Below are 54,815 nucleotides of genomic sequence, written 5' to 3'. Positions count from 1 at the left end.
GGCGGGCGTGTTGCGGCAGGAGGGGCGGGGCCGGAAGGGCCGGCTGCTGCTCACCGATGCCGGTCGGCTCCGCGCCGACATGGACGTCCGGTTCATCGCGCTCGCCTACGCGCAGGATGCCGGGCTCGCGCCGTGGGACGGCCTCTGGCGGCTCTACACCTTCTCCGTGCCGGAGCAGCGGCGAGCGGAACGCGACGCCCTCCGTGTGGCGTTGACCCGACTCGGCGCCGTCGCGCTCGCGCCCGGTGCCTATGTGAGCCCGCACGACCTCCTGGAGGAGCTGGTCGGCGAGACCTCGGAGGCGACGGTCGGGACCTATCTGATCACGGCGGAGGCCACCCGGCTGATCGGCCCGGGATTCACCGGTGCCGTCGCCGTTGCGGAGCGGCTCTGGCCCGCGGCCGACACGATCGAGGCCTACCAGCCGCTCGCCGACGCGCTCGGCGACGAATCGCCCGGACGTGACGGGAGTTCCGCCGAACTCATCGCCACCGCACTGGGTCTGGTCGATGCGTTCAGCCGGGCGATGGAGAGCGACCCGCTACTGCCAACGGAGTTGAGGCCCGCCCCGTGGCCGCCGTCGCAGCTCCGGCACGCGTTCCGGGAGAGGTGGGCGGCGATCCGGAAGCAGGCGCCGGACCTCTCCCTCTTCCGCGCCTACGACATCCCCGCGATGCCCTCGGCCTGATGCGGCCGTCGCCGGTTGCCGAAGCGTGTGGACAATGGCTCCGTGCATTCAGACACAGGCCACCCGAGATGGTGGTTCGCGCTCCGGGGCTTCCTGCTGTTCCTCGCGTGCGGAGGACTTGGCTGCTTCGTCACCGAGGTGATGGCGCATCGCACGGTTGGCGGGATGCCGTGGGGCGGGCTGCTGTTCGGGGCGGTCGTGTCCGCGACGCTCAGCGCACTGTTCCCTGGGCGACAGCGCCGTTGAGCGGCGGTTCCCCACCCCTCGCAAGCCGGACGTCACGGCCCCGCCGACACGGCCGCGTTCACGTCAGTGGGGCGGGATGATCCCGGTCAGCCACTTGAAGGTCGGGACGACCAGCGGCTTCCAGGTCGACGTCAGGTGCGGGCCGGTGGTCTCGAACGGCGTGACGGTGGTCGGGCTCTTCGCCGCCTGCTGGAGGGCGGTCGCGTCCTCCAGCCCGTCGCCCCGCTTGCCGGTCACGTAGAGCGCGACGTTCGGCGGCGTCTGGGCGTGGGTGAGGATGTAGAGCGGGTTGGAGGTCTCGCGTAGCTTCGGGTCCTTGGCGGTCAGTGAGGCCGGTTCGCCGGCCGGGTCGTTGTAGCCGGACATGCTGATCGCGGCGCGGTACCGGTTCGGGTGGGAGAGCGCGAGGCGCAGGGCGCAGTGGGCGCCGGCCGAGTAGCCGGACAGGGCCCAGCGGTCCGGGGTGGTGTCGGCCCGGAAGTTGTCCACGATCATCTGCGGGACGTCCCGCGAGAGCCAGGTGTCGGCGTTGACCTTACCGGGGACGTCGGCACACCCGGTGTCGGTATTGCCGAGGAGGGTGACGCGCGGTACGACCAGGATGAACGGGGTCACCTGACCGGACTTCATCAGTGGTTCCAGCTGCTTGGTCGCTTCCATGGCATCGCCGAACCAGGCGCTGGACGACCCGGGGAACCCGACGAGCAGTTCGACCACCGGGAAGGTCTTGTCCTTGTAAGCCGGGTCGTCGTACTGCGGCGGCGTCCAGACCAGCACCTCGCCGTCGACTCCGGAGAGCCGGCCCTTGAGGTCGGCCTGCTTCACGTTCCTGGGCACGGCGTCCGAGTCGGGCGCATGGAAGGTCTGGGGCACCTTGGGCGCGGCGGTGCCGGGCGAGCCGGCGGGGGCGGCACCCCGGTCGCCGGCCAGGCCCTCGTCCTTCGGAGGCACGGGCACGGCCCGGACGTGGCTGGCGTTGCCCAGCAGGTCGCCCCAGTTGTCGTAGAGCTGGTTCTCGTTGTTGACGATCACGAAGACCATGGCCACGGCGGTGAACTGGCAGAGCACCACTGTGCCGAGGTACGAGAGCGCACGCAGCGGCGTGCGCCGCTGTTCAGGGGTTCGCGCCCGCCCGAAGAACCTTCCTTTGCCCAGCCATTGCGCCATGGCCAGCGCGATGGAGCCCACGAACAGAACGATCGTGAGGATGAGGAAGGGGGTGCCCGTCAGAGTCATTGCGTTCGAAGCCGGTTCCTGTGCCCGCCGGGCCCGCGTACCCGGTCACAGGAGAGACACCGAGGAACTGTCGTTCGGTTGCCTCCTCACGGGAAATTCCCCGCCCGGGCCGGTGGCCCCGCCAATCCTCGCGCTGCCAACCTTCGTGTGGCGAGTTCAGTTGCAGACGCCTTCGACGGTGTTCGGTAGGCCGATGAGGAGGTCGGTGACGTACGCGCACATGTGGCGGCCCAAGCCGTCGTGCCGCCAGCCGGAATCGGCACCCCCACGGCCAGTCCAGCAGCGGCCGGCGGACTACACCGCACGGCGACAGGCCGGATCCCGGACGACCGGGCGGAGACACGCTCACAGCGTCCGAACCCCGGCGCCAATGGCTCTTCAGCCACCTCGGACGGGCCCGGACGAGGGGGCCGATGACGGGACAGCCTTCAGCGAACGACGGGGATGCGGCCGCCGCGCCAGTCCGCGATGCGCTTGCGGATGCTGGGGAGGACGGGGAGCGCGTCGATCTCGGCGGGGGTGAACCAGCCGACCTCGAAGGACTCGTCGGAGGTGCGGAGTTGGCCGCCGGTGGGAGTGGCCAGGAGACAGATGGAGAACTCCTGGCGGACCTCGCCGTCGTCGTAGGCGAGGATGTGGGCGGGGTTGGTATAGGTGCCGACGATGCCGGTGATGGCGACGTCGATGCCGGTTTCCTCGCGGGTCTCGCGGATCGCGCAGTCGCCGATGGACTCGCCGAGTTCCATCGTTCCGCCGGGCAGGGCCCACATACCGTTGTCGGTACGGCGCTGGAGCAGGACGCGGCCGAGGCCGTCCACTACAACTGCGGATGCTGCGGGCACCAGGCTGTTGGGCTCGGGGGCGTTCGGGTCGTCCTCGTAGTCGCGCCTGGCCATACGGGATGCCTCCGGCGGTGGGTGCGGCCTTGGGCGTAACGCCCAAGGCCGCGAGGTCAGATAGTGGTGGCGCCGAACTCACCCGCGCGGACGGCGGTCACGAAGGACTGCCAGGCGGCGGGGGTGAAGGCGAGGGCCGGACCCTCCGGGTCCTTGGAGTCACGCACACGACCAGGGTCGGCGTCATCGACCTCAACACAGGTGCCGTTGTTACCACCGCTGTAACTGCTCTTACGCCACCGGGCCAAATGGTGATCAGTCTTGCGCATGCTCGTGATCCTCCGCCGCCGACAGAATCAGGGCAAGGGACGCCTCCGGCGACAACGCGACGGCCCGTGCCAGATCGTAGGACTCCTGGCACCGGGCAACCAACCGAGATTCATCCACAAGCTGGCCAACGTGAGGCCCTTCGACGTAGGCCATCGGCGGCGCGTCGACGAAAGTCATCAGCGAGAGCACGCCTTCAAGGAGCGCGTGAGCGCGCTTGAAGGTTGCAACCTGAACGATAATGCGCCGCCGCTCGATCAGATCTGCAATGTGTCGCAATTGCGCTGACATGATTTGGCTATTGCCGACAGTCCGCCGAACTACCGCTTCATCGAGGATGTACCAGACCCTGGGACCCATCGGGTCGGCCACCAGGCGGGTCCGCTCCATCCGTGCCGAAATCCGCTCGTCGAGCTCATCCTCCAACAGCAAGGGCTGTGCACTCAGGAAGACCGCCCTTGCGTAATCGGGGGTCTGAACCAACCCCGGCACCACCAGGGCCGCGTACTCGCTGATCGTCAGCGCTTGCTTCTCGTACTCGGCAGCCTCGCTGAAGTAGTGAGCGAAGCGCGAGTAGTCAAGCAGCGCATGCAACCGCTCCAACACGCCACCTGTTGAGAGCACCTCATCGATCCGCCTCGACAGATCGAGCCGCGGCACCCGGACAGCCGTCTCCAACTGCCCAATATAGGCGCCGGAAACGAAGACCAGCGATCCCAACTTCTCCTGTGTCATACGAGGGACGACCGCCTCGCGAAGCCTCCGCAGTTCGGAGCCGTAGTACTCGCGAGGTGTCATTCCGCGCGGGACTTCGAGCCTGGGCATCGCGCTCTCCCAATTCCAACGTGCAACCTGTTGTGACTATCCGGATTCACAGCGTAGCTCCGTAAATGCAGTCTGGTGGGGCAAATCCAAAACTCACCAGGAGCAGCGCCATGGCTTCCATGCTCAGAAAGATCACCGCCGAGGACCGCCGCGAGGCCGCCGACGCGCTCGACGACCTCAAGGCCACCCTCGCCTACGCCGGGACCCAACTCCCCTCTCCCGGCATCGACTGGAACTGCGCCTCCGTCACCGGCATCGTCCTCATCGACCTCGGCGCCGCGCCCACCTCCGTCGTCCGTCAGATCGTCGACGTGCTCCGCCTCGGCGTCCGCGCCCAACGCGAGCAGGCCAACCAGCAAGCCTGGTACCCCGCCATCGGTTCGACCATCCTCCTCACCACGGACGGCGGCACCCCCCTCCCCGCCAAAGTCGTGGGTGCCAACGGCAAGTTGATCAGCGTCCGCCTCGAAAGCTGGATCCCGTCATGACCGCACCCGCCGTCTCCATCGGCGATCTCGTCTACGACCGCCGCACCAAGCGACTCGGCGTCGTCATAGACCTCGTCGGCGGTCGCCTCTACCTCCGCCCGCCGCACGGCGGCATCGAGTGGACCGCCCGCCCCGAGCACGTCGGCCCGCCTCCCCGACGCGCCGCCTCATGACGTCACCGACCCGTCCCCGCGCCTCCCTGGTCGCCGCCGCAGCGTTCGCCGTCGCGACCGGGACGGGCGCGGGGGCTCTCGCTGCCCACCCACTCCACCACGACGACCCCGGCGGGGCGCACCTGCTCTTCCTCCTCGTCCTCTGCGCCGTGACCCTGCTGGCCAACTCCGCACTCAGCAGCGCCATTCAGCGTCGGCACCCGCCCCGTCCGACGGAGTCAGGCCAGCAGGCGGCTCCAGATCGTCGCGGTCGGTGCGGCGAGGAGGAGGCGTTCGCGGGGCGGGTCGGAGCTGAGGGGGAGCCAGGTGAGGGCGGGGTCGTCGGCCACGGCGGCGGCCGGGCGGAGCGCGATGACGGTGTCATCGCCGAGGAGGGCGTGGCGGAACAGGGTGTGGCTGCTGTGGTCGTGGTCGCCGGGGGTCGTGCGCGGTGTCCAGCCGTGGACGGCGAGCTGGGCCAGGACGGTGGAGGCGTAGCCGGACGCGGCGGATTCCGGGAACCAGAGCAGGCGTTGGCCGTCGAGCTCCGCCCAGGTGACGGACGTGCGGTCGGCCAGCGGGTGGGCGCGTCCGACGACGGCTCCGAGCGGCTGGTCGGCGAGGACGCGGGTGGTGAGGCCGGTCTCGTCGACCGGACCGCGCAGGATGCCGAAGTCGAGTCTGCCGATGCGCAGCCGGTCGGCCTGGTCGTGGGAGTCGACCGCGTGGTAGCCGAGGTGGAGCGGGCGGTCCCGGGTGACGAGCCCCTCGGCCGCCGCCAGGACCTCCTGCGACAGGCCGTGGCAGACGCCGATCCGGGCCGGCAGCGCGGCCCCGCGCGCCGAGGTCATGGCGGCGTGCAGCTCGCCGAGTGCGCGGTTGGCGCCGTCCAGGAGCGCCTGCCCCGCGGCGGTGAGGGACATCCCGACCGGGCCGCGGTGGAACAGCGGTGCGGCGACCCGGCGTTCGAGCGCGCGGATCTGCTGGCTCAGGCTCGGCTGGGTGATGTGGAGCCGGCGTGCGGCCTCGGTGACCGTACCGGCCTCGGCGACGGCGGCGAAGTACCTCAGGTGCCGGAACTCGATTCCGGACAGGTCGTTCACGGGCTTCCCATCAGCGGTTATCGGGTGGCGCCTATGGCGTCCCCGGGGGATCGTATTGGCGGGCGGGGCGGGTGTTCCGGTTGGCTGTTCGGCGAAGGAAGCCCCCCGCACGGCGATCGAGAGTTCCAAGACATGCATGATGTTCTGACGGCAGACCAGATAGAGCGGTTCGTGACGGACGGGTTCGTCCGGCTGGAGGAGGCCTTCCCCCGCGAGCTGGCCGAGGAGTGCCGGGCGTTCCTGTGGCGCGAGACCGGGCTGGCCGAGGACGACCCCGCCACCTGGACCCAACCGGTCGTGCGGCTGTGGGGCTACGCGGACGAGCCGTTCCAGCGGGCCGCCACGACCGAGCGGCTGCACGGCGCGTTCGACCAGCTGGTCGGCCCCGGGCGGTGGTTGCCGAGGACCGGGCTCGGAACGTTCCCGATCCGTTTCCCGCACCCGGATGACCCGGGTGACACCGGCTGGCACGTGGACGCCGGCTACACGCCCGAGGGGGAGGCCCTCCCCTGGCTCAACCTGTTCTCGCGGGAACGGTCGCTGCTGATGCTGTTCCTGTTCTCGGACGTCGACGCCGACCACGGCCCGACCCGGATCAAGGTCGGCTCGCACCTGGACGTCCCGGCGTTCCTGGAGCCGGCCGGCGAGCGCGGGCTCGACTTCATGGCGCTGTGCCGGTCGATGGATGCGGCGGGCCGGCTCGACGCCCCCGACCGCGAGGTGGCCTTCGCCACCGGGCGCGCCGGGGACGTCTACCTCTGCCACCCGTTCCTGGTCCACGCCGCGCAGCCCAACCGGGGCACGCAGGCGCGGTTCATCGCTCAGCCTCCGCTGATCTCGGCGGCTCCGCTGGAGCTCGACCGGGCCGACGGGGCGTACTCGCCGGTCGAGCGGGCGGTGCGGCTCGGGCTGGCGCGACAGGGGTGAGGTCAGGGCGGGCTCCTTCGTCGGGCCCCGGTTCGGGGGCCTGGCGAGGTTCACGCTAGGAGAGCGGGCGGAGGGACGGCCCGACAGTTCCGGAACGCGATCTGTCGGGTGACGGCGCTCCGCCGCTCCGTAAATCCTTTGGTCCGACCTCCCCGCCGGTCCGACAATCGCCGGATGACCGATGATCAGATCGACTGGGACCGTCTGCGCGCGGCCCGTCGGGGCAGCACGCGCTTCTTCTCCGGCAGCCTCCCCGCCACCATCCACGAGCGGCTCACCGCCCTCGCCGACGCCGTCGACCCGGACCTCTACCCCGACTTCTACGGGAACGGCGGTCCCGTCGGGGAGCTCGAAGAGCGCACCGCCGCCCTTCTGGGCAAGGAGGACGCGGTCTTCTTCCCCACCGGCACCATGGCCCAGCAGGTGGCCCTGCGCTATCACGCCGAGCAGCTCGACAACCGGGCCGTCGCCCTCCACCCGCTCAGTCACATCGAGCGGCACGAGCGCCACGCCCACACCCAGCTCACCGGCCTGCGCGGCCTCTGGGCCACCACCGAGCAGCGCCAGCCGACCCCCGAGGAGCTGCGCGCGCTCGGCGAGCCCTTCGGCACCCTGGTGGTCGAACTCCCGCTGCGCGACCCGGGCTTCCTCCTCCCCAGCTGGGAGGAGCTCACCGAGCTCACGGCCGCCGCCCGCGAAACCGGCGCCCGGGTGCACTTCGACGGCGCCCGCCTCTGGAACACCACCGCCCACTTCGGCAAGCGGCTCGACGAGATCGCCGCCCTCGCCGACAGCGTCTACGTGTCCTACTACAAGGACCTCGGCGGCATCAGCGGCGCCGCTCTCGTCGGCGACAAGGCGCTCGCCGCCTACGCCCGCACCTGGCGCCACCGCTACGGCGGCCAGATCTACCAGCAGTGGCCCGCCGCCCTCGCCGCGCTCTCCGGCCTGGACACCGCGCTCCCCCGGCTGCCCGGCTACACCGCCCACGCCAAGACCCTCATCCCGGCCCTGGCCGCGCTCCCCGGCGCCCGCCTCCACCCGGAGGAGCCGCCCACCCGCGAGTTCCAGCTCTGGCTGCCCCACCCCGCGAAGGCCCTGAACGCCGCCGTCCTCGCCCTCGCCGAGCAGGAACGGATCTGGTTCATCCCGGAGTGGAACGACGCCGCCCCCGGCCTCGCCATGGCCGAGGTGAGCCTCGACGGCCCGGCGCAGGACTGGACGGCCGAGGAGGTCACCGAACTCGGCCTGCACTTCCTGGAGTTGGTCGCAGCCGCCGAGAAGGGAACCACCACCGGCTGAAGACCGCAGCGGCGCCCGGCAGCCAAGCCGGGCGCCGGGGCCCAACCCTGGACGGTCATCCTCAGTTCTCCGACCGAAACCGATCACGGTCCGGTAGAAAGTGGACGTGAAGATCAAGGGTGTTACCTATGACATAGGCACTCCGACCGTCGACGGCTCGGTCACTCGACCGGATCTCGCGGTGGCGACGATGCGACAGGAGCTCGCCGCCATCGCCGACGAGCTGCACTGCACCGCGGTGCGGATCACCGGCGACGATGTCACCAGATTGCGGCTGGCCGCGGAGACGGCCATCGGGCTGGGCCTGGCGGTGTGGATCTCCCCGATGCTGCCGAACGCCGATGAGGCGACGACGCTGGGGGCGATCGCCGCCGCGGCCGAGGTCGCCGGGGACCTCCACCGTGCCGGCGGCGACGTCACGCTGGTCGTCGGCTGCGAGTTGAGCGCCTTCATGGCCGGTCTGGTACCCGGTGCGAACATCGCCGCTCGACTGGCCTCGCTCGCGAACCCGATGGGCTGGCCACCGGAGTTCTTCGCCGCGGGTCCGCCGCCGGACCGGCTCAACCGCCTGCTGGCCACCGCGGTCGCCACAGCGCGACGGCACTTCGCCGGCCCGGTCACCTACGCGGCCGGCATCTGGGAGGACGTCGACTGGACACCGTTCGACATCGTGGCGGTCGACGCCTACCGGGACGCCACCAACGCCACCACCCTCCAAACGGCGCTCGAGTCGCTGCACCAGCACGGAAAGCCGGTGGTCGCGGCCGAGTTCGGCTGCGCCACCTTCACCGGAGCGGCGGATCACGGCAGCCTGGCCTGGACACTGGTCGACCGCTCGAACGGCTCTCGTCGGCCGCGCCCCGGGCTGATCCGCGACGAGGCGGCCCAGGCCCGTGAACTCACCTCGATGCTCGACCTGTTCACCGCCGCGGGGCTGGCCGGCGCGTTCGTCTTCACCTATGTGACCCCCGTCTACCCGGCGGCCGACGACCCGTTGGACGATCTCGACACGGTCGGCTACGGCCTGGTCCGCTCCTGGCCGGACGGGCGCACCACCCCCAAGGCCGCTTTCGCCGCTGTCGCCCGCGCCTACTCACCTCGCACGGGGTGACACGACAAGCGACGGCCTCAGGGCGTGTCCGACAGGCACGCCCTAACCCTCGCGGCTCCGGGGCAGCACGGGCTTGACGTCCAGGATCGGCGTGCCGTCGATGGCCTCCAGGCCGCTCACCCGGATCCGCAGGCCGTCCACCGCGAGGATGGTGACCCGGTGCAGGCCGATGGGGTTGGGGCGGTCGGGTGAGCGGGTGGCGAAGACCCCGGTCTCCGGCCGGGAGTGGTCCCCGCGCGGGTGGACGGCGAGCACCTCGCGGTCGGCCCGGTCGAGCCAGGTCAGCAGCAGCACCTCCTGCCCGGCCGCCAGGTCCCGCAGCCCCCGCTCGACCGAGGGGTCGAACACCAGCCAGGCGTCGGGCCCGCCCTCGTCGCCCTGCTTGGGGGCGCCCGCCCGGTCCGTCAACGGCGACTCCACCCGGCCGATCGCCCGTACCCGGTAGTGCTGCTCCGGCATCACGGCTTCTCCTCTGTTCGGTGTCGGATCCGGCTCCGGCGACCGGCGGCTCATGAGCCGCCGGTCAGCTGCTGCCAGAGGTGCCCAGGATCCTCCACCCAGCGTGTCGTCCATCTGGCGACCATCGCGTTCGCTCGCTCCGGACTCGAAATCCGGCAGACCCCGCCGGGACTTTGTGTCAGAATGACGATATGAGCAAGCAGCATGTGGGGGACCTTGCCGATGTCCGCAACCGCGCGGACCTGGCCGCCCTGATGGCCGCCGGGGCGCGGCCCAAGTGGGTGATGTTCTGGGGGCACACCCAGCGCAAGGGCGGCGGGACCCGGCAGGAGTGCCTGAGCCAGTGGTGGCCCGGGCGGTTCACCGTCGACGGGGTGACGTACGCGTCCGCCGAGCACTGGATGATGGCCGGCAAGGCCCGGATGTTCGGGGACGAGGCCATCGAGCAGCGCGTCCTGGAGGCCCGCACGCCCGCCGAGGCCAAGAAGCTGGGCCGGCTGGTCAAGGGCTTCGACGACCGGAAATGGACGGCGGGCCGGTTCGAGCTGGTCGTCGAGGGCAACGTCGCGAAGTTCAGCCAGGACGAGGCGCTGCGCGACTACCTGCTGGGCACCGGCGCCCGCGTCCTGGTCGAGGCCAGCCCGCTGGACCGGATCTGGGGCATCGGGCTCGCCGCGGACGACATCCGCGCCGAACGGCCGCTGGAGTGGCGGGGGTTGAACCTGCTCGGCTTCGCGCTGATGGAGGCGCGGGCCCGACTGGCGCAGTGAGGCCAGGGCGGCGGTCGCCGCGGAGCGCGACCGGCGCACTTCTCACAACGACCGCCCTCTGCGCGCTCCTTGACACCACTCGGACACGACTGGTCGTGCGCTCTTAACTCCCCCGCCACATAACGACGCCAGGATGTCCCGCAGTCAGGGTCTGGATGGACAGGTTGGGGCGATCATGCGCATGCGGTCGACGGAAGAATCCGCAGGCCAGCCGCTGGAGGGTGAGCAACAGGCTGCCGAACTCCGCGCGGAACTGGATGAGTTACTCCGCGCCAGCCGCTACGCGAGCCAGCGCGAACGGCGGCTGAACGAGGCGATACGCGCGACCCCGGGCCGCCACCGCCCGGACGGGGGCCTGCTGCGGCAACTCGCCCAGGTGCGCACCCTGCGCGAGGGCCTGGGCGCCCGCTGCCTCCAACTCAGCGACCAGCTGGAGGAATTGGAGCTCCGTCTCAGACAGTGGCAGCATTCCCAGGAGGAACCGGAGCCCCAGCCGAGGCCGGCCCCACCACCGCCTCCACCGCCCACCCGGCCCGACCTCGGCGGCATCACCGAGCGGATCACCACCCTCCACCGCGCCGGCGCCTCCACCGAGGCCGAGGAACTGCTGAACCAGGCCGCCGCCCGCCTCGCCCCCGCCGACGCCGCCCTGCTGGTCGGCATGCTCTCCCAGCGCGGCCCGACCGGCGCCTCGCTCCACCTCGCCCGGACGGCCGCCCAAGGCGCCCCCGACCACGCCGTCGCCGTGCTGGCCGAGCTGCGCGAACTGGGACTGGCGGAGGAGGCCGCCGAGCTGTTCCACGCCTTCTGGGCCTACCCGGCGGCCGCCGTCCCCGACCTCCTCGCCGTACTGGAGCGGGCCGGGCAGCACGCCGACGCCGCGACCCTGCTCTGGGAGTGGGGCTCCGCCCCGACCTCCGAGCTGACCTCCCTCGCCGCCTGCCTCCAGCAGCACGGCCGCCCCGCCGACGTCCGCACCTTGCTGCGCCAGGCCGCCGGCCGCCCCACCGCCGACCTCGCCGCCCTCGCCGCCGAGCTGCCCCCCGCGCTCGCCACCCTCCTGCTGAACGAGCTGGCCGCCCTGCGCCCGCCCGTCGAACTGGTCCGCCTGGCCGCGGCCCTGGACGGCACCCCGGACCTCTACGGTCGGCTGCTGGCCGCCCTGCTGGCCGACGGGACCCGCCACCGCACCACCCTCGCCGCCCTCCGCACCGCCGGACTGCCGACCGCCCCGCCCACCACCCCGCGCTCCCGCTGGGGACGGCGGTAGGACGGCGGCAAGGGGAGGAAGCCCGCCGGGGGCCGTCGTCGGCCCCACCGAACAGCAGGGAGCCCCCGCCCGCCCCACCAGGGGCGAACAGGGGCTCCCGAAAAGCCGGACTCAGCAGCCGATGAGGCGCGCGCCCAGGTAGGCCTTCACCTGGTCGAGCGACACGCGCTCCTGCGACATGCTGTCGCGGTCGCGGACGGTCACCGCGTTGTCCTCAAGGGTGTCGAAGTCGACCGTCACGCAGAACGGCGTGCCGATCTCGTCCTGGCGGCGGTAGCGCTTGCCGATCGCACCGGCGTCGTCGAACTCGACGTTCCAGGCGGTGCGCAGGTCGGCGGCCAGGCCGCGGGCCTTCGGGGAGAGGTCGGCGTTGCGGGACAGCGGCAGGACGGCGACCTTGACCGGGGCCAGGCGCGGGTCGAGCCGCATGCCGACGCGCTTCTCCATGACGCCCTTGGCGTTGGGCGCCTCGTCCTCGAAGTAGGCGTCGATCAGGAAGGCCAGCATGGCGCGGTTGAGGCCGGCCGCCGGCTCGATGACGTACGGGAAGTACCGCTCGCCGCTCTCCTGGTCGTAGTACTTGAGGTCCTGGCCGGAGGCCTCGCTGTGCACCCGCAGGTCGTAGTCGGTGCGGTTGGCGACACCCTCCAGCTCGGAGAACTCGCTGCCACCGAAGTTGAAGCGGTACTCGATGTCCACCGTGCGCTTGGCGTAGTGGGACAGCTTCTCCTTCGGGTGCTCGAAGAAGCGCATGTTCTCGGTGCGCAGGCCGAGGTCGACGTACCAGTCCCAGCGCTGCTGGAGCCAGTACTCGTGCCACTGGTCGTCCTCGCCCGGCTTGACGAAGAACTCCATCTCCATCTGCTCGAACTCGCGGGTGCGGAAGATGAAGTTGCCGGGGGTGATCTCGTTGCGGAAGCTCTTGCCGGTCTGGGCGATGCCGAACGGCGGCTTCTTGCGCGACGTGGTCTGGACGGCCTTGAAGTTGGTGAAGATGCCCTGGGCGGTCTCGGGGCGCAGGAAGGCCAGGCCGCTGGCCTCCTCGGTGACACCGAGGTGGGTCTTCAGCATGCCCGAGAAGTCCTTGGGCTCGGTGAACTGGCCCTTGGTGCCACAGTCGGGGCAGTTGACGTCCTTGAGGCCGTTCGGCGGCGGGAAGCCGTGCTTGGCCTCGTACTTCTCCTCCAGGTGGTCGGCCCGGTGGCGCTTGTGGCAGGAGAGGCACTCGGTCAGCGGGTCGTTGAAGGTGGCGACGTGGCCGGAGGCCTCCCACACCTCGCGGGCGAGGATGACCGACGAGTCGAGTCCGACGACGTCCTCACGGGCCTGGACCATCGCACGCCACCACTGGCGCTTGATGTTCTCCTTGAGCTCGACACCCAGCGGTCCGTAGTCCCAGGCGGCACGCGTGCCGCCGTAGATCTCGCTGCAGGGGTAGACGAAGCCACGGCGCTTGCTCAGGCTGACGATCGTGTCGATCTTGTCGGCGGCCACAGTGCTCTCTTCAGTACGTACGGCACGGTCAGGGCACGGCTGGTTGCACGTACCCGAATACCTCAGGTTACCGGCCATATGGGTACGGGGTTCAAATCGGTATCGTCCGCCACCCCCCACCCATCGCCACCTGGCGTTCACCCGTCCGAGTGAGTTGACAATCATTTCCAATTGAGATGAGAATGATTGTCATGATGATCGGACTGCCTCGACGCCGGACCCGCACCTCCATGGCCCTCGCCGCCACCGCCCTCACCGCCTCCCTGGTCCTGACGGCCTGCGGCGGCAGCAGCAGCGCCAAGGGTACGGACGGCAAGCTGAACGTCGTCGCGTCCTTCTACCCGATGGAGTTCCTGGCCCAGCAGATCGGCAAGGACCACGTCTCGGTCACCGACCTCACCGCGCCCGGCGTGGAGCCGCACGACCTGGAGCTCACCGCCAAGCAGGTCGCGAGCGTCCAGAAGGCCGACGCGATCATCTACCTCAAGGGCCTGCAGCCCACCGTCGACCAGGCCGTCGACCAGTCCTCCGGCAAGGCCAGGATCGACGCCACCGCCGCCAGCCCGCTGGTCGACCACCACCTCGACGAGGGCGCCGAGCAAGGCGGCCAGCAGGCCAAGGGCCCGGCCGGCGACCCGCACATCTGGCTCGACCCGGCCCGCTACGCCGCGATCGCCAAGAGCGTCGGCGACGGGTTCGCCAAGGCCGACCCCTCGCACGCCGAGGACTACAAGAAGAACACCGACGAGCTGCTCACCAGGCTCACGACCCTGGACCAGGACTTCAAGAACGGGTTGAAGGACGTCAAGACCAAGACCTTCGTCACCAGCCACGCCGCCTTCGGCTACCTCGCCGACCACTACGGCCTCACCCAGGTCGCCATCAACGGCGTCGACCCGGAGTCCGAGCCCACCCCGGCCCGCCTCGCCGAGGTGCAGAAGGCCGCCAAGGACAACGGCGTCACCACGATCTTCTTCGAGACCCTGGTCAGCCCCAAGCTCGCCGACACCGTCGCCAAGGACCTCGGCCTCAAGACCGCCGTCCTGGACCCGCTGGAGGGCGTCAAGGACCCCTCCAAGGACGACTACCTCACCGTCATGAAGCAGAACCTGGCCAACCTCCAGGCCGCCCTCGGCGCGCCCGCCACCACCCCGGCCGCCACCAGCTGACAGGACGCAGCACCATGACCCACCCGATACCCCCGGCCGTCCGCCTCCGAGACGCCGTCGCCGCCCGCGGCGGCCGGCCGGTGCTGCGCGGCGTCGACCTCACCGTCCAACCCGGCGAGGTCGTCGCCCTGCTCGGCGCCAACGGCTCCGGCAAGTCGACCACCGTCAAGGCCGTGATCGGCTCGGTGCCGCTGGAGCAGGGCACCCTGGAGCTGTTCGGCACCCCGTACGGCTCCTTCCGCGCCTGGCACCGGATCGGGTACGTCCCGCAGCGCACCACCGCCGCCTCCGGCGTCCCGGCGACCGTGCGCGAGGTGGTCTCCACCGGGCGGCTGCCGCAGCACCGGCTGCTCCCCTTCCGCCGCAAGGACCGCGAGGCGGTGGACCGCGCGCTGACCGCCGTCGGCATGCTGGACCGGGCCGGGGACGGCGTGGCCGACCTGTCCGGCGGCCAGCAGCAGCGGGTGCTGATCGCCCGCGCCCTGGTCGGCACCCCCGACCTGCTGATCATGGACGAGCCGATGGCCGGCGTGGACGCCGCCAGCCAGCAGGTGCTGGCCGACACCCTGCGCGCCGAGGTCGCCCGCGGCGCCGCCGTCCTCCTCGTCCTGCACGAACTCGGGCCGCTGGAGCCGCTGATCGACCGCGCCGTGGTGCTGCGGGACGGCTGCGTCGCCCACGACGGCCCGCCCGTGCCCAACACCGGCCTGCACGCCCTGCCCGGCCACGACCACGTCCACCCGCACGCCGACCTCACCCCGCCGAGGCTGCTCGCATGACCGAGATGCTCTCCTACGACTTCATGCAGCGCGCCCTGCTCGCCGCCGTACTGGTCGGGATCACCGCCCCCGCCGTCGGCATCTACCTGGTGCAGCGCCGCCAGGCCCTGATGGGCGACGGCATGGGCCACGTCGCGATGACCGGCGTCGGCCTCGGCTTCATCTTCCAGACCAGCCCGGTCTGGATGGCCGTGCTGGTCTGCGTGCTCGGCGCGGTCACCATGGAACTGGTCCGCTCGCGCGGCAACCAGCGCGGCGACATCGCCCTCGCGATGCTCTTCTACGGCGGCATGGCCTGCGGCAAGCTGCTCGTCTCGCTCTCCGCCCAGGCCGGGGCCGGCTCGCTGGAGAGCTACCTGTGGGGCTCGATCCTCACCGTCGCCCCCGAGGACCTGGCCGCCATCGCGGTGCTCGGCGCGGTGGTCATCGCGGTCACCGTCGGCCTGCGCCGCCAGCTCTTCGCGATCTGCCAGGACGAGGACTTCGCCCGGGTCACCGGCCTGCCGGTGCGCACCCTCAACCTGCTGCTCGCGGTGATGGCCGCGGTCACCGTCACGGTCGCCATGCGGGTGGTCGGGCTGCTGCTGGTCAGCGCGCTGATGGTGGTCCCGGTGGTCGCCGCCCAGCAGCTCACCCGCTCCTTCGCCGCCACCCAGGCCGCCGCCATCGCGCTCGGCGTGGTGGTCTCGCTGGCCGGCGTCACCGGCTCGTACCACCTCAACGTGCCCTCCGGCCCGGCCATCGTGCTGCTCGCCATCGCGGTCTTCGCGGTGTTCAGCGTGATCGCCGCGCCGCTCGCCCGGCGCCGCCACCGCCGGCGCGGCGAGGCCGACCGGGGGCCGACGGTCTGCGACGTCGCCATCCCGGAGCGGATCCCCGGCCGGGGCGCCGACCGGGCCCCGGACGGAATCCCTGGTCAAATCCCCGGCCAAATCCCGGGAAAGACTTCCTCCGACACGGGCACCCCGGAGCGGCGGGCCGGGCTGGCACAATGAGGTGCGAGACGCCCACGACCTCAGGAGGACCCACGGTGACCACCGCAGGCCCGTCGCCGCGCGCCCGATCGACCCGGCAGCGCGCCGCCGTCTCGGCCGCCCTGGACGAGATCGCGGACTTCCGCAGCGCGCAGGAGCTCCACGACCTGCTCAAGCACCGCGGGGACTCCGTCGGTCTGACCACGGTCTACCGCACGCTCCAGTCGCTCGCCGACGCCGGTGAGGTGGACGTGCTGCGCACCGCCGACGGCGAGGCCGTCTACCGCCGGTGCAGCAGCGGACACCACCACCACCTGGTCTGCCGGCACTGCGGCGCCACCGTCGAGGTGGAGGGCCCCGCGGTGGAGCGCTGGGCCAACTCGGTCGCCGCCGAGCACGGGTTCAGCGACATCGCGCACACCCTGGAGATCTTCGGCACCTGCGCGGAGTGCGCGAAGAAGGACTAGCGGCAGCCGTACGAGGGCAGCCCGTACGGACGACGGCGAAGGGCCCGCGGGGGCGATCCCGCGGGCCCTTCGCCGTGCACCGGCACGGTCAGCGCTGGGCGGGCACCCCCGTCGGCCCGTCGACCTCGTTCGGGATCGCCCCGCCGAAGCGGCGGTCGCGCATCGCGAACTGCTCGCAGGCGCGCCACAGGTCGCGGCGGTCGAAGTCCGGCCAGAGCACGTCCTGGAACACGAACTCGGCGTAAGCGGACTGCCAGAGCAGGAAGTTGGAGGTGCGCTGCTCGCCGCTGGGGCGCAGGAACAGGTCCACGTCCGGCATGTCCGGGTGGTACATGTACCTGGCGAGGGTCTTCTCGTTGACCTTCTTCGGGTCCAGCTTCCCGGCCGCGACGTCCTGCGCGATCGCCTGCGCCGCGTCCGCGAGCTCGGCCCGGCCACCGTAGTTGACGCACATGTAGAGCGTCACGGCGTCGTTGCCCTTGGTCTGCTCCTCGGCGACCTGCAGCTCCTGCACGACGCTCTTCCACAGCTTGGGCATCCGGCCGGCCCAGCGGATCCGCACGCCCATCGCGTCCATCTCGTCGCGGCGGCGGCGGATGACGTCCCGGTTGAAGTTCATCAGGAACTTCACCTCGTCGGGCGAGCGCTTCCAGTTCTCGGTGGAGAACGCGTACAGCGAGATGTTCTTGACGCCGAGCTCGATCGCGCCCTTGAGGACGTCCAGCACGACCGACTCGCCGATCTTGTGGCCCTCGGTGCGGGGCAGCCCGCGCTCCTTGGCCCAACGGCCGTTGCCGTCCATCACGATGGCGACGTGGTTCGGGACCAGCTCGCCGGGGAGCTTCGGGGGCTGTGCGCCGCTGGGGTGCGGGGTCGGGGGAACGTAGTCCCGCTGCTTGCCGCCGCCGAAGAGCCGTCGCGCTGCCATGTGCTCACTTCTCCACGTATCTCATCGAGCGGATGCCCCGCTCCAGGTGCCACTGCAGATAGGCCGCGACCAGGCCGCTGCCCTCCCGCCAGTACCGCGGCTCGCAGGCGTCGGCCGTCTGCCAGTCCCCTGACAACAGTGCCCCGAGCAGTACCAGTGTCTCAGGGGAGGGTACGGCACATCCGGGCACTCGGCAGTCCGGGCAGAGCACCCCGCCCGCCGGGAGCGAGAAGAAACGGTTCGGCCCCTCCAGGCCGCACTTGGCGCAGTCCGTGAAGCTCGCGCCGTACCCGTTGACCGCGAGCGAGCGCAGCAGGAAGGCGTCCAGCACCAGGTGCGACTCGTGCAGCCCGGCCGCCAGCGTGCGCAGCCCGCCCACCAGCAGCAGGTACTGCTGCACGGCCGGCTCGCCCTCGTTCTCGGCGAAGCGCTCGGCCGTCTCCAGCATCGCCGTGCCGGCGGTGTAGCGGCCGTAGTCGGTGACGATCGAACCGCCGTACGGGGCGATGGTCTCCACCTGGGTGCACAGCGGCAGCCCGCGCCCGACCAGTTCGCTCCCCCGGCTGAAGAACTGCACGTCCACGTGCGAGAACGGCTCCAGGCGGGCGCCGAACTTGGACTTGGTCTTGCGCACCCCGCGCGCCACCGCCCGCACCTTGCCGTGCTGGCGGGTCAGCAGGGTGATGATCCGATCGGCCTCGCCGAGCTTCTGCGCCCGCAACACGACGCCGTCGTCCCGGAAAAGACTCATGCGGCCCATTCTCCCCCAGCCGCGGGGGCGGCCGGGGCGCCCGGGGCCGGGCAGCCGTGTTGCCCGCACCGGGGGCCGTGGGGGAGGACCACTGCGGTGCGGGTCACGGCGGGCCCGGAGGGGGGTCGGGCCCGTTTGTGGGGGATACGGAAGGTCTTCTCGAAGGGGGCCGGCAGGCCCTACAGGTTCTCGTACGGCGCCCGGGTCGCCGCCTCCAGCAGCTCCGTGACCACGGACTGCGGCAGGTCCAGGCAGCGCCCGACCGCGGCCAGCGCCTCCCGCTCCTGCGGCAGGTAGCGCCCGTCGGCCAGGGCGATCGCGGCGCCCTGCAGCAACAGCCGCTCACGGCCCTGCTGGGCCAGGTGCGGGGCGAGCGGTTCGAGCACCGCGTGCAGTTCCACGGCGAGGCCGCCGGCCATCCCGTGGGCGTCGTAGAGTTCGCCGCCGAGTCCGGACAGCGCGGCGAGCGCGGCCAGCACCTGGGCCTCGCCGCAGTCCTCGAACCCGGCCTCGCGCACCGCCGCGCAGGCGGCCTCGCGGGCCGCCCGGTGGGCGGTGCCGCCGGCCGCGAGCAGGGCCAGCGCGACGGTGTACTGGCCGTCCCGCAGCATCCCGCCGAGGCGCACGCTGGTGGGCTGCTCCAGGGCCTCGACGCCGTACCGACCGTGGCAGCTGGTGCACTGCACGCTGCCGATCACCGACCCGAGCGGGACCACCGGGGCCCCCAGGAGCCGCAGCCACCGCCGACCGTGCTGCCGGCGGTAGTTGCGGTCCCCGCCGCAGCCCGGGCAGAAGAAGTCACCGAGAACGTCGGTCCGCCACCGCGGGCGAACACCCCACAACCTGGTCACGGCGCCACTCCCCAGACATGGCAGGCGGCCTGCACAACTATGGGCAGGTCACGCGACCGGACACCGAGGCCGTCCCACCGACCCGGCTTTCCGGTGGATCGATGTTGCCATGGTTACCGGCACGTGTCAGTACCTCGAACGGCTTCCGGTCCGAAAAAATGTGGCGCAGGACACAACGGGCAACTCGAACGGCGAAGGGCCGCCCCGCGGGACGGCCCTTCGCATACCACCCGTACGAATTAACCGCGCTGCGAGCGGTTGACAGCGCTGATCATCGCCTTCAGCGAGGCCAGCACGGTGTTGCCGTCGATGCCCACACCCCACAGCACCTTGCCGTCCACCGCGCACTCCACGTACGCGGCCGCCTGGGCGTCGCCGCCCTCGCTCAGCGCGTGCTCGGCGTAGTCCAGCACGCGTACGTCCACGCCGATCCGGGCCAGCGCGTCCGCGAAGGCCGAGACCGGGCCGTTGCCGGTGCCGTTCAGGGTCACCGGCGCGCCGTCCACCACGGCCTCGGCGGTCAGCGCGTCCCGGCCGTCCTCGGTGGTCAGGGTGCGCGAGCCGGCCAGCGACAGCCGGCCCCACGGGTTGGCCGGGGTCGGCAGGTACTCGTCCTCGAAGACCCGCCAGATCTCGGCCGGGGTGACCTCGCCGCCCTCGGCGTCGGTCTTGGCCTGGATGATCCGGGAGAACTCGATCTGCATCCGGCGCGGCAGGTCCAGCTTGTGGTCGTTCTTCAGGACGTATGCCACACCGCCCTTGCCGGACTGGCTGTTGACCCGGATGACCGCCTCGTAGGTGCGGCCGACGTCCTTCGGGTCGATCGGCAGGTACGGCACGCCCCAGGTGTGCTCCTCCACCGGCACCCCGGCCGCCCTGGCGTCCGCCTCCAGGGCGTCGAAGCCCTTCTTGATGGCGTCCTGGTGCGAGCCGGAGAAGGAGGTGTACACCAGGTCGCCGGCGTACGGGTGGCGCGGGTGCACCTCCATCTGGTTGCAGTACTCGGCGGTGCGGCGCACCTCGTCGATGTCGGAGAAGTCGATCTGCGGGTCGATGCCCTGCGAGAACAGGTTCATCCCCAGCGTCACCAGGTCGACGTTGCCGGTCCGCTCGCCCTGCCCGAACAGACAGCCCTCGATCCGGTCCGCACCCGCCATGTAGGCCAGCTCGGCGGAGGCGACGGCGGTGCCCCGGTCGTTGTGCGGGTGCACCGACAGGCAGACGAACTCGCGGCGGGACAGGTTGCGCGACATCCACTCGAACTGGTCGGCCTGCACGTTCGGGGTGGCCCGCTCGATGGTGGCCGGCAGGTTCAGGATGATCTCGCGGCCCCCGCCCGGCTGCCAGACGTCCATCACCGCCTCGCAGACCTCCAGCGCGAAGTCCAGCTCGGTGTCCACGAAGATCTCCGGCGAGTACTGGTAGCCGAAGACGGTGTCGTCGCCCAGCAGCTTCTCCGCGTACTCCATCACCAGCCGGGTGCCGTCGACGGCGATCGCCTTGGTGGCCGCCCTGTCGTTGCGGAACACCACCCGGCGGAACAGCGGAGCGGTCGCGTTGTACAGGTGGACGGTCGCCCGCGGGGCGCCGACCAGCGACTCCACGGTCTTCTCGATCAGCTCCTCGCGGGCCTGGGTCAGCACCGAGATGGTGACGTCCTCCGGGATCGCCCCCTCCTCGATCAGCGAGCGCACGAAGGCGTGGTCGGTGGCGCCGGAGGACGGGAAGCCGACCTCGATCTCCTTGTAGCCCATCCGCACCAGCAGGTCGAACATCTTGCGCTTGCGGGCCGGGGACATCGGGTCGATCAGCGCCTGGTTGCCGTCCCGCAGGTCGGTGGAGAGCCAGCGCGGCGCCTTGGTGATCACCTTGCTCGGCCAGCTGCGGTCCGCCAGGTCGACGGTGCCGAACGGCAGGTAGCGCCCGTGGCGCATGCCCGAGGGCCGCTGGCGCACGGAGGCGGCGGTGATCGGCGTGGGCCGGTCGATGAAGGCGGGAGCGGCGGGGACGGACGCGGCGGAGCTCTGCTCGGTCATGGAGGTGACTCTCGGCTTCCTGTGGATGCGTGGTGCGGGGCGGGTCGGGATCAACACCGACTGGCCGGCCTCTGCTGCCGCTCGCGATTCGTCATCGGATCGCCGTTTCCGCGCACAGCTCGTTCCCCGCGGCGAGGGAGCCGGCCCCTGTGGACTACAGGCCCTCGACGCGGCAGCTAAGAAGAAGCAGCCCGTTGCGCATGATGCCCCAGCGTAACCCAGGGCCGCGCGCCCCCGAAGTGATCCGGGCTTCCGTTCCACTCCTTGAGACGCCGACTGGTCATGCCAAGGGTGGTGACAACCGGTCATCGAGGCCTCACCCTGGGCCACATGACCTCATCGGTACCGATCTGCGCGATCGTCCCGCCGTACGTCCTGGACCGCCTCGCCGAGGCCGGTCACGAGCCCGCCGTCCGCTCCCTCGCCCTCGACGCCGCGCACCGCGCGGCCCGCCTGAGCCCTCCCCCGCCGGTCGCCGCCGACCCGGGCCTCGACCGGGTGATCGCCGACTCCGGCCACAGCCAGCGACTGCCCGGCCGCACCGTCCGCACCGAGGGTCAGGCCCCGGTCACCGACACCTCCGTCGACCACGCCTACGACGGCCTCGGCGACACCTTCGCGCTGTACTCCTACGTCTTCGGCCGCGACTCGATCGACGGCCAGGGGCTGCGCCTGGACGCCAGCGTGCACTACGGCCAGAACTACGACAACGCCTTCTGGAACGGCCAGCGGATGGTCTTCGGCGACGGCGACGGCGAGATCTTCGGCGACTTCACCGCCTGCGTCGACGTCATCGGCCACGAACTCACCCACGGTGTCACCCAGTTCACCGCCGGCCTGGAGTACCAGGACCAGCCCGGCGCGCTGAACGAGTCGGTCTCCGACGTCTTCGGCTCGCTGGTCAAGCAGTACGCGCTGCGCCAGAACGCCGCCGACGCCGACTGGTTGATCGGCGCCGGGCTGCTCGCCCCCGGCATCCAGGGCGTGGCGCTGCGCTCGATGAAGGCGCCCGGCACCGCCTACGACGACCCCCGGCTCGGCAAGGACCCGCAGCCCGCGCACATGCGGGACTACGTGCAGACCTCGGAGGACAACGGCGGGGTGCACATCAACTCCGGCATCCCCAACCACGCGTTCTACCTGCTGGCCACCGCCCTCGGCGGCCAGGCCTGGGACCGCGCCGGACGGATCTGGTACGACGCGCTGACCAGCCGCCGACTGCCCACCGACGCCGACTTCACCGCCTTCGCCCGGGCCACCGTGGCCGCCGCCAAGGCCCGTTATCCCGACCAGTCCTCGATCGCGGACACCGTCACGGCGGCCTGGGCGCAGGTGGGGGTCAGCCCGGGCTGACCGACGGCTGAGACGGGCTCAAGGTCACGGTCCGGGAAAAGTGCCGCAAAAGCCTTCCCTGCGTAGCACCATGGACACCATGCACATCCAGGTGACCCGGACCGGCGGCCTCGCCGGAATCGTCCGCCACGCGGAGCTCGACACCGCCGAGCGCGTGGACGCCCCGCACGTCCACGCACTCGCCCGCGAGGCCGTCGCGGGCGGGCTGCGCGCCCCCTCGTACGGGGTTCCGGACGGCTTCCACTACGAGATCACCGTCGACAGCCGGACGGTGTACTGCGCCGACCCCAAGCTCACCGACTCGCAGCGCGAGCTGGTGTCGCTGGTGCTGCGCGAGGGGGCGTAGCACCGGCGGCAGGGCCGCTCAGATCCAGGCGTCCAGCGCGGCCAGGAAGCCCTCGTGGTCGTCCCGGTGGGGGTTGTGCCCGGCGCCGGGGACGGTCCGCACCTCGAAGCCGCGGGCGCGCAGCGTCCCGGCCTGCTCGGCGCCCACCAGGGCGCTGCCGTCCGCCAGCACCACCAGCGAGGGCACCGCGGCGGTGGTGGGCAGGTCCGACCGCTGGTCGACCAGAGCCAGCGCCGTGTCCGGGTCCCAGTGGGCCAGGCCCGCGAGTTTGGCCTCGACGTCGGCGGCCTCCCAGCGCGGATTCCGCGCGACGATCCACTCCCGGGTGGCCTGCTTCTCCGCCACCCACTCCTTCGGATCCAACCCCGCCTGCCAGAGCCGCCAGCCCGGGTCCACGTACACCGCGCGGGCCGGCTTCAGCCGCTCGACGGCGCCGACCAGGGCGATCCCGCCCAGCGAGTGGCCGATCGCCAGCTCCGGCCCGGCCGACAGGGTCTCCAGCAGGTCCTCGGCGTAGGCCTCCAGCGGGTAGCGCTCCGCCGGGCTCGCCCCGGTGCCGCGCGGGCTCAGCCCGTGCCCGCGCAGGTCGACGGCGAGCACCCGGTAGCCCCGCTCGGCCAGCTCCGGGCCGAGCCGCAGCCAGCTGCGGTGGTCGGAGGTCATGCCGTGCACCAGCACGGCCGTCCGGTCCCCGCCGCCCCACTCGTGGGTGTGCAACTTCATCGCGCCGTCCCCCTTCTGACGTTTCGTATCGGACCGGCAACGGCGAAGGCCCGCCCGGACGCACAACGTCCGGACGGGCCTTCGATCTTCCCGTTCGCGCCGAACTCCCCTGTCAGAAGCCGAGCTTGCGCAGCTGCTTGGGGTCGCGCTGCCAGTCCTTGGCCACCTTGACGTGCAGGTCCAGGTAGACCGGCGTGCCGAGCAGCGCCTCGATGTGCTTGCGGGCGGTGCTGCCGACGTGCTTGAGCCGGGAGCCCTTGGCGCCGATCACGATCGCCTTCTGGCTCTGCCGCTCGATGTAGACGTTGGCGTGGATGTCCAGCAGCGGGCGGTCCGCCGGGCGGCCCTCGCGCGGCAGCATCTCCTCGACCACGACGGCCAGCGAGTGCGGCAGTTCGTCCCGCACGCCCTCCAGGGCGGCCTCGCGGATCAGCTCGGCGACCATGATCTGCTCGGGCTCGTCGGTGAGGTCGCCCTCCGGGTAGAGCTGGTCGCCCTCCGGCAGCAGCTTGGTGAGCAGGTCGGCGGCCAGCTCGACCTGCTTGTCACCGACCGCGGAGACCGGGATGATCTCGGCCCACTCGAAGCCCAGCTCGATGCCGAGCTGCTGGACCGCGATGAGCTGCTCGGCCAGGCGCTTGGAGTCGACCAGGTCGGTCTTGGTGACGATGGCGACCTTCGGGGTCTTCTTGATCCCGGCGATCTCCTTGGCGATGAACTTGTCGCCGGGGCCGATCTTCTGGTCGGCGGGCAGGCAGAAGCCGATCACGTCGACCTCGGCCCAGGTGGTGCGCACCAGGTCGTTGAGGCGTTCGCCGAGCAGGGTGCGCGGCTTGTGCAGACCGGGGGTGTCGACCAGCACGAGCTGGGCGTCCGGGCGGTGCACGATGCCGCGCACGGTGTGCCGGGTGGTCTGCGGGCGGTCGGAGGTGATCGCGACCTTCGTCCCCACCAGGGCGTTGGTCAGGGTCGACTTGCCCGCGTTGGGGCGGCCGACGAAGCACGCGAACCCGGAGCGGTACGAGGAGGAAGGGGCATTCATGGGCTCCATTCTCCCTGATCACCGGAGCCGTGCCGTCCAGGGCCGGTCCTCACCCCGCGCTCAGCCCTTCTTGTCGCCCCGCCCGATCAGCGAGAACACCACCAGCAGCACCAGGAAGCCGATCGAGCCCCAGAGCCAGGCCGGCGAGTCGGTCTCCTGCCATTTGCCCATCCCCATCACGAACAGCAGCAGTCCGGCGATGAACGCCAACGCCCCCATGCCCCAGCCCCTCACCGAGTCCACTCCCCCGGTGAGATTATCGGCTGAGCACATGGGGGCAGCGCCCACGGTACGAGCTGCCGAGGGGCCTCAGCGGGCCTCGGCCGACACCCGCAGCGTCCCGTCCGGACCGGCCAGCAGCACCGGCGTCCCGGCCCCGCCCAGGTCCCGTACGGCGGCCAGGTCGACCTCGGCCGGCTGCTCGGCCTCACTCACCACGGCGGCCGCCTCCAGCGACTTCGCGCCGCTGGCCACCGCCATCGCCACCGCCGTCTGCAGGGCGCTCAGCTTCAGCGACTCCAGCGCGACCGTCCCGGCCACGTAGGTGCGGCCGGTCTCGTCACGCACCGCGGCCCCCTCGGCCACGCCGTTGCGGGCGCGGGCCGAGCGGGCCAGGGTGATGATCTTCTTGTCTTCGGGGTCGAGCTCGACGATGTCACTCATGCCGCCGAGCATAGGTGCCCGCTCACCCGCCCCGAGCCGCCCCCCGAAGGCGAGCGGGCGAGCCCCCGCCCCGAGCCCCCCCCTTGAGGCGAGCGGGCGAGTCACAGCATCAGTGGCCGACCGGGTGGGTCCGCCCCGGGTTGGGGTTCATGATCTTGACGAAGGTCTTCGGCCCGGAGGGCTGCGGCTCCTCGTGTTCGATCCGCTTGCGCCAGAACGGGTTGTCGTGCGGCAGGTGACTGCTCACCCGGCCGTACATCCCGAAGGTGGTCACGACGACCCCGAAGATGAACGCGAACAGCACGTTCGACATCCGGAAGTTGAGGATGTTCGCCTCCGGCCGTCCGAGCACCGTCAGTCCGTAGAAGCCGGACAGGACGAACAGCACACCGACCACCATGTTGAGGTTGGACGCGAAGTTCCCACCGATGATCGCCCCGACCACGAGGATCGCGCCCACCACGATGGACAGGATGCTCAGCGCGCCGTTGGTCGACAGTCCGGCGATCCGGTCGCCGTGGGTGTCCAGGAAGCCCAGGTGGTGAGTCAGCCCCAGGACCCCGAACACGATCAGGAAGATCCCCCCGAGTGCCGCCCCGACCCGCCACACCAGGGCGAGCCGGCGGTCGACGGTCGGCAGTTCGTCTTGCAGCTTCATGGCGACCTCCAGAGCTCGCCGAGAGCCGAGTGGCTCGGCCTAGCTGTAGGGATGGCTCCCCTGCATGTGCGGTGTCTCGTGCATGTAGAGCGAACCGCACTGCTGGCAACAGCGCAGCCCGGTACCCCACTCCTGCTCCGGCCGCGTCTCCGCGTCGTCGGGCATGGTGCGGCCGCAGAGCGCCGTCGACAGGTCCTCGTCCCGCACCACGTGCCAGGACTTGACCCCGCCGGCCGCCCCCTGCGGGCCGTACTCCGCCCGGAGTTTGTGCGTCATGCCCTCCATGGTCGCTCGGCGGCCCCCGACCCGCTACTCGCCCGCGGCGTCCTCGGCCCCGGCCGCCCCGCGCACGGGCGAGGCGACCATCGAGCCGATCCGGTTGCGCCGGCCCGCCGAGGACTCGGCGGTCAGCAGGATCCCGGCCAGCCCGGTCTCCTCCGGCTCGGGCAGCGGGATCTCGCAGGAGGAACCGGGGATCGGCACCCGGCCGAGGTGCTTGGCCAGCAGACCGCCGACGGTCTCGACGTCCTCGTCCTCCAGCTCGATGCCGAACAGCTCGCCCAGGTCCTCCACCAGCAGGCGGGCGGTGATCCGGTACGAGCCGTCGCCGAGGTCCTCGATCGGCGCGATCTCCCGGTCGTACTCGTCGGTGATCTCGCCGACGATCTCCTCCAGGATGTCCTCGATGGTGACCAGGCCGGCCGTGCCGCCGTACTCGTCGATCACGATCGCGACGTGCGAGCGGCGCTGCTGCATCTCGCGCAGCAGGTCGCCGGCCGGCTTGGAGTCCGGCACGAAGACGGCCGGGCGCATCACCGCGCCGACCTCCTCGGCCTCCGCCTCGCGGTTGATGTGGGTGCGGCGCACCAGGTCCTTGAGGTAGACGATGCCGACCACGTCGTCCTCGTTGTCGCCGACCACCGGGATCCGCGAGAAGCCCGAGCGCAGCGCCAGGGTGAGCGCCTGGCGGACGGTCTTGTGCCGCTCGATCATCACCAGGTCGGTGCGCGGCACCATCACCTCGCGCACGATGGTGTCGCCCAGCTCGAAGACCGAGTGCACCATCCGGCGCTCCTCGTCCTCGATCAGGTCGTCCTTCTCGGCGAGGTCGACCAGGGCCCGCAGCTCCGCCTCGGAGGCGAACGGGCCCTCCCGGTAGCCCTTGCCCGGGGTCAGCGCGTTGCCGAGCAGGATCAGCAGCCGCGGGATCGGGCCGAGCACCGCGGCCAGCGGCAGCAGCACGAAGGAGGCGGCGGTCGTGGTGGAGATCGGGTGCTGGCGCCCGATCGTGCGCGGCGAGACGCCCACCGCGACGAAGGACACCAGCACCATCACGCCGAAGGCCAGCAGCACGGCCTGCCAGGTCGGGTGGAGGTTGCGCACGCACACCGCGGTGACCAGGACGGCCGCCGCCATCTCGCTGGCCACCCGGATCAGGGTCGCCAGGTTGAGGTAGCGGATCGGGTCGGAGGCGACGGTCAGCAGCCGCGCGGAGCCGCGCCGCCCGTTCCGTACCGCCTCCTCCGCCCGGAACCGGGAGACCCGGGAGATGCCCGCCTCGGCGCACGCGGCCAACCAGCCGAGCACGACCAGCGCCACGGCGCCGAGGATGAAGCTCGTACTCTCACCACTCACAGGGGTTCGGGCTCCGCGCTCAGTGGGTGGTGGGAGCCGGCGAGATGCCGCCGAGACCGCGGCCCGCCCGCCAGTCGTCCAGGATGCGCTTCTGGAGGGCGAACATCTCCTCCTCTTCCTCCGGCTCCTCGTGGTCGTAGCCGAGGACGTGCAGCACCCCGTGGACGGTGAGCAACTGCAGCTCCTCGTCCATCGAGTGCTTGGAGGGGGCCGCCTTGCCCTGCTGCTCGGCGACCTCGGGGCAGAGCACGATGTCGCCGAGCAGGCCCTGCGGCAGCTCCTCGCCCTCCTTGCCGGGACGCAGCTCGTCCATCGGGAACGACATCACGTCGGTCGGGCCGGGCAGGTCCATCCACTGGATGTGCAGCTCCTCCATCGCCGCACCGTCCACCAGGATCACGGACAGTTCGGACTGCGGGTGGATCCGCATCTTGTCCAGGGCGAAGCGGGCGACGTCGAGGATGGCTTCCTCATCGGCGTCCCAGCCGGACTCGTTGGCGATGTCGATCGACATGACGGGCTGTGTGCTCAGCTTTCGGTGCGATGGGACTGTCGGGGTGCGCGCGCCGCGGTCGTCTTACCGAGGCGCCGCTGGGCGGGCTTGCGGGCGACCGGGGCGTTGTCCTCGGCCTCCTGCTGGGCGTCCCAGCGCTCGTAGGCGTCCACGATCCGGCCGACCAGCTTGTGGCGGACCACGTCGGTGCTGGTGAGGACGGAGAAGTGGATGTCCGGCACGTCGGCCAGGATCTCCTGGACGACCTTGAGACCGCTACGGGTGCCACTCGGGAGGTCGATCTGGGTGGTGTCGCCGGTGACCACCACCCGGGAGTTGAACCCGAGGCGGGTGAGGAACATCTTGATCTGCTCGGGCGAGGTGTTCTGGGCCTCGTCGAGGATGATGAAGGCGTCGTTGAGGGTCCGACCGCGCATGTAGGCGAGCGGCGCGACCTCGATGGTGCCGGACGCCATCAGGCGTGGGATCGAGTCCGGGTCGATCATGTCGTGCAGCGCGTCGTACAGCGGGCGCAGGTACGGGTCGATCTTCTCGTAGAGGGTGCCGGGCAGGAAGCCCAGCCGCTCGCCCGCCTCGACCGCCGGACGGGTCAGGATGATCCGGTTGACGTCCTTGGCCTGCAGGGCCTGGACGGCCTTGGCCATCGCCAGGTAGGTCTTGCCGGTGCCGGCCGGGCCGAGGCCGAAGGTGATGGTGTGCTTGTCGATCGCGTCGACGTAGCGCTGCTGGTTGAGGGTCTTGGGGCGGATCGTGCGGCCGCGGTTGGACAGGATGTTCGCGGTGAACACCTGCGACGGGGCCGGGGAGTCCGGGTCCTGTTCCTGGCTGCGGAGCATGGCGATCGAGCGCTCCACGGCGTCCTCCGTCAGGGGCTGGCCGGTGCGCAGCACCAGCATCATCTCGCTGAAGAGCTTCTGCACGAGGGCGACCTCGGCGCGGGCCCCGGTGGCGGTCACCTCGTTGCCGCGGACGTGGATGTCGGCGGCGGGGAAGCCCTGCTCGATCACGCGCAGCAGCGAATCCGCCGTGCCGAGCAGGGTGACCATCGGGTGCTTCTCGGGGATGACGATCCGGGCGCTCACGCGGCCGTCGTCGGCCGGTTCGGGGCGCGACTGTCCGTCGGTACGGGTCTGCGATGTGTCACTCATAGGTCGGCGCTGGGGCCTGCCTCATCCCATCCGTGGTGTCGTGTGCCGCTCGGTCTCTCCGGGGCACCAGGGTACGCCGCGAGCGTGATCGCTGCGGCGGGCGGCGGGGCCGCACCCGCACGATGCTGCGGCAGATCGGGGGACGACGCGACCGCTTTTCCGATGCGGTCGCGCACCGTTCACGGGTGGCGGCGGGCCGGAACGGGCACCCGGGCGAGGTCGGCGGCCAGCACCAGCTCCCCGTCGAAGTGCTTGCGGGCGTCGGCCAGGTGCTGGCCGAGGTCCGGGTAGCGCTGGGAGAAGTGGGTCAGCACCAGGGTGCGCACCCCCGCCTCGGCGGCGGCCTTGGCGGCCTGACCGGCGGTGAGGTGGCCGTGGTCCTCGGCGAGGTGGGCGTCGGCGTCGGTGAAGGTGGCCTCGACCACCAGCAGGTCGGCGCCCTCGGCGAGCCGGTACACACCGTCGCAGAGCCGGGTGTCCATCACGAAGGCGAACTTCTGGCCGGGCCTGGGCTCGCTGACCTGGTCCAGGGTGACGGTGCGGCCGTCCACCTCGATCGCGCCCTCGTGCTGCAGCCGGCCCACCGCCGGGCCGAAGACGCCGAGCTCGGCGAGCCGTTCGGGCACCAGGCGACGGCCGTCCGGCTCGGACAGCCGGTAGCCGAAGGACTCCACGGGGTGGTCGAGGCGGATCGCGTCCAGCGCGAAGCGGGCGCCGGGGGCGGGCAGCGGGCCCGGCTCGTCGATCGGCCGGGGCCGCAGCACGGCCGTCTCGTGGTAGGCGGTGGCGTGCCGCAGCCGCTCGAAGTAGACCTCGCCGGACGCCGGGAAGTAGACGTCCACCGGGTGCGGGACGCGGTCAAGGTTGATCCGCTGGATCACCCCGGCGAGGCCCAGGCAGTGGTCGCCGTGGAAGTGGGTCACGGCGATCCGGGTGATCTGGGTGGCCGAGACCCCGGCGTGCAGCATCTGCCGCTGGGTGCCCTCGCCGGGGTCGAAGAGCAGGCCCTCGCCGTCCCAGCGGAGCAGGTAGCCGTTGTGGTTGCGGTGCCGGGTGGGCACCTGGCTGGCGGTGCCGAGGACGACGAGTTCGCGCTGGGACACGTAGGTCAGACCATGCTCTCGGTCATGCTCTTGCCGCCCAGCACGTGGACGTGGGCGTGGAAGATCGTCTGCCCGGCGCCCGCACCGGTGTTGAAGATCAGCCGGTAGTCCGTGAGGCCCTCGTCCCTGGCCACCGCGCCCGCCTCGGCGAGCAGTTCGCCGGCGATCTCCGGCTCGGCGGCGGCCAACTCGGCGGCGTTCGAGTAGTGGACGTGCGGGATGACCAGGACGTGCACGGGGGCCTTGGGGGCGATGTCGCGGAAGGCGAGGGTGCGCTCGGTCTTGCGCACCACGGTCGCCGGGATCTCGCCCGCCACGATCTTGCAGAACAGGCAGTCGGGCTGCGGCTCGCCGGCCATCGGCTTCTCCTCGGGTTCGTCGTGGATCACGGTTTCACGGGCCGTACGGGCGCAGCCTAGCCGAGCCGCCCGACCGCCTGCTCGTACTCCTGCAGGTGCTTCCAGCGCACCGAGCGCATGCCGACGACGTCCCCCTCGGACACGTCGAAGTCCTCGGAGATGAGGACCACCGCCAGGAAGACGAAGCCGAGCAGCCAACGCCTCGTCAGCCGCCACATGTTGGGGCGCATGACGCGCTTGCGGCGCACCACCCGCATGGCCAGGATCCCCTTGCCCACGCTGAAGCCGGTGAGCCGGGCGAGCACCACCTGGTTGAGGAAGGAGGTGATCAGGCCGACGCCCAGGAACGCCACCCAGAACGGCACCACCGAGCTCTGCACGGCGGCGTGGCCGACCGCGTGCACGACGGGCTTCGCGTGCTTCGCGGTGTTGTCGTCGGCGACGGCGGCGGCGAAGCCGGCGCCGAGGGCGAGGACGAAGTCGAGCACGATCGCCAGGAACCGCCGCCCGGCGAACGCCTCCTCGGGGCACGGCGGGAGCGTGGGCTGCGCCTGCGGGTAGGGGCTCGCCGCGTACGGCTGCTGCTGGTACTGCTGTTGGTACTGCGGCGGGTACGGCTGTTGCTGGGCCGGATACGGCTGCTGCCCGTACGGGCTCTGCGCGTACGGGTTGGGCCCGTAGCCGTTCTGCGGCGGCTGCGGCTGCCCGTAGCCGTTCTGCGGGTACTGCGGCGGCGGATAGCCCTGCGCCATGTGCTCCCCCGTGAGCTGTCGACCAAGATCCCGATCAAGGACAGCCCCGCATCCTACCCAGGCCCCGGCGCGGGAGGTCGGCCCTCCCGCGCTGTGACTCGCCCACTCGCGCTGCGACTCGCCCACTCGCGCTGTGACTCACCCACTCCCCTCCGGGGCGCGCCGGCCGCCTACGCCCAGGGCAGCGGCGGCCCCGTACGGGCCGGGGCCCCGGCCAGCGCCGCGAGGGCGATCCGCACGCCCTCGGCCAGCTGCGGGTCCTCGCCGGCCGCCCAGTGGTGCGGGGCGATCGGCACCTCGACGTCCGGGTCGACGCCGTGGTTCTCCAGGCCCCAGCCGTAGTTCTCCAGCCACATCGCGTACTTGGGCTGGGTGACCAGGGTGCCGTCGACCAGCTGGTACCTGCTGTCGATGCCGATCACCCCGCCCCAGGTGCGGGTGCCGACCACCGGGCCGATCCCGAGCGCCTGGATGGCGGCGTTGACGATGTCGCCGTCCGAACCGGACAGCTCGTTGGCGAGCGCGACCACCGGCCCGCGCGGGGCGTCCATCGGGTAGGGCACCCGGTTGTCGGTGTCCCGGATCGCGTACCAGCCGATGATCCGCCGGGCCAGCTTCTCTATCACCAGTTGCGAGGTGTGGCCGCCGCGGTTCTCCCGGACGTCCACGATCAGGCCCTCCTTGGCCATCTCGGTGGTCAGGTCGCGGTGCAGCTGCGCCCAGCCGGCCGTCTGCATGTCGGGGATGTGCAGGTAGCCGAGCCGGCCGCCGGAGAGTTCCCGCACCTCGGCCCGCCGCCCGGCCACCCAGTCGTGGTAGCGCAGCGCCGCCTCGTCGGCGAGCGGGACGACCACGGGGTGGCGCCGGTCGGTGCCGTCCTTGCCGGTCACGGTCAGTTCGACCGGCTGCCCGGCGGTGCCGGCCAGCAGCGGGGCCGGGCCGGTGACCGGGTCCACCGGGCGGCCGTTGACGGCGAGCACCGCGTCGCCCGGGCGGATCGCGGCGCCGGGCGCGGCCAGCGGTGAACGGGCCCTGGGGTCGGAGGACTCGCCGGGCAGGATCCGGGCGATCCGCCACTGGTCGCCGTCCTTCACCAGGTCGGCGCCGAGCAGGCCCTGGCGCCGGGCCGGCTCGGTGTAGCGGCCGTACGGGACGACGTAGGCGTGCGAGGTGCCGAGTTCGCCGTGCACCTCCCAGAGCAGGTCGACCAGTTCGTCGTGCGAGCCGACCCGCTCGACCAGCGGCCGGTAGCGGTCCAGGATCCCCGCCCAGTCCACGCCGCCGAGGTCGGGGCGCCAGAAGTTGTCCCGCATCAGCCGGCCGTTCTCGGCGTACATCTGCCGCCACTCGGCGGCCGGGTCGACGGTCACCCGCAGCCGGGAGAGGTCGACGGTGGTCTCGTCGTCCTCGCCGCCCGCCTTGTGGTCGGCCGGGACGATCCGCAGCTCGTCCTCGTCCAGCACGGCCACCCGGGTGCCGTCCCCGCTGACCACGAACCCGTCGACGCCGTGCACCAGTTGCTCGGCGCGGCGCTTGCGCAGGTCGAAGCGCTCCAGCACCGGGCGGGGCCGCTCGTCGTCCAGGGAGGCCGCCTCGTCGCCGAGTTCGCCGAGCAGCGGCGCCCTGGTCCACAGCACCCCGTCCTTGGCGGCGCGCAGCGCGTGGAACCGGCCGCCCTCGACCGGGAACGGGACGATCCGATCGGCGATGCCGTCCAGGTCCACCCTGGTGGCCGGCGCGGCCTCGGCCGCGCCCTGCCCACCGTCCGCCTTGCGCGACCCGGGCTCGTCCTCCTCCCCGCCGAGCGGCCGCCCGGCCCGCTGCGGCCCGAACGGGGACGGCGTGTCGGCGGCCAGCGTGATCAGGTACGGGCGGCAGCCGTTCGGGAAGGACAGGTCGAAGGCGTGCGCGTCGTAGACCGGGTCGAAGTCGCGCACCGACAGGAAGGCCAGGTAGCGGCCGTCCGCGGTGAAGGCGGGCGAGGTGTCGACGAACCGCTGCTGGGTGACCTCGCTGACGGTGCGGGTGGCCAGGTCCGCCAGCACGATCTGGCGCAGCGAGTACGGGCCCATCCGGTGCACCGGGCGGGACCAGGCCAGCCAGGCCGAGTCCGGGCTGAACGCCAGCCCGCCGACCTCGCCGTCGGTGCTGCGCTCCAGCTCGTGCACGGCGCCGTCGGCCAGCGCCACCAGCAGCACCCGGCCGTCGTGCACGCCGAGCGCGGCCTGCTTGCCGTCCGGGGAGACCACCAGCGAGTTGACCCGGCCGAGCTGCCCGGCGGCCAGCCGGCGCCGCTCGGCGCCGTGGACGGCGGGGGCGTACTCCAAGGCGTCCTCGCCCTCCGCGTCGGACACCCACAGCACGCCCTGGCCGCCGTCCTCGCCCGGCACCACCCGGGCCAGCCGCGCGCGCACGCCCGGGGTCTCGTCCAGCACCCGGGCCGGGCCCTCCCGGTGGGTCAGCCAGTGCACGCTGCCGCGCACCACCACCGCGCCGGCCCGACCGGTGCGGTCGGGGGAGACGGACTCCAGCCAGTGCGCGGTGTGCACCGGGCGGGGGCGGCGGCCGGTGCGCGGGCCGGCCAGCCGGATGTCCAGGCGGCGCGGCTCGGCGGTGTCCAGGTCGTCCAGCAGCCAGAGGTCGCCGGCCCGGTGGAGGACGACCCTGGTGCCGTCGGTGGTGGCGTTGCGGGCGTAGAAGCCGTCCGGGTCACCGGTGTGGCGGCGCAGGTCGGAGCCGTCCGGGCGGCTGGACCACAGCTCGCCGACGCCCTCGTGGTCGGACAGGAAGGCGATCCGACTGCCGTGCGGGGAGCCGGCCACCCACAGCGGGGAGTCGAGCTGCCCGTCCAACTCCTCGTGCACGCGCCTGAATTCGTCCTGCCCGAGCCACAACTTGCCGGCCCGGCCACCTCGGTAGCGCTTCCACCAGGCCGGCTCGCGGTTGTTGACGGTGACCAGCAGCACGCGGTCCCCGTCCGGCTCGAAGGCGAGCCCGCCGACCGGCCCGTACGGCAGCCGCACCGGCTCACCGCCGTCCAGCGGCACCGCGTGCGCCCAGCAGCGCCGCACGCCGGACTCGCCCGCGCCGGTGGTGGCGATCGGACGCCCGTCGGCGGTCCAGCCCTGCACCCGGGTCTCGGCGTTGCCCCAGTACGTCAGCCGCCGGGACGGACCGCCGTCCACCGGCACCACGTGCACCTCGGGGGCGCCGTCCCGGGTGGAGGAGAAGGCGATGTGCCGCCCGTCCGGCGAGAACCGGGGGTGGTGCACCGGCAGGTGATCGGCCGTCAGCCGCCAGGCCCGCCCGCCGTCCAGCGGGGCCAGCCAGACGTCGTCCTCGGCGACGAAGGTGACCAGGTCACCGTGCAGATGGGGATGGCGCAGATAGGCGCCCGCGGAGGTGCTCAGGGAGTCCGTCACCCGGTCAGCGTAAGCAGGCACGGGTACGAGCCGCTCCGTTTTCCCGAGACTCCCGGCGGGCGCACGGGTAGCGCGGGAAGCCCTACGACCAGCGGCCGGTGCGCCCCAGCAGCAGCGCCCCGGCGGCCACCCCGGCGGTGGAGGTGCGCAGCACCGACGGGCCCAGCCGGTACGGCTTCGCGCCCGCCTCGGCGAAGGCGGCCAGCTCCTCCGGGGAGATCCCGCCCTCCGGGCCGACCACCAGCACGATGTCCCCGCCGGCGGGCAGCGCGGCGTGCGCCAGCGGCTCGGCGCCCTCCTCGTGCAGCACGGCGGCGAAGGCGGCCTGCGCCAGCAGCGGGGTCAGCTGCCGGGTGGTCATCGCCTCGCGCACCTCGGGGAAGCGCAGCCGGCGGGACTGCTTGCCCGCCTCCCGGGCGGTGGCCCGCCACTTGGCGAGCGCCTTGGCTCCGCGCTCGCCCTTCCACTGGGTGATGCAGCGCGAGGCCGCCCAGGGGACCACCACGTCCACGCCGACCTCGGTCATGGTCTCCACGGCCAGCTCGCCGCGGTCGCCCTTGGGCAGCGCCTGGACGACGACGATCCGCGGCGCCGGCTCCGGCTCCCGGCGCACGGCGGTCACCGTGACGTCGATCGCGTCCTTGCCGAACACCTCGGCGACCGTCCCGTCCGCCCCGAGCCCCAGCCCGTCCGCCAGGGTCACCGCCTCACCGGCCGTCAGCCGCTTCACCGCCGCCGCGTGCCGCCCCTCCGCCCCGTCCAGGCGCACCAGCGCCCCGGGCGCGGCGGCGGCGATCCGCTCGGTCTCGACGACGAAGACGGGCGCGGTCATGAGAGGGAACCTCCAGGAATGGAACGGAAACGCGAAAGAGGTGCCGGGGAGCTGCCCCCGGCACCCCTTCCCGGACGACTACCGGCCGTTGAAGGCGTCCTTCAGGCGCGAGAACAGGCCCTGCTGGCCCGGCGCGAACTGGCCGGACGGGCGCTCCTCGCCGCGCAGTATGGCGAGCCGGCGCAGCAGCTCCTCCTGCTCGGCGTCGAGCTTGGTGGGCGTCTGCACCTCGACGTGCACTATCAGGTCGCCCCGGCCGCCCCCGCGCAGGTGGGTGATGCCCCGGCCGTGCAGCGGGATCGACTGGCCGGACTGGGTGCCGGGCCGGATGTCGACCTCCTCCAGCCCGTCCAGGGTCTGCAGCGGCACCTGGGTGCCGAGCGCGGCGGCCGTCATCGGGATGGTGACGGTGCAGTGCAGGTCGTCCCCGCGCCGCTGGAAGACGCTGTGGGTGGTCTCGGCGATCTCGACGTACAGGTCGCCGGCCGGGCCGCCGCCGGGGCCGACCTCGCCCTCGCCGGCCAGCTGGATCCGGGTGCCGTTGTCGACACCGGCCGGGATCTTGACGGTCAGGGTGCGGCGGGCGCGGACCCGGCCGTCGCCGGCGCACTCGGGGCACGGGGTCGGCACGACGGTGCCGAAGCCCTGGCACTGCGGGCAGGGGCGGGAGGTCATGACCTGCCCCAGGAAGGAGCGGGTGACCTGGGAGACCTCACCCTTGCCGCGGCACATGTCGCAGGTCTGCGCGGAGGTGCCGGGGGCCGCGCCCTCGCCGTTGCAGGTGGTGCAGGTGACGGCGGTGTCGACCTGGAGTTCCTTGGTGGTGCCGAAGGCGGCCTCCTCCAGGGTGATCTCCAGCCGGATCATGGCGTCCTGGCCGCGGCGGGTGCGCGAGCGCGGGCCGCGCTGGCCGGCCGCGGCGCCGAAGAAGGCGTCCATGATGTCGGAGAAGCCGAAGCCCGCCGCGCCGGCGCCGAAGCCGCCCGCGCCGCCGCCGCCCGGTGAGAGCGGGTCGCCGCCGAGGTCGTAGACCTGGCGCTTCTGCGGATCGGAGAGCACCTCGTAAGCGGCGTTGATCTCCTTGAACCGCTCCTGCGTCTTCGGGTCCGGGTTGACGTCCGGGTGCAGTTCGCGTGCCAGGCGCCGGAACGCCTTCTTGATCTCGTCCTGCCCCGCATCCCGTCGGACGCCGAGTACCGCGTAGTAGTCCGTGGCCACCAAATGCTCCGCTTGTTCCGCCTGTAGTAGTGCGACTGGACACCACCGTCAGTTCTGACGGTGGTTGCTTGCTACGACTCGGCCAGGATCTGACCCACGTACCGTGCCACCGCCCGCACCGCCCCCATTGTGCCCGGGTAGTCCATCCGGGTCGGACCGATCACACCGAGTTTGGCCACGCTCTCGTCGCCCGAACCGTAGCCGACCGACACCACCGAGGTGGAATTCAGCCCTTCGTACGCAATCTCGCGCCCGATCCGGACCGTCATCCCGGCGTCCCCGGTCTCACCCAGGAGGCGGAGCAGGACGACCTGCTCCTCCAGGGCCTCCAGCACCGGCTGGATGGTGAGCGGGAAGTCGTGGCCGAAACGCGTCAGGTTGGCCGTGCCGGCCAGCATGATCCGCTCCTCGTTCTGCTCGGCCAGCGCCTCGAACAGCGTCGCCAGGACCGTACTGACCGTCGGCCGGTCGATCTGCTCGAACGTGGCCGGCAGTTCCTCCAGCAGCCCCGGGACGTCCGGCAGCCGCTGGCCGGCGGCCCGGACGTTGATCCGCGCCCGCAGGTCCGCCAGGACCGTCTCACCGACCGTGCCCGGGCAGTCGACCATCCGCTGCTCGACCCGGCCGGTGTTGGTGATCAGGACCAGCATCACCTTCGCCGGGGCCAGCGCCACCAGCTCGATGTGCCGGACGGTGGAGCGGGTCAGCGAGGGGTACTGCACCACGGCGACCTGCCGGGTCAGCTGGGCGAGCAGCCGCACCGTGCGGGCGACCACGTCGTCCAGGTCGACGGCGCCGTCCAGGAAGTGCCGGATCGCCCGGCGCTCCGGGGCGCTCATCGGCTTGATCTCGGCGAGCTTGTCGACGAACAGCCGGTAGCCCTTGTCGGTGGGGATGCGCCCGGCACTGGTGTGCGGCTGGTGGATGTAGCCCTCCTCCTCCAGCGCCGCCATGTCGTTGCGCACGGTCGCCGGGGAGACTCCGAGGTTGTGCCGTTCCACCAGGGCCTTGGAGCCGACCGGCTCCTCGGTGCCCACGTAGTCCTGGACGATGGCACGCAGAACGGCGAGCTTGCGCTCGTCCAGCTGGCGGACCTCACCGGCCATGGGCACGCACCTCCGTCTTCGCACGTTGTCCGTCTGTGATGCTGCGGGCCGCTCCTGGAGGACCCCGACCCTGGCACTCTGCGCACACGAGTGCCAAAACCGTACCTGCCAGTGTAAGGCCCGGGTCCTGTCCCAGGAACGGCCCGGCCGGAGTGATCCTGCCCGCAGTCCCGGGGCACGGCCCCTTCCGCCGCAACTCGCGGCGCGGGGGTGGTGCCCTGGGGCCGTCCGGGTGGCAGCATCGAAAGCGACGGCGAACGGAGGAGCAAGAGATGTCGAGCTCGGGCCAGCACACCCGTTTCGCGCCCGATCGCGGCCTGACCAGCCGCATGGTCGCGACGATGTTCGTGATCGGGCTGCTGTACGTCGGTTTCACGGGCCTGCTGATCGCGCTGCTGCGCGGGGCCTGGCCGCTGATCGTGCTGATCTCCGGCGGGCTGTTCGTGGCCCAGTTCTGGTTCAGCGACAAGATCACCGAACGGGCGATGGGCGCCCACCAGGTGACCGAGGAGCAGTACCCGCAGCTGCACGGCACCATCGACCGGCTCTGCGCCCTGGCCGACATGCCCAAGCCCCGTGTGGCGGTCGCCGACAACGACATGCCGAACGCCTTCGCCACCGGCCGCAACCCGCAGAACGCCGTGGTCTGCGTCACCACCGGCCTGCTGCGCCGGCTCGAACCCGAGGAGCTGGAAGGCGTCCTGGCGCACGAGCTGTCGCACGTCGCCCACCGGGACGTCGCGGTGATGACCATCGCCGGCTTCCTCGGCGTGCTCGCCGGGGCGATGACCCGGATCGCCATGTACGGCGGGTTCATGGGCGGCGGGCGCAACAACAACGACCAGAACACGGCCATCGCGGCGCTGGTCATCCCCCTGGTGTCGATGGTCGTCTACGCGATCAGCTTCCTGCTCACCCGGCTGCTCTCCCGCTACCGCGAGCTGGCCGCCGACCGGGCCGCCGCCCAGCTCACGGGTCGGCCCAGTGCCCTGGCCTCGGCCCTGACCAAGGTGACCGGGCAGATCGCGGCCATCCCCACCGAGGACCTGCGCAAGTCGCAGCCGTACAACGCCTTCTACTTCGCCCCCGCGCTGAGCGCCCGGGAGACCGCCTCCCAGCTGCTCTCCACCCACCCGACGCTGGAGAAGCGGCTGGCGCAGCTGGCGAAGATCTCCGAGCAGCTCGGCCGCTGATTCCCGTTGAGGAAAGGACCACCGTGGGATTCCTGGACGCCCTGTTCGGCCGCAGCAAGCCCGTCAAGCCCGACCTCGACCAGCTGTTCGGCGTGCCGTCCGCCGCGCTCACCCTGGAGGCCGGGGCCGGGTTCCTCCCCACCGGGCTCGGCTCGGTCTGCTTCGCGGCCGTCGAGGGCGCGGCCTTCGTCCAGGTCGAGCAGCAGGTCCGGGCGCTGCTGGACGCCGACACCGAGCGCGGCGGCGTACCGGTGGAGGCCTCCAAGGACGGCTACGGCTACTCCTGGCTGCTCGCCCGGCACCAGCCCGGGGAGCTGCCGGAGCTGGTGAACGACCTGCACGCGGTCAACAGCGAGCTGGAGGCGAACGGCTTCGGGCCGCAGCTGCTCTGCTCGCTGGTCTGCTTCCGGAACGGCGAGGGGCAGTCGCTGGCCCTCGTCTACCTCTACAAGCGCGGCAGCTTCTACCCCTTCGCCCCGATGCCCGGTGGCGGGGAGCGGCGCAACAGCCCGCTGGAGCTGCAGGTCAACGCGATGCTGGGGAACGACCTGCGGCTGGAGAAGGACCTGAGCCGCTGGTTCCCGGTCTGGGGCGCGCCGGGGCTCTGACGGTCCGTCCGTATAGTCGCCTCCATGCGCAGCCACCAGTACGGGCCCGACCTCACTCCGCCGTGGAAGAAGCAGCAGCCGGCGCCCGAGGTGCCCGCCGAGCGGGACCTGGTGGTCGAGGAGGCCGCCACCGGCTTCTGCGGGGCGGTGGTGCGCTGCGAGAAGACCGCCGAGGGGGTCACCGTCACCCTGGAGGACCGTTTCGGCAAGCACCGGGTCTTCCCCCTGGTCCCGCGCGGCTTCCTGCTGGAGGGCAAGGTCGTCACCCTGGTCCGCCCCAGCGGCCCGGCGGCGCCCCGCACGCCCGGCCGCACCGCCTCCGGCTCGATCGCCGTCCCCGGCGCCCGCGCCAGGGTGGCCCGCGAGTCCCGCATCTACGTCGAGGGCCGGCACGACGCCGAACTGGTCGAGCGGGTCTGGGGTGACGACCTGCGCATCGAGGGCGTCGTCGTCGAATACCTCCGGGGCATCGACGACCTCCCCGCGATCGTCGCCGACTTCGCCCCCGGCCCTGGACGGCGCCTCGGCGTCCTGGTCGACCACCTGCTCCCCGGCACCAAGGAACACCGCATCGCCGCCCAGGTCACCGGCGAGTCGGTCCTGGTCGTCGGCCACCCCTACATCGACATCTGGCAGGCCGTGAAGCCCGCCTCCGTCGGCATCCCCGCCTGGCCCGCCGTCCCCCGCGGCGAGGACTGGAAGGAGGGCACCTGCCGCCGCCTCGGCTGGTCGGTGGACACCCCGGCGGCCTGGAAGCACATCCTGTCGAAGGTCAACAGCTACAAGGACCTGGAGCCCGAACTCCTCGGACGGGTCGAGGAGCTGATCGACTTCACGGCCCTGCCGGGTCAGGAGTAGGTCTGGAACTCCGAGGTGTCGAGCGTGATGCCCAGCAGGTCCACCGGAACGGGCTCGCCGAACTTGGTGGTTCGCCCAGTCACGTAGTCCGGCTGCGGCTCACCAACATCGCCCGGAAAGGAGAGGCTCTGCTTCGTCCAACGGTGCCACTTCCCATGGGGGATCTGGTCGGCCAGGGACGCGACGATGATGTTGGTAGTCAGGTCGGAGCTCAGAGACAGCAGGATCTCCCCGGAGATGATCTCGGCGCGGACGCCCTCCGGGACTTCGATCCCCTCAAGAACCCTTCGCATTCGCGCACTTGAAGTAGTCACGCGAACACCACAGGTCCTCGATCAGTCCACCAGGTCACGCACGACCGCGTCCGCGAGCAGCCTGCCCTGGAGGGTGAGGGCGGCGCGGCCCTGCTCGTACGGCTCTGCGGCGAGGAGCCCGTCCGCCAGGGCCTTGGCGGCGGCCTTGCGGCCGGTGTCGGTCAGCAGGTCGAGCGGGACTCCCTCCACCAGGCGCAGTTCCAGCAGGATGCGTTCGACGCGGCGGTCCTCATCCGACAGGAGTTCGCGGCCCAGCGCCGGGGTGCGGCCCTCGGTGAGGGACTGGGCGTAGGCGGCGGGGTGCTTGGCGTTCCACCAGCGGACGCCGCCGACGTGGCTGTGGGCGCCGGGGCCGGCGCCCCACCAGTCGGCGCCGGTCCAGTAGAGCTCGTTGTGGCGGCAGCGGCCCTCGGGGGTGGTGGCCCAGTTGGAGACCTCGTACCAGGAGTAGCCGGCCGCGCTGAGCGCCTGCTCGGCGATGAGGTAGCGATCGGCGTGCACGTCGTCGTCGATCATCGGCAGTTCGCCGCGCTTGACCCGGGCGGCCAGCCGGGTGCCCTCCTCGACGATCAGGGAGTACGCGGAGACGTGGTCCGGTCCGGCGCCGATCGCCGCGTCCAGGGAGGCCCGCCAGTCGTCGTCGGACTCGCCGGGGGTGCCGTAGATCAGGTCGAGGTTGACGTGCTCGAAGCCGGCCTCGCGGGCCTCGGCCACGCAGGCCTCGGGGCGGCCCGGGGTGTGGTGGCGGTCGAGCAGCTGGAGGACGTGCGGGCGGGCGCTCTGCATGCCGAAGGAGATCCGGTTGTAGCCTCCCTCGCGCAGCTCGGCCAGGTACGCCGGGTCGACGGACTCCGGGTTGGCCTCGGTGGTGACCTCGGCGTCCGGGGCGAGCCCGAACTCCTCGCGCAGCGCGGCGAGCATCTTCACCAGGTCGCGGGCCGGCAGCAGGGTGGGGGTGCCGCCGCCGAGGAAGACGGTCCGCACCGGGAGGTCCGTGTCCCCCAGCACCTTCCGGGCCAGCCGGATCTCGGCGACCACGTTGTCGGCGTAGGTCTCCTGCGAGGCGACCGCGCCCGAGGACCGCAGCTCGGTGGCCGTGTAGGTGTTGAAGTCGCAGTAGCCGCAGCGGCTGGCGCAGTACGGCACGTGCAGGTAGAAGCCGAACGGCCGTTGCCCCAGCCCGGTGAGGGCGTGCGCGGGCAAGGAACCGTCGGACGGCACCGGTTCGCCGTCGGGGAGTGCGGAGGGCATGACCCCATTGTCCCGTACGGCCCGCGAACCCCGCGCGGACCGTACGGGAGCCGGGCTCAGGCCTCGTTGGCGCCCGCGTACATCGCGGCCACCGCGTCGGCGTAGGTCTGCTCGACCACCGGGCGCTTGATCTTCAGGCTCGGGGTGAGCTCGCCGTGCTCGATGTCGAGGTCGCGCGGCAGCAGGTGGAACTTCTTGATCGTCTGCCAGCGCTGGAGGTCGGCGTTGACCCGCTTCACGAAGCCCTCGATCAGCTGGCGCACGGCCGGCTCCCCCGCCAGCTCGGCGTAGGTCCGGCCGGCCAGGCCGCGCTCGGCGGCCCACGGCATCAGCACCGACTCGTCCAGGCCGATCAGCGCGGTGCAGAAGTTGCGGCCGTTGCCGATCACCAGGATGTTGCTGACGAACGGGCAGACCGCCTTGAACTTGCCCTCGACCTCGCTGGGCGCCACGTACTTGCCGCCGGAGGTCTTGAACAGGTCCTTCTTGCGGTCGGTGATCCGCAGGAAGCCGTCGGCGCTCAGCTCGCCGATGTCCTCGGTGTGGAACCAGCCGTCCGGCTCCAGCACCTCGGCGGTCTTGTCCGGCAGGTTGTGGTAGCCGCGCATCACGCCGGGGCCGCGCAGCAGGATCTCGCCGTCCTCGGCGATCCGCACCTCGGTGCCGGGCAGCGCGCGGCCCACCGTGCCGATCCGCACGTCCTCCTCGCGGTTGACGCAGGAGCCGGCGCTGGTCTCGGAGAGGCCGTAGCCCTCCAGGATCGGCACCCCGGCGCCGAGGAAGAAGTAGCCGATCTCGGGGGCGAGTGCCGCACTGCCGGAGACGGCCCCGCGCAGCCGGCCGCCGAAGGCCGCCCGGATCTTGGCGTACACCAGCTTGTCGGCCAGCGAGTGCTGCACCCGCAGGGCCAGCGGGGCGCTGCCGGCGCCGGTGGCGACCCGGCTCGCCTGGACCGCCCGGGCGTACTCGCGGGCGACCTTGGCGGCCCACATGAAGATCTTGTACTTGGCGCCGCCCTCGGCCCGGGCCCGGCCGGCGATGCCGTTGTAGACCTTCTCGAAGATGCGCGGCGCGGAGGCCATCACGGTCGGCCGGATGGCCGGCAGGTTGTGGATGATCCGGTCGACCCGGCCGTCCACCGCCATCACGTGGCCGGTGGCGATCTGCCCCGAGATCAGCGTCTTGCCGAACACGTGCGACAGCGGCAGCCACATGAACTGGACGTCGTCGGAGCGCAGCAGCCCGCTGGCCTCCTGCGCCCGGCCCTCGTACGCCCAGCAGTCGTGCACCAGGCGCACGCCCTTGGGGCGGCCGGTGGTGCCGGAGGTGTAGATGAGAGTGGCCAGCTGCTCCTTGTCGAGCGCGGCCACGGCCTTCTCGATCGCGTCCGGGTGCTGCTCCAGGTGCTCCGCGCCGCGCTGCTCCAGCTCGGCGAGGGTGAGCAGTTCCAGCCCGGCCGTCGCGGGGGTCTCCTCGGGGGCGTCGAAGAGGATGACGGTGCGCAGCTCGGGCAGGTGCTCGATCTGCTCGACGGCCTTGGCCAGCTGGGCGGCGTTCTCGGCGAACAGCGCCTTGGAGCCGGAGTTGGAGAGGATGAAGGCGGTCTCGTCGGCGTTGGTGCTGGGGTAGACCGTGGTGATGGCGGCGCCCGCGCACATGGCCCCGAGGTCGGCGATGATCCAGTCGAGCCGGGTGGAGGAGGCCAGCGCGACCCGGTCCTCCGCCTGGATGCCGAGCGCCATCAGGCCGGCCGCCACCGCCTTGACCCGTACGGCGGTCTGCGCCCAGGTGAGCGAGCGCCACTGCTCGGCGCCCGGGGCGCCGTCCGCGGCGTGCTCGTCCACCGGGGCGGGGTAGCGGTAGGCCTCGCCGTTCGGAGTGGCGGCGACGCGCTCCAGGAACAGGTGGGCCACGGAGGCGGGACGCCCGGCGACGATGTCGGCACTGCCGGAGTCGATCAGGGACTGCGCGGAACTCAACGAGGACCTCCGGGGGCGGGTGGCCGTCTGAGGGATTGCGGCGCCCGTGGGGGCGGTCGCCGGGCCCCGGTTCACCTGAGCGGTACCGGTCAGTAACAAGGGCGTAGTCAGCAGCCTAGGGGGAAATCGGTCATTCCGTAAGGGGGCGGATCCAGCTGGCACGGCGGCGCGGCGCCGGTGCCCGGGCGCGGGACCCGCGGACGGCCCGCCCCCACCCGGATCCGCGGGAGGGCTTGGCAAAGGCCCGGCAAACCTCAGCCGGACAGCCCCCGAATCGTCTGTGCGACGCCGGGGAACAACGAGAATTGGGGTGCGAACCCGACCGGCGACGACAAGAGTGTGCCAGTGCTGATCAGACTGCTCCGGGCGTATCTGCGCCCATATACCCGACCGATCACCTTGCTGGTGGTACTCCAGCTGGTGTCCACCCTCGCGGCGCTCTACCTGCCGACACTCAACGCCGACATCATCGACAGCGGCGTGGTCAAGGGCGACACCGGCTACATCATGCGCGTGGGCGCGGTGATGATCGGCATCACCCTGGTCCAGGCCCTCTGCTCGATCGGCGCCGTCTACTTCGGTGCCCGCACGGCGATGGCCTTCGGCCGGGACCTCCGGGCCTCCGTCTTCGACCGGGTGCAGAGCTTCTCCGCCCGCGAGGTCGGCGAGTTCGGCGCGCCCTCCCTGATCACCCGCACCACCAACGACGTCCAGCAGGTCCAGATGCTGGCCCTGATGAGCTTCACCCTGATGGTGGCCGCGCCGATCATGTGCGTCGGCGGCATCATCATGGCGCTCAACCAGGACGTCCCACTGTCCGGCCTGCTGCTCGCCGTCATCCCCGCGCTCGGCATCGTCGTCACGTTGCTGGTCCGCGCGCTGCGGCCCAAGTTCCGCAGCATGCAGAAGAAGATCGACACCGTGAACCGGGTGCTGCGCGAGCAGATCACCGGCATCCGGGTGATCCGCGCCTTCGTCAAGGACGGCCACGAGCAGGCCCGCTTCGCCACCGCCAACGAGGACCTCACCCAGGTCGCCCGGCACGTCGGCCGCCTGATGTCCGTGATGTTCCCGGCCGTGATGCTGGTCGTGAACCTCTCCAGCGTCGCGGTGCTCTGGTTCGGCGCCCACCGCATCGACAGCCACGACATGGAGATCGGCGCGCTGACCGCCTTCCTCTCCTACCTGATGCAGATCCTGATGAGCGTCATGATGGCCACCTTCATGTTCATGATGGTGCCCCGCGCCGAGGTCTGCGCCGAGCGCATCGACGAGGTCCTCGGCACCAGCTCCAGCGTCGTCCCGCCGTCCGCGCCGATCACCGAGGTGCTGCGCCGAGGCAACCTGGAGCTGCGCGACGTCGACTTCCGCTACCCCGGCGCCGAGGCCTCGGTGCTGCGCGGCATCGACCTCACCGCCCGCCCCGGCGAGACCACCGCCATCATCGGCTCCACCGGCAGCGGCAAGTCCACCCTGCTCGGCCTCGTCCCCCGGCTCTTCGACGCCACCGGCGGGCAGGTCCTGCTGGACGGCGTGGACGTGCGCGACCTCGCCCCCGAGGCGATCGCCGAGAGCGTCGGCATCGTCCCGCAGAAGCCGTACCTGTTCTCCGGCACCGTCGCCAGCAACCTGCGCTACGGCCGTCCCGACGCCACCGACGAGGAGCTCTGGCACGCGCTGGAGATCGCCCAGGCCAAGGAGTTCGTCGAGAAGCTGACCGAGGGCCTGGACGCCCCGATCGCCCAGGGCGGCAGCAACGTCTCCGGCGGCCAGCGCCAGCGCCTGGCCATCGCCCGCGCACTGGTGCGCAAGCCCGACGTCTACCTCTTCGACGACTCCTTCTCCGCGCTCGACTACGCCACCGACGCCAAGCTGCGCAAGGCCCTCGCCCACGAGACCGCCGACGCCACCGTCCTGATCGTCGCCCAGCGCGTGTCCACCATCCGCGACGCCGACCGGATCATCGTCCTCGACGAGGGCGCGGTCGTCGGCACCGGCACCCACCGTGAACTGATGGCCGACAACCCGACGTACCGGGAGATCGTGCTCTCCCAGCTCACCGAGCAGGAGGCGGCGTGACCAGCCCCGGAAAGCCCGCCGGGAGGCCGGCGGACAGACTCCCCAGCGACTCGCAGGCCGCCGCCGCCCGCCGCGGCCCGGCCGGACCGGGTCGCTTCATGGGCGGCCAGGGCGCCGAGAAGTCCATGGACTTCAAGGGCTCCGGCAAGCGCGTGCTCGGCCTGCTGCGCCCCGAGCGCACCCTGCTGATCGGCGTCCTGCTGCTCGGCGTGGTCAGCATCGGCTGCGCCGTCATCGGCCCCAAGATCCTCGGCGAGGCCACCGACCTGATCTTCGCCGGCGTCGTCGGCGCCCGCTTCCAGCCCGGCACCTCCAAGACCGATGTCATCGCCGGGCTGCGCGCCCACGGCGAGGGCGGCGTCGCCGACCTGCTCTCCGCGGTCGACTTCACCCCCGGCCACGGAATGGACTTCGGCGCCATCGGCTCCATCCTGCTCTGGGTGCTCGGCATCTACGTCGCCGCCGCCGCCCTCAGCATCGTCCAGGGCCGCCTGGCCACCAAGGCGATCCAGTCGGCCGGCTACCGGCTGCGCCAGGACGTCGAGGCCAAACTGGCCCGGCTGCCGCTGAGTTACTTCGACAAGCAGCCGCGCGGCGAGGTGCTCAGCCGGGTCACCAACGACATCGACAACATCGGCCAGTCCATGCAGCAGACCATGGGACAGGTGGTCAACTCGCTGCTCACCGTGGTCGGTGTGCTGGTGATGATGTTCTGGATCTCCCCGCTGCTCGCCGTGATCGCGCTGGTCTCGGTGCCGCTGTCGGTGGTCGTCGCCGCCAAGGTCGGCAAGCGGGCCCAGCCGCAGTTCGTCCAGCAGTGGCAGTCCACCGGCCAACTCAACGCCCACATCGAGGAGATGTACACCGGCCACACCCTGGTCAAGGTGTTCGGCCGGCAGCACGAGTCCGCCGAGACCTTCCGCGAGCACAACGAGGCGCTCTTCCGCTCCAGCTTCCGGGCCCAGTTCATCTCCGGGATCATCCAGCCCGCGATGATGCTGATCGGCAACCTGCAGTACGTACTGGTCGCGGTCGTCGGCGGTCTGCGGGTGGCCAGCGGCGCGCTGTCCATCGGCGACGTGCAGGCCTTCATCCAGTACTCCCGGCAGTTCAGCCAGCCGCTCACCCAGGTCGCCAGCATGGCCAACCTGGTGCAGTCCGGGGTCGCCTCCGCCGAGCGCGTCTTCGAGCTGCTGGACGCCCCCGAGCAGAGCCCCGAGCCGGCCATGCCCGAGAAGCCGGACGCGGTCCGCGGCCGGGTCGTCTTCCAGGACGTGTCCTTCCGCTACGACCCGGACAAGCCGCTCATCGAGGACCTCTCGCTCAAGGTCGAGCCCGGCCAGACCGTGGCCATCGTCGGCCCCACCGGCGCCGGCAAGACCACCATGGTCAACCTGCTGATGCGGTTCTACGAGGTCAGCGGCGGGCGGATCACCCTGGACGGGGTGGACATCGCCGCGATGTCCCGCGAGGACCTGCGCTCGGGCATCGGCATGGTGCTCCAGGACACCTGGCTGTTCGGCGGCACCATCGCCGACAACATCGCCTACGGCGCCCAGGGCGCCACCCGCGAGCAGGTCGTCGAGGCCGCCAAGGCCGCCCACGTCGACCGGTTCGTCCGCACCCTGCCGGACGGCTACGACACCGTCCTCGACGACGAGGGCACCGGCGTCAGCGCGGGCGAGAAGCAGCTGATCACCATCGCCCGGGCGTTCCTCGCCCAGCCGTCCATCCTGGTCCTGGACGAGGCGACCAGCTCGGTCGACACCCGCACCGAGGTGCTGATCCAGCGGGCCATGGCCCGGCTGCGCACCGGCCGCACCAGCTTCGTGATCGCCCACCGGCTCTCCACCATCCGGGACGCCGACGTGATCCTGGTGATGGAGAACGGCTCGATCGTGGAGCAGGGCTCGCACGACGAGCTGATCGCCGTCGGCGGCGCGTACGCCCGGCTGTACCAGGCGCAGTTCGCGGAGGCCGTGGCCGAGGTCGACTGACGCCTCCTCATGTGACGGGCCGGGACGGGACTCACCCGTCCCGGCCCTTCGCGCGCCCGGGCCTTCGCGCACCCGGACCATCGCGCGCCCGGGCCTTCGCGGAGGGCGGCGGCGTTCGCTACGGTGGCTCCCGTGACCGCCCAGCCCGCAGCCCCCGACGCCTTCGAGACGAACCGCCGCTACCTGGGCTCGGTCGCCTACCGGCTGCTCGGCTCCTTCACCGACGCCGAGGACGTCCTCCAGGACGCCTGGCTGCGCTGGCAGGCCGCCGACCGCGCCGCCGTCGCCGACCCGCGCGCCTTCCTCACCACCGTGGTCACCCGGCTCTGCTACGACCAGCTCGGCTCCGCCCGGGCCCGCCGCGAGGCCTACTACGGCGAGTGGCTGCCGGAGCCGTCCGTCTCCTACGCGAGCGTCCCCGACTCCCCCGCCGAGCTGGCCGAACGCGGCGAGTCCGTCTCGCTCGCCCTGCTCGCCGTCCTGGAGCAGCTCAGCCCGGCCGAGCGGGCCGCCCTCGTGCTGCACGACGTGTTCGCGGTCGGCTTCGAGGACATCGCCGCCTCCCTGGACCGCACCCCCGACGCCACCCGCCAACTCGCGTCCCGGGCCCGCCGCCGGGTCAAGGACGGCGGCGGGCACTCCGACGGCGCCGACCCGGCCGAGCACCGCCGGGCCGTCGAGGCGTTCGCCTCCGCCTGCACCAAGGGCGACATCCTGGGCCTGATGGAGATCCTCGACCCGGACGTGGTCTGGCACGCCGACGGCGGCGGCATCGTCCGCGCCGCCGCCCGCCCGGTGCGCGGCGCCGACAAGGTGGGCCGGCTGGTGGTCGGCCTGGTCGCCAAGTGGTTCACCCCCGAGTTCGGACTCGGCTACGCGACGGTCAACGGCGAGCCTGGCCTGGTCTGGTACGAGAAGGCCACCGGCACCGTCACCGGCGTGGTCGCCTTCGCCCTGGCCGACGGGCGGATCTCCGAGGCGTACGTCGTGGTCAACCCCGAGAAGCTCGGTCGCGTCAGCCCGGTCACGGCACCCTGACACGGACCCCCGCGAACCCGTGACGCAGGTCACCGTCACATCCTGACCGGCCGCGTCGTCCCCCTCCCGAACAGCGCTCCACCGGAGCGACCTCGCGAGGAGGCGGACGAGATGAGCAGCACCACCAGCACCGGCAAGCGGATCGTCGTACTGGGCGCCGGGTACGCCGGACTCACCGCGGCCAAGGGCGCCGGACGGCACCACACCGTCACCCTGGTCGCCCCCGAGGAGCGGCTCCTGCACCGCATCCGCCAGCACGAAACCGCGGCCGGCCGCGGCCGCGACTGGCCCGCCATCGGCGAACTGGCCCGCGGCCGCCGGATCGAGCACCGCCGGGCCCGGGCCGTCGGCATCGACCCGGCCGGACACAAGGTCGTCCTGGACGACGGCACCACCCTCGGCTACGACACCCTGGTCTACGCCCTCGGCAGCCGCACCGCCTGGCACGGCGTCCCCGGCGCCGCCGAGCACGCCCACCCCGTGGAGCGCGCCGCCGAGGTGCGGCGCCTGATCCGCGAGGCCGACCGCCCCGGCACCCTGGCCGTCGTCGGCGGCGGCGCCACCGGCATCGAACTGGCCACCGAACTCGCCGAGGCCCACCCCGACTGGCGGGTGCGGATCGTCACGGCCGGGCAGGTCGGCGGCACCTACTCGCCCAAGGGCCGCACCCACATCCGGCGCGTCCTCGACCGGCTCGGCGTCGCCGTCCACGACAACGCCACCGTCACCGAGGTCACCCCGGACGGGCTGCGCACCACCGCCGGCCCGATCGGGGCCGGCCTCACCGTGTGGGCCGCCTCGATGGAGCCGCACCCGCTGGCCGCCGAGGCCGGACTGGCCGTGGACGAGCACGGCCGGGCCCTGGTCGACGACCACCTGCGGTCGCTCTCGCACCCGGACGTCCACGTGGTCGGCGACGCCGCCGCGGTCACCGTCCCCGGCGTCGGCACCCTGCGGATGGGCTGCGCCACCGCGCTGCCGCAGGGCCAGTACGTGGGCAGGCTGCTCGACGGGCGCACCTCGAAGCCGTTCTCGTTCAGGTACGTCGTGCAGTGCCTGAGCCTCGGTCGGCGGGACGGGCTGCTGCAGCTGGTCCACCCGGACGACTCGATGAAGCCCACCGTCCTCACCGGCACCGCGGGGCGGCTGGCCAAGGCCGGGATCGTCAGCGTCGTCCTCAGCGCGCTCAAGTAGCCGGCGGGGCGTCCTGCGCGAACGGTCTCCTGTGCGAACCTGCGCGAACGGCGTCCTGCGGGAACGCGGAAGGGCCCGGGCGGGTGCCCGGGCCCTCCTGGTGCCGCTCGCCGCTACTTCTTGTCCTTCGGCGTCTCGGCGTCGGTGGACAGCGCGGCGATGAAGGCCTCCTGCGGGACCTCCACGCTGCCGACCATCTTCATCCGCTTCTTGCCTTCCTTCTGCTTCTCCAGCAGCTTCCGCTTACGGGAGATGTCACCGCCGTAGCACTTGGCGAGGACGTCCTTGCGGATCGCGCGGACCGTCTCACGGGCGATCACCCGGGAGCCGATGGCGGCCTGGATCGGCACCTCGAACTGCTGGCGGGGGATGAGCTTCTGCAGCTTGCCGGCCATCATCACGCCGTAGCTGTAGGCCTTGTCCTTGTGGACGATCGCGGAGAAGGCGTCCACCGCGTCGCCGTGCAGCAGGATGTCCACCTTGACCAGCTGCGCGCTCTGCTCGCCGATGGGCTCGTAGTCGAGCGAGGCGTAGCCGCGGGTCTTGGACTTCAACTGGTCGAAGAAGTCGAAGACGATCTCGGCCAGCGGCAGGGTGTAGCGCAGCTCGACCCGGTCCTCGGACAGGTAGTCCATGCCCTGGAGGCTGCCGCGGCGGGACTGGCAGAGCTCCATGATCGCGCCGACGAACTCGTTCGGCGCCAGGATGGTGCCGCGCACGACCGGCTCGTAGACCTCGGAGATCTTGCCGGACGGGAACTCGCTCGGGTTGGTGACGGTGTGCTCGGTGCCGTCCTCCATCACCACCCGGTAGACCACGTTCGGGGCGGTGGAGATCAGGTCGAGGTTGAACTCGCGCTCCAGGCGCTCCCGGATGATCTCCAGGTGCAGCAGGCCGAGGAAGCCGCAGCGGTAGCCGAAGCCGAGCGCGACCGAGGTCTCCGGCTCGTACACCAGGGCCGCGTCGTTGAGGCGCAGCTTGTCCAGGGCGTCGCGCAGCAGCGGGTAGTCCGAGCCGTCCAGCGGGTACAGGCCGGAGAACACCATCGGACGCGGGTCCTTGTAGCCGCCGAGCGGCTCGGTGGCACCCTTGTGCATCGAGGTGATCGTGTCACCGACCTTGGACTGCCGGACGTCCTTCACACCGGTGATGATGTAGCCCACCTCGCCGACGCCGAGGCCGTCGGCGACCTTCGGCTCGGGCGAGATGACGCCGATCTCCAGCAGCTCGTGGGTGGCGCCGGTGGACATCATCTGGATGCGCTCGCGCTTGGTGAGCTGACCGTCCACGACACGGACGTAGGTGACCACGCCGCGGTAGGAGTCGTACACCGAGTCGAAGATCATCGCGCGGGCCGGGGCGTCCGCGACGCCGACCGGGGCCGGGATGGTGTTGACGATGTGGTCCAGCAGGTCCTCGACGCCGAGGCCGGTCTTCGCACTGACCTGGAGCACGTCGGAGGGGTCGCAGCCGATGATGTGGGCGATCTCGGCGGCGTACTTCTCCGGCTGGGCGGCCGGCAGGTCGATCTTGTTCAGCACCGGGACGATCGTGAGGTCGTTCTCCAGCGCCAGGTACAGGTTGGCGAGGGTCTGCGCCTCGATGCCCTGGGCCGCGTCGACCACCAGGATGGTGCCCTCGCAGGCCGCGAGGGAGCGGGACACCTCGTACGTGAAGTCCACGTGGCCCGGGGTGTCGATCATGTTGAGGATGTGCGTCGTCCCGGCGTCCGGCCCGGTCTTGGGGGCCCACGGAAGGCGGACCGCCTGCGACTTGATGGTGATGCCGCGCTCGCGCTCGATGTCCATGCGGTCGAGGTACTGGGCACGCATCTGCCGCGGGTCGACGACGCCGGTGATCTGCAGCATCCGGTCTGCGAGCGTCGACTTGCCGTGGTCGATGTGGGCGATGATGCAGAAGTTGCGGATCAGCGCCGGGTCGGTACGGCTGGGCTCTGGCACATTGCTGGGGGTCGCGGGCACCTTGGTCCGATTCTCCGTTGGTCCGGGGCCGGGGGTGTCCGGATCATCGCTGACCGGCTATCCCGGGGACCGGACAGTCTCGTCCGATCGAAATAGTTCCTCCCATCTTCCCACGACCGCGGCACCGGACGCCGTTCGGGCACCTCGGAGCCTTCCGCCGCACGCTCGCGAGGCGGCAGGATGGCCGTTCATGATCCTGGAAAGCGCCCTGCTCGACGTCCTGCCCGGCCGGGAGGAGGAGTTCCTCGCCGCCTTCGCCGAGGCCCGTCCGCTGATCGCCGTCCAGCGGGGCTTCCGCTCCCTGGAACTGCGCCGCTGCCTCGACGAGGGACGCGGCTCGCGCTTCCTGCTCCAGGTGGAGTGGGAGACGCTCGCCGACCACACCGAGGGGTTCCGCGGCTCGGCCGAGTACCAGCGGTGGCGGGAGCTGCTGCACCGGTTCTACCGGCCGTCCCCGGAGGTCGAGCACTACGGCGAGCCGGTGCTGAGCGCCTGACCCGGCCGGGGGAACCCGCGGCCACCTGCCCGGTCCCGCGTTCGCTCCCGCGTCCGACCCCGCGTCCGGTCCGGTTTGGGGCGGGCAGCGGGCCCCTGGTAGCGTGGGCTGCTGCACCTGGCCCTCGGCATGCCCTCTCAGCTTGACCGACGGCCTCCGGGTGCGGCCCGTTCAATACCTTTTAGACAGACTGAGGCTCCTTCGTGGCGAACATCAAGTCCCAGATCAAGCGCAACAAGACCAACGAGAAGGCGCGCCTGCGCAACAAGGCCGTCAAGTCCTCGCTGAAGACCGCTCTGCGCAAGGCCCGTGAGGCCGCTGCCGCCGGCGAGACCGAGAAGGCCGTCGTGCTGGCCCGCGCCGCCTCCAAGGCGCTGGACAAGGCCGTGAGCAAGGGCGTCATCCACGCCAACCAGGCCGCCAACAAGAAGTCGGCCATCACCAAGCGCGTCAACGCGGCCACCCAGGCCTGACGCCCCCCGGGGGCTCCGGCCCCCACCGCCTCGGACGACCCGGCCCTCTACCCGGAACCCTGAGGCGCGCGATACTCGCACCGCACGCGGCCTGCGTTCGCCACGCGGGTGCGGTGCACACCAGCTGTACGACAGGCGCCGCAGCCGGTCTCTTCCCCAGAGGCCGACTGCGGCGCCTGTCGCGTTTCCCGGTCCGGCCGCTATGGTCGGTCGGTCACGCGCGACCGAGGTGCGTTCGAGGCGCGGGGAGCGCCCCGGGCGCCCGTCACGAGGGGGGACTTCCATGACGACTCCACCGCCGCCGGGGCCGATACCGGGGCAGGGGCCCGGGCAGGGACCGGGGCAGGGGCCCGGGCAGGGAGCGAACCGGCCGGGGTACGGGTTCCCGCAGCAGACACCGGGGGTGCCCGCGCCGGGTTCGCCGGCTCCGACCGGTTTCGGTCCGCCGCCCGGGCTGCCCGCCGCACCGGGGGCGGCCGTTCCCGGGGCTGCTCCTACGGCCTTCTCCGGGGCCGTTCCCACCGGCGGACCGGCCGGAGGCGGCTCCGGGGAGCGTTCCGGGGGCAACCTGCGCCGCAACGCCGTCTGGGCCTTCGTCGGCGCGGTGCTCGCCTCAGCCGGCTGGGCCACCGCCGTGACGGTCATCCCGGGCATGGTCAGCACCAACTCCTCGCCGCGCAGTCTCGGCAACTACCACCTGTCGGACGACCTCTGCGCCATCGGGAAGCCCGCCCGGCTGCTGGAGAAGTACTCGGTCACCACGAGCAGCACCTCGCCGTCCCACCACACCGACCGGAACCCGGCCCTGGACAGCATGAACTGCTCGATGTCGCTCAAGCGGATCGGCGGCGACAGCGACAGCGAGTACGCCTCCGTCTACATGCGCGCCGACCTGCACAAGGCGGTGAACCCCGCACCCGAGCTCTCGGCCAACAAGGAGGTCTACCGGTCGCGCGGCTACCAGATCACCACCATCACGGGGATCGGCGAGGAGGCGTACTTCGTGTACAAGGACGACGGCTCGGACAAGTACCACGACATCTACGCCGAGGTGGACATCCGCGACGGCGGGATGACGTACTACATCACCTACAGCGCCAACTACACCCAGGGGAAGGCCACCCCGCCGTCCATGGACGACCTCCGCAACATGCTGCAGACGGACGCCGACAACGCCGTACGGGCCATGCGCAAGTAGCGCGAGGCGCCCCGAACCGTCAGTAGGCGGGGCGGGAGCCGGCCCGGGCGGCCCGGGCGACGGCGACCCCCGCGCGCTCCAGGGCGTTGGCC

The 54,815-nt window shown here is 71.7% G+C and carries 55 protein-coding genes (1 of these 55 running past the window's edge); 24 read left to right on the top strand and 31 right to left on the bottom strand.

Annotated elements, in window-relative coordinates; genetic code table 11:
- Positions 1 to 688: the 3' portion of a PaaX family transcriptional regulator C-terminal domain-containing protein gene (locus tag ACFVWU_RS23800; protein ID WP_387624367.1), read on the top strand. The gene continues 149 nt to the left of window position 1, outside the view; the window shows 688 of its 837 coding nt (coding positions 150–837); its start codon lies beyond the left edge, outside the window; it ends in the stop codon at positions 686 to 688.
- Between the two features lie 309 nt (positions 689 to 997).
- Here ACFVWU_RS23800 and ACFVWU_RS23795 read toward each other — a convergent pair whose 3' ends face one another.
- From ACFVWU_RS23795 to ACFVWU_RS23780, 4 genes are all read right to left on the bottom strand, one after another.
- Positions 998 to 2,122, bottom strand: coding sequence for an alpha/beta hydrolase (locus tag ACFVWU_RS23795; RefSeq protein ID WP_387624366.1), 1,125 nt, complete (start codon positions 2,120 to 2,122; stop codon positions 998 to 1,000).
- Positions 2,123 to 2,598: 476 nt separating this feature from the next.
- The gene (locus ACFVWU_RS23790) at positions 2,599 to 3,066 is read right to left on the bottom strand and encodes an NUDIX hydrolase (RefSeq protein WP_387624364.1); all 468 of its coding nucleotides are present in this window, start codon (positions 3,064 to 3,066) and stop codon (positions 2,599 to 2,601) included.
- A gap of 56 nt (positions 3,067 to 3,122) precedes the next feature.
- The gene (locus tag ACFVWU_RS23785; protein WP_387624362.1) at positions 3,123 to 3,335 is read right to left on the bottom strand and encodes a DUF397 domain-containing protein; all 213 of its coding nucleotides are present in this window, start codon (positions 3,333 to 3,335) and stop codon (positions 3,123 to 3,125) included.
- Positions 3,322 to 4,158 (bottom strand): helix-turn-helix domain-containing protein, encoded by an 837-nt coding sequence (locus tag ACFVWU_RS23780; RefSeq protein WP_387624360.1) that lies wholly within the window; start codon positions 4,156 to 4,158, stop codon positions 3,322 to 3,324. Before ACFVWU_RS23780 ends, ACFVWU_RS23785 begins: the two co-directional genes overlap by 14 nt.
- Positions 4,159 to 4,268: 110 nt before the next feature.
- On the opposite strand from ACFVWU_RS23780, the gene ACFVWU_RS23775 reads away from it, so the two are divergent.
- Both ACFVWU_RS23775 and ACFVWU_RS23770 read left to right on the top strand, forming a co-directional pair.
- Positions 4,269 to 4,646 carry a hypothetical protein gene (locus ACFVWU_RS23775; protein ID WP_387624358.1) on the top strand — a complete coding sequence of 126 codons (378 nt, stop codon included), beginning with the start codon at positions 4,269 to 4,271 and terminating at the stop codon, positions 4,644 to 4,646.
- On the top strand, positions 4,643 to 4,819 hold the full coding sequence (locus tag ACFVWU_RS23770; protein ID WP_387624355.1) for a hypothetical protein: 177 nt from the start codon (positions 4,643 to 4,645) through the stop codon (positions 4,817 to 4,819). The genes ACFVWU_RS23775 and ACFVWU_RS23770 overlap by 4 nt, the downstream gene beginning before the upstream one ends.
- 218 nt (positions 4,820 to 5,037) lie before the next feature.
- Here the strand turns inward: ACFVWU_RS23770 and ACFVWU_RS23765 are convergent, their stop codons facing one another.
- Complete coding sequence (locus tag ACFVWU_RS23765) at positions 5,038 to 5,901, bottom strand: LysR family transcriptional regulator (protein ID WP_387624353.1); 864 nt, start codon at positions 5,899 to 5,901, stop codon at positions 5,038 to 5,040.
- 132 nt (positions 5,902 to 6,033) lie between these two features.
- On the opposite strand from ACFVWU_RS23765, the gene ACFVWU_RS23760 reads away from it, so the two are divergent.
- From ACFVWU_RS23760 to ACFVWU_RS23750, 3 genes are all read left to right on the top strand, one after another.
- Positions 6,034 to 6,828: a phytanoyl-CoA dioxygenase family protein gene (locus tag ACFVWU_RS23760; RefSeq protein WP_387624350.1), complete on the top strand. Its 795-nt coding sequence runs from the start codon at positions 6,034 to 6,036 to the stop codon at positions 6,826 to 6,828.
- A gap of 174 nt (positions 6,829 to 7,002) precedes the next feature.
- Positions 7,003 to 8,130: a threonine aldolase family protein gene (locus tag ACFVWU_RS23755; protein ID WP_387624348.1), complete on the top strand. Its 1,128-nt coding sequence runs from the start codon at positions 7,003 to 7,005 to the stop codon at positions 8,128 to 8,130.
- Positions 8,131 to 8,320: 190 nt separating this feature from the next.
- Entirely contained in the window at positions 8,321 to 9,241 is a 921-nt protein-coding gene (locus ACFVWU_RS23750; RefSeq protein ID WP_387624346.1) for a hypothetical protein, read from the top strand.
- Between the two features lie 42 nt (positions 9,242 to 9,283).
- Here the strand turns inward: ACFVWU_RS23750 and tsaA are convergent, their stop codons facing one another.
- Positions 9,284 to 9,700, bottom strand: coding sequence for a tRNA (N6-threonylcarbamoyladenosine(37)-N6)-methyltransferase TrmO (gene tsaA / locus ACFVWU_RS23745; RefSeq protein WP_387624343.1), 417 nt, complete (start codon positions 9,698 to 9,700; stop codon positions 9,284 to 9,286).
- A gap of 191 nt (positions 9,701 to 9,891) precedes the next feature.
- On the opposite strand from tsaA, the gene ACFVWU_RS23740 reads away from it, so the two are divergent.
- On the top strand, positions 9,892 to 10,470 hold the full coding sequence (locus ACFVWU_RS23740) for an NADAR family protein (RefSeq protein ID WP_387624341.1): 579 nt from the start codon (positions 9,892 to 9,894) through the stop codon (positions 10,468 to 10,470).
- Positions 10,471 to 10,651: 181 nt separating this feature from the next.
- On the top strand, positions 10,652 to 11,740 hold the full coding sequence (locus tag ACFVWU_RS23735) for a hypothetical protein (RefSeq protein ID WP_387624339.1): 1,089 nt from the start codon (positions 10,652 to 10,654) through the stop codon (positions 11,738 to 11,740).
- A 111-nt stretch (positions 11,741 to 11,851) separates the two neighbouring features.
- Here ACFVWU_RS23735 and ACFVWU_RS23730 read toward each other — a convergent pair whose 3' ends face one another.
- Positions 11,852 to 13,234 (bottom strand): glycine--tRNA ligase, encoded by a 1,383-nt coding sequence (locus tag ACFVWU_RS23730; RefSeq protein ID WP_387624336.1) that lies wholly within the window; start codon positions 13,232 to 13,234, stop codon positions 11,852 to 11,854.
- Positions 13,235 to 13,425: 191 nt separating this feature from the next.
- On the opposite strand from ACFVWU_RS23730, the gene ACFVWU_RS23725 reads away from it, so the two are divergent.
- From ACFVWU_RS23725 to ACFVWU_RS23710, 4 genes are read left to right on the top strand one after another with little or no spacing between them, the layout of a single operon-like run.
- Positions 13,426 to 14,403: a metal ABC transporter substrate-binding protein gene (locus tag ACFVWU_RS23725; protein ID WP_387624334.1), complete on the top strand. Its 978-nt coding sequence runs from the start codon at positions 13,426 to 13,428 to the stop codon at positions 14,401 to 14,403.
- A gap of 14 nt (positions 14,404 to 14,417) precedes the next feature.
- A complete protein-coding gene (locus ACFVWU_RS23720) occupies positions 14,418 to 15,182 on the top strand; it encodes a metal ABC transporter ATP-binding protein (protein ID WP_387624331.1) in 765 nt (254 codons plus the stop codon).
- On the top strand, positions 15,179 to 16,177 hold the full coding sequence (locus tag ACFVWU_RS23715; RefSeq protein ID WP_387624328.1) for a metal ABC transporter permease: 999 nt from the start codon (positions 15,179 to 15,181) through the stop codon (positions 16,175 to 16,177). Before ACFVWU_RS23720 ends, ACFVWU_RS23715 begins: the two co-directional genes overlap by 4 nt.
- Positions 16,178 to 16,212: 35 nt before the next feature.
- Positions 16,213 to 16,623 (top strand): Fur family transcriptional regulator, encoded by a 411-nt coding sequence (locus tag ACFVWU_RS23710; RefSeq protein ID WP_380613739.1) that lies wholly within the window; start codon positions 16,213 to 16,215, stop codon positions 16,621 to 16,623.
- 88 nt (positions 16,624 to 16,711) lie between these two features.
- On the opposite strand, the gene ACFVWU_RS23705 is transcribed toward ACFVWU_RS23710, so the two are convergent.
- The 4 genes from ACFVWU_RS23705 to leuA form a co-directional block, all read right to left on the bottom strand.
- Entirely contained in the window at positions 16,712 to 17,551 is an 840-nt protein-coding gene (locus tag ACFVWU_RS23705) for an isoprenyl transferase (protein WP_387624325.1), read from the bottom strand.
- A gap of 4 nt (positions 17,552 to 17,555) precedes the next feature.
- Positions 17,556 to 18,302, bottom strand: coding sequence for a DNA repair protein RecO (gene recO / locus ACFVWU_RS23700; RefSeq protein WP_387624323.1), 747 nt, complete (start codon positions 18,300 to 18,302; stop codon positions 17,556 to 17,558).
- Positions 18,303 to 18,481: 179 nt separating this feature from the next.
- Positions 18,482 to 19,153, bottom strand: a complete 672-nt coding sequence (locus ACFVWU_RS23695) for a TerB family tellurite resistance protein (protein ID WP_387624320.1) — start codon at positions 19,151 to 19,153, stop codon at positions 18,482 to 18,484.
- Between the two features lie 239 nt (positions 19,154 to 19,392).
- Positions 19,393 to 21,189 carry a 2-isopropylmalate synthase gene (gene leuA, locus ACFVWU_RS23690; protein ID WP_387624317.1) on the bottom strand — a complete coding sequence of 599 codons (1,797 nt, stop codon included), beginning with the start codon at positions 21,187 to 21,189 and terminating at the stop codon, positions 19,393 to 19,395.
- A 330-nt stretch (positions 21,190 to 21,519) separates the two neighbouring features.
- On the opposite strand from leuA, the gene ACFVWU_RS23685 reads away from it, so the two are divergent.
- Positions 21,520 to 22,542, top strand: a complete 1,023-nt coding sequence (locus ACFVWU_RS23685) for a M4 family metallopeptidase (RefSeq protein ID WP_387624315.1) — start codon at positions 21,520 to 21,522, stop codon at positions 22,540 to 22,542.
- 79 nt (positions 22,543 to 22,621) lie between these two features.
- Entirely contained in the window at positions 22,622 to 22,888 is a 267-nt protein-coding gene (locus ACFVWU_RS23680; RefSeq protein WP_387624313.1) for a protealysin inhibitor emfourin, read from the top strand.
- Between the two features lie 18 nt (positions 22,889 to 22,906).
- On the opposite strand, the gene ACFVWU_RS23675 is transcribed toward ACFVWU_RS23680, so the two are convergent.
- The 16 genes from ACFVWU_RS23675 to hrcA form a co-directional block, all read right to left on the bottom strand.
- Positions 22,907 to 23,611, bottom strand: coding sequence for an alpha/beta fold hydrolase (locus tag ACFVWU_RS23675; protein WP_387624310.1), 705 nt, complete (start codon positions 23,609 to 23,611; stop codon positions 22,907 to 22,909).
- 112 nt (positions 23,612 to 23,723) lie between these two features.
- Positions 23,724 to 24,653: a GTPase Era gene (gene era / locus ACFVWU_RS23670; RefSeq protein WP_387624308.1), complete on the bottom strand. Its 930-nt coding sequence runs from the start codon at positions 24,651 to 24,653 to the stop codon at positions 23,724 to 23,726.
- A gap of 60 nt (positions 24,654 to 24,713) precedes the next feature.
- Positions 24,714 to 24,872, bottom strand: coding sequence for a hypothetical protein (locus tag ACFVWU_RS23665; RefSeq protein WP_387624305.1), 159 nt, complete (start codon positions 24,870 to 24,872; stop codon positions 24,714 to 24,716).
- 90 nt (positions 24,873 to 24,962) lie between these two features.
- Entirely contained in the window at positions 24,963 to 25,316 is a 354-nt protein-coding gene (locus ACFVWU_RS23660; RefSeq protein ID WP_387624303.1) for a cytidine deaminase, read from the bottom strand.
- Positions 25,317 to 25,425: 109 nt separating this feature from the next.
- Positions 25,426 to 25,974: a DUF4383 domain-containing protein gene (locus tag ACFVWU_RS23655; RefSeq protein WP_387624300.1), complete on the bottom strand. Its 549-nt coding sequence runs from the start codon at positions 25,972 to 25,974 to the stop codon at positions 25,426 to 25,428.
- A gap of 39 nt (positions 25,975 to 26,013) precedes the next feature.
- Complete coding sequence (locus ACFVWU_RS23650) at positions 26,014 to 26,250, bottom strand: hypothetical protein (protein WP_350629678.1); 237 nt, start codon at positions 26,248 to 26,250, stop codon at positions 26,014 to 26,016.
- A gap of 33 nt (positions 26,251 to 26,283) precedes the next feature.
- Positions 26,284 to 27,609: a hemolysin family protein gene (locus tag ACFVWU_RS23645; protein WP_387624297.1), complete on the bottom strand. Its 1,326-nt coding sequence runs from the start codon at positions 27,607 to 27,609 to the stop codon at positions 26,284 to 26,286.
- Between the two features lie 19 nt (positions 27,610 to 27,628).
- Positions 27,629 to 28,123, bottom strand: a complete 495-nt coding sequence (gene ybeY / locus ACFVWU_RS23640; RefSeq protein WP_030061268.1) for an rRNA maturation RNase YbeY — start codon at positions 28,121 to 28,123, stop codon at positions 27,629 to 27,631.
- A gap of 14 nt (positions 28,124 to 28,137) precedes the next feature.
- Positions 28,138 to 29,169, bottom strand: coding sequence for a PhoH family protein (locus ACFVWU_RS23635; RefSeq protein WP_387624395.1), 1,032 nt, complete (start codon positions 29,167 to 29,169; stop codon positions 28,138 to 28,140).
- A gap of 281 nt (positions 29,170 to 29,450) precedes the next feature.
- Positions 29,451 to 30,374, bottom strand: a complete 924-nt coding sequence (locus ACFVWU_RS23630) for a ribonuclease Z (RefSeq protein ID WP_387624293.1) — start codon at positions 30,372 to 30,374, stop codon at positions 29,451 to 29,453.
- A 5-nt stretch (positions 30,375 to 30,379) separates the two neighbouring features.
- The gene (locus tag ACFVWU_RS23625) at positions 30,380 to 30,733 is read right to left on the bottom strand and encodes a histidine triad nucleotide-binding protein (RefSeq protein ID WP_387624392.1); all 354 of its coding nucleotides are present in this window, start codon (positions 30,731 to 30,733) and stop codon (positions 30,380 to 30,382) included.
- A 56-nt stretch (positions 30,734 to 30,789) separates the two neighbouring features.
- On the bottom strand, positions 30,790 to 31,485 hold the full coding sequence (locus ACFVWU_RS23620) for an RDD family protein (protein ID WP_387624290.1): 696 nt from the start codon (positions 31,483 to 31,485) through the stop codon (positions 30,790 to 30,792).
- A 170-nt stretch (positions 31,486 to 31,655) separates the two neighbouring features.
- On the bottom strand, positions 31,656 to 34,907 hold the full coding sequence (locus ACFVWU_RS23615) for a S41 family peptidase (protein WP_387624287.1): 3,252 nt from the start codon (positions 34,905 to 34,907) through the stop codon (positions 31,656 to 31,658).
- 82 nt (positions 34,908 to 34,989) lie between these two features.
- The gene (locus tag ACFVWU_RS23610) at positions 34,990 to 35,739 is read right to left on the bottom strand and encodes a 16S rRNA (uracil(1498)-N(3))-methyltransferase (protein ID WP_387624285.1); all 750 of its coding nucleotides are present in this window, start codon (positions 35,737 to 35,739) and stop codon (positions 34,990 to 34,992) included.
- Between the two features lie 78 nt (positions 35,740 to 35,817).
- Positions 35,818 to 36,957: a molecular chaperone DnaJ gene (gene dnaJ / locus ACFVWU_RS23605; RefSeq protein ID WP_387624283.1), complete on the bottom strand. Its 1,140-nt coding sequence runs from the start codon at positions 36,955 to 36,957 to the stop codon at positions 35,818 to 35,820.
- 71 nt (positions 36,958 to 37,028) lie between these two features.
- Entirely contained in the window at positions 37,029 to 38,063 is a 1,035-nt protein-coding gene (gene hrcA, locus ACFVWU_RS23600) for a heat-inducible transcriptional repressor HrcA (protein ID WP_387624280.1), read from the bottom strand.
- 272 nt (positions 38,064 to 38,335) lie between these two features.
- Here hrcA and htpX point away from each other — a divergent pair, with 272 nt between their 5' ends.
- From htpX to ACFVWU_RS23585, 3 genes are read left to right on the top strand one after another with little or no spacing between them, the layout of a single operon-like run.
- Positions 38,336 to 39,256, top strand: a complete 921-nt coding sequence (htpX, locus tag ACFVWU_RS23595; RefSeq protein WP_387624273.1) for a zinc metalloprotease HtpX — start codon at positions 38,336 to 38,338, stop codon at positions 39,254 to 39,256.
- A gap of 23 nt (positions 39,257 to 39,279) precedes the next feature.
- Positions 39,280 to 39,864, top strand: a complete 585-nt coding sequence (locus ACFVWU_RS23590) for a hypothetical protein (protein WP_380613761.1) — start codon at positions 39,280 to 39,282, stop codon at positions 39,862 to 39,864.
- A 24-nt stretch (positions 39,865 to 39,888) separates the two neighbouring features.
- On the top strand, positions 39,889 to 40,722 hold the full coding sequence (locus tag ACFVWU_RS23585) for a DUF3097 domain-containing protein (protein WP_387624270.1): 834 nt from the start codon (positions 39,889 to 39,891) through the stop codon (positions 40,720 to 40,722).
- Here the strand turns inward: ACFVWU_RS23585 and ACFVWU_RS23580 are convergent.
- From ACFVWU_RS23580 to ACFVWU_RS23570, 3 genes are read right to left on the bottom strand one after another with little or no spacing between them, the layout of a single operon-like run.
- A complete protein-coding gene (locus ACFVWU_RS23580) occupies positions 40,713 to 41,015 on the bottom strand; it encodes a hypothetical protein (RefSeq protein WP_387624268.1) in 303 nt (100 codons plus the stop codon). The two genes, ACFVWU_RS23585 and ACFVWU_RS23580, sit on opposite strands and share 10 nt — an antisense overlap.
- Positions 41,016 to 41,057: 42 nt before the next feature.
- Complete coding sequence (hemW, locus tag ACFVWU_RS23575) at positions 41,058 to 42,287, bottom strand: radical SAM family heme chaperone HemW (RefSeq protein WP_387624265.1); 1,230 nt, start codon at positions 42,285 to 42,287, stop codon at positions 41,058 to 41,060.
- A gap of 56 nt (positions 42,288 to 42,343) precedes the next feature.
- Positions 42,344 to 44,266 (bottom strand): AMP-dependent synthetase/ligase, encoded by a 1,923-nt coding sequence (locus ACFVWU_RS23570; RefSeq protein ID WP_387624262.1) that lies wholly within the window; start codon positions 44,264 to 44,266, stop codon positions 42,344 to 42,346.
- A gap of 345 nt (positions 44,267 to 44,611) precedes the next feature.
- Between ACFVWU_RS23570 and ACFVWU_RS23565 the strand changes: the two genes are divergently transcribed.
- The 4 genes from ACFVWU_RS23565 (at position 44,612) to ACFVWU_RS23550 (ending at position 50,574) form a co-directional block, all read left to right on the top strand.
- Positions 44,612 to 46,345 carry an ABC transporter ATP-binding protein gene (locus ACFVWU_RS23565; RefSeq protein ID WP_387624259.1) on the top strand — a complete coding sequence of 578 codons (1,734 nt, stop codon included), beginning with the start codon at positions 44,612 to 44,614 and terminating at the stop codon, positions 46,343 to 46,345.
- A gap of 98 nt (positions 46,346 to 46,443) precedes the next feature.
- Positions 46,444 to 48,342, top strand: a complete 1,899-nt coding sequence (locus tag ACFVWU_RS23560) for an ABC transporter ATP-binding protein (protein WP_387624389.1) — start codon at positions 46,444 to 46,446, stop codon at positions 48,340 to 48,342.
- A gap of 132 nt (positions 48,343 to 48,474) precedes the next feature.
- Positions 48,475 to 49,380 (top strand): RNA polymerase sigma factor SigJ, encoded by a 906-nt coding sequence (gene sigJ, locus ACFVWU_RS23555; protein WP_387624256.1) that lies wholly within the window; start codon positions 48,475 to 48,477, stop codon positions 49,378 to 49,380.
- Positions 49,381 to 49,491: 111 nt separating this feature from the next.
- A complete protein-coding gene (locus ACFVWU_RS23550) occupies positions 49,492 to 50,574 on the top strand; it encodes an NAD(P)/FAD-dependent oxidoreductase (protein WP_387624253.1) in 1,083 nt (360 codons plus the stop codon).
- Positions 50,575 to 50,687: 113 nt separating this feature from the next.
- On the opposite strand, the gene lepA is transcribed toward ACFVWU_RS23550, so the two are convergent.
- The gene (gene lepA / locus ACFVWU_RS23545; RefSeq protein WP_387624250.1) at positions 50,688 to 52,556 is read right to left on the bottom strand and encodes a translation elongation factor 4; all 1,869 of its coding nucleotides are present in this window, start codon (positions 52,554 to 52,556) and stop codon (positions 50,688 to 50,690) included.
- Positions 52,557 to 52,746: 190 nt separating this feature from the next.
- On the opposite strand from lepA, the gene ACFVWU_RS23540 reads away from it, so the two are divergent.
- The 3 genes from ACFVWU_RS23540 to ACFVWU_RS23530 all read left to right on the top strand — a co-directional run bounded on the left by ACFVWU_RS23540 (position 52,747) and on the right by ACFVWU_RS23530 (position 54,723).
- Positions 52,747 to 53,052, top strand: coding sequence for an antibiotic biosynthesis monooxygenase family protein (locus tag ACFVWU_RS23540; protein WP_387624247.1), 306 nt, complete (start codon positions 52,747 to 52,749; stop codon positions 53,050 to 53,052).
- 203 nt (positions 53,053 to 53,255) lie between these two features.
- Complete coding sequence (gene rpsT, locus ACFVWU_RS23535) at positions 53,256 to 53,525, top strand: 30S ribosomal protein S20 (RefSeq protein WP_387624245.1); 270 nt, start codon at positions 53,256 to 53,258, stop codon at positions 53,523 to 53,525.
- A 403-nt stretch (positions 53,526 to 53,928) separates the two neighbouring features.
- Positions 53,929 to 54,723 (top strand): hypothetical protein, encoded by a 795-nt coding sequence (locus ACFVWU_RS23530; RefSeq protein ID WP_387624242.1) that lies wholly within the window; start codon positions 53,929 to 53,931, stop codon positions 54,721 to 54,723.
- Positions 54,724 to 54,815 lie beyond the last annotated feature (92 nt).

The sequence above is a fragment of the Kitasatospora sp. NPDC058190 genome, assembly GCF_042883685.1.
Lineage (GTDB): Bacteria > Actinomycetota > Actinomycetes > Streptomycetales > Streptomycetaceae > Kitasatospora.
This window is presented reverse-complemented; position numbering and strand designations above follow the sequence as displayed.

What these genes read in the sequence shown, in the direction of transcription:
- ACFVWU_RS23790 (WP_387624364.1), bottom strand. Translation starts at nt 3,066, where the DNA reads ATGGCCAGGCGCGACTACGAGGACGACCCGAACGCCCCCGAGCCCAAC.
- ACFVWU_RS23785 (WP_387624362.1), bottom strand. Translation starts at nt 3,335, where the DNA reads ATGCGCAAGACTGATCACCATTTGGCCCGGTGGCGTAAGAGCAGTTAC.
- ACFVWU_RS23780 (WP_387624360.1), bottom strand. Translation starts at nt 4,158, where the DNA reads ATGCCCAGGCTCGAAGTCCCGCGCGGAATGACACCTCGCGAGTACTAC.
- ACFVWU_RS23775 (WP_387624358.1), top strand. Translation starts at nt 4,269, where the DNA reads ATGGCTTCCATGCTCAGAAAGATCACCGCCGAGGACCGCCGCGAGGCC.
- ACFVWU_RS23770 (WP_387624355.1), top strand. Translation starts at nt 4,643, where the DNA reads ATGACCGCACCCGCCGTCTCCATCGGCGATCTCGTCTACGACCGCCGC.
- ACFVWU_RS23760 (WP_387624350.1), top strand. Translation starts at nt 6,034, where the DNA reads ATGCATGATGTTCTGACGGCAGACCAGATAGAGCGGTTCGTGACGGAC.
- ACFVWU_RS23755 (WP_387624348.1), top strand. Translation starts at nt 7,003, where the DNA reads ATGACCGATGATCAGATCGACTGGGACCGTCTGCGCGCGGCCCGTCGG.
- ACFVWU_RS23750 (WP_387624346.1), top strand. Translation starts at nt 8,321, where the DNA reads ATGCGACAGGAGCTCGCCGCCATCGCCGACGAGCTGCACTGCACCGCG.
- tsaA (WP_387624343.1), bottom strand. Translation starts at nt 9,700, where the DNA reads ATGCCGGAGCAGCACTACCGGGTACGGGCGATCGGCCGGGTGGAGTCG.
- ACFVWU_RS23740 (WP_387624341.1), top strand. Translation starts at nt 9,892, where the DNA reads ATGAGCAAGCAGCATGTGGGGGACCTTGCCGATGTCCGCAACCGCGCG.
- ACFVWU_RS23735 (WP_387624339.1), top strand. Translation starts at nt 10,652, where the DNA reads ATGCGGTCGACGGAAGAATCCGCAGGCCAGCCGCTGGAGGGTGAGCAA.
- ACFVWU_RS23725 (WP_387624334.1), top strand. Translation starts at nt 13,426, where the DNA reads ATGATGATCGGACTGCCTCGACGCCGGACCCGCACCTCCATGGCCCTC.
- ACFVWU_RS23720 (WP_387624331.1), top strand. Translation starts at nt 14,418, where the DNA reads ATGACCCACCCGATACCCCCGGCCGTCCGCCTCCGAGACGCCGTCGCC.
- ACFVWU_RS23715 (WP_387624328.1), top strand. Translation starts at nt 15,179, where the DNA reads ATGACCGAGATGCTCTCCTACGACTTCATGCAGCGCGCCCTGCTCGCC.
- ACFVWU_RS23705 (WP_387624325.1), bottom strand. Translation starts at nt 17,551, where the DNA reads ATGGCAGCGCGACGGCTCTTCGGCGGCGGCAAGCAGCGGGACTACGTT.
- recO (WP_387624323.1), bottom strand. Translation starts at nt 18,302, where the DNA reads ATGAGTCTTTTCCGGGACGACGGCGTCGTGTTGCGGGCGCAGAAGCTC.
- leuA (WP_387624317.1), bottom strand. Translation starts at nt 21,189, where the DNA reads ATGACCGAGCAGAGCTCCGCCGCGTCCGTCCCCGCCGCTCCCGCCTTC.
- ACFVWU_RS23685 (WP_387624315.1), top strand. Translation starts at nt 21,520, where the DNA reads ATGACCTCATCGGTACCGATCTGCGCGATCGTCCCGCCGTACGTCCTG.
- ACFVWU_RS23680 (WP_387624313.1), top strand. Translation starts at nt 22,622, where the DNA reads ATGCACATCCAGGTGACCCGGACCGGCGGCCTCGCCGGAATCGTCCGC.
- ACFVWU_RS23675 (WP_387624310.1), bottom strand. Translation starts at nt 23,611, where the DNA reads ATGAAGTTGCACACCCACGAGTGGGGCGGCGGGGACCGGACGGCCGTG.
- era (WP_387624308.1), bottom strand. Translation starts at nt 24,653, where the DNA reads ATGAATGCCCCTTCCTCCTCGTACCGCTCCGGGTTCGCGTGCTTCGTC.
- ACFVWU_RS23665 (WP_387624305.1), bottom strand. Translation starts at nt 24,872, where the DNA reads ATGGGGGCGTTGGCGTTCATCGCCGGACTGCTGCTGTTCGTGATGGGG.
- ACFVWU_RS23660 (WP_387624303.1), bottom strand. Translation starts at nt 25,316, where the DNA reads ATGAGTGACATCGTCGAGCTCGACCCCGAAGACAAGAAGATCATCACC.
- ACFVWU_RS23655 (WP_387624300.1), bottom strand. Translation starts at nt 25,974, where the DNA reads ATGAAGCTGCAAGACGAACTGCCGACCGTCGACCGCCGGCTCGCCCTG.
- ACFVWU_RS23650 (WP_350629678.1), bottom strand. Translation starts at nt 26,250, where the DNA reads ATGACGCACAAACTCCGGGCGGAGTACGGCCCGCAGGGGGCGGCCGGC.
- ybeY (WP_030061268.1), bottom strand. Translation starts at nt 28,123, where the DNA reads ATGTCGATCGACATCGCCAACGAGTCCGGCTGGGACGCCGATGAGGAA.
- ACFVWU_RS23635 (WP_387624395.1), bottom strand. Translation starts at nt 29,169, where the DNA reads ATGGTCACCCTGCTCGGCACGGCGGATTCGCTGCTGCGCGTGATCGAG.
- ACFVWU_RS23625 (WP_387624392.1), bottom strand. Translation starts at nt 30,733, where the DNA reads ATGGCCGGCGAGCCGCAGCCCGACTGCCTGTTCTGCAAGATCGTGGCG.
- ACFVWU_RS23620 (WP_387624290.1), bottom strand. Translation starts at nt 31,485, where the DNA reads ATGGCGCAGGGCTATCCGCCGCCGCAGTACCCGCAGAACGGCTACGGG.
- ACFVWU_RS23610 (WP_387624285.1), bottom strand. Translation starts at nt 35,739, where the DNA reads ATGACCGCGCCCGTCTTCGTCGTCGAGACCGAGCGGATCGCCGCCGCC.
- hrcA (WP_387624280.1), bottom strand. Translation starts at nt 38,063, where the DNA reads ATGGCCGGTGAGGTCCGCCAGCTGGACGAGCGCAAGCTCGCCGTTCTG.
- htpX (WP_387624273.1), top strand. Translation starts at nt 38,336, where the DNA reads ATGTCGAGCTCGGGCCAGCACACCCGTTTCGCGCCCGATCGCGGCCTG.
- ACFVWU_RS23585 (WP_387624270.1), top strand. Translation starts at nt 39,889, where the DNA reads ATGCGCAGCCACCAGTACGGGCCCGACCTCACTCCGCCGTGGAAGAAG.
- ACFVWU_RS23580 (WP_387624268.1), bottom strand. Translation starts at nt 41,015, where the DNA reads ATGCGAAGGGTTCTTGAGGGGATCGAAGTCCCGGAGGGCGTCCGCGCC.
- hemW (WP_387624265.1), bottom strand. Translation starts at nt 42,287, where the DNA reads ATGCCCTCCGCACTCCCCGACGGCGAACCGGTGCCGTCCGACGGTTCC.
- ACFVWU_RS23560 (WP_387624389.1), top strand. Translation starts at nt 46,444, where the DNA reads ATGGGCGGCCAGGGCGCCGAGAAGTCCATGGACTTCAAGGGCTCCGGC.
- ACFVWU_RS23550 (WP_387624253.1), top strand. Translation starts at nt 49,492, where the DNA reads ATGAGCAGCACCACCAGCACCGGCAAGCGGATCGTCGTACTGGGCGCC.
- ACFVWU_RS23540 (WP_387624247.1), top strand. Translation starts at nt 52,747, where the DNA reads ATGATCCTGGAAAGCGCCCTGCTCGACGTCCTGCCCGGCCGGGAGGAG.